Origin of the sequence: Corallococcus sp. AB018 (assembly GCF_003986945.1) — a bacterium.
GTDB lineage: Bacteria > Myxococcota > Myxococcia > Myxococcales > Myxococcaceae > Corallococcus > Corallococcus exiguus.
This window is the reverse complement of sequence record NZ_RAWR01000074.1, coordinates 1-41,957: the sequence shown is the minus strand read 5'-3', so window position 1 is coordinate 41,957 and position 41,957 is coordinate 1. Positions and strand designations below refer to the sequence as shown.

At 70.2% G+C, this 41,957-nt stretch carries 41 protein-coding genes; 21 read left to right on the top strand and 20 right to left on the bottom strand.

The features are described 5' to 3' along the window. Positions 1-138: 138 nt before the first annotated feature. From D7Y11_RS17370 to D7Y11_RS17355, 4 genes are all read left to right on the top strand, one after another. Positions 139-942, top strand: a complete 804-nt coding sequence (locus D7Y11_RS17370; RefSeq protein ID WP_172811747.1) for a prolipoprotein diacylglyceryl transferase — start codon at positions 139-141, stop codon at positions 940-942. Between the two features lie 43 nt (positions 943-985). Continuing rightward, on the top strand, positions 986-1,558 hold the full coding sequence (locus D7Y11_RS17365; RefSeq protein WP_120576347.1) for a class I SAM-dependent methyltransferase: 573 nt from the start codon (positions 986-988) through the stop codon (positions 1,556-1,558). 81 nt (positions 1,559-1,639) lie between these two features. After that, complete coding sequence (locus D7Y11_RS17360; RefSeq protein WP_120576346.1) at positions 1,640-1,858, top strand: hypothetical protein; 219 nt, start codon at positions 1,640-1,642, stop codon at positions 1,856-1,858. 240 nt (positions 1,859-2,098) lie between these two features. Next, complete coding sequence (locus tag D7Y11_RS17355; RefSeq protein ID WP_233604997.1) at positions 2,099-2,932, top strand: alpha/beta fold hydrolase; 834 nt, start codon at positions 2,099-2,101, stop codon at positions 2,930-2,932. A gap of 13 nt (positions 2,933-2,945) precedes the next feature. On the opposite strand, the gene D7Y11_RS17350 is transcribed toward D7Y11_RS17355, so the two are convergent. Together D7Y11_RS17350 and D7Y11_RS17345 are read right to left on the bottom strand one after the other, a co-directional pair. After that, entirely contained in the window at positions 2,946-3,836 is an 891-nt protein-coding gene (locus D7Y11_RS17350; protein ID WP_121753358.1) for a DMT family transporter, read from the bottom strand. 78 nt (positions 3,837-3,914) lie between these two features. Continuing rightward, positions 3,915-4,196 (bottom strand): rhodanese-like domain-containing protein, encoded by a 282-nt coding sequence (locus tag D7Y11_RS17345; protein WP_014400616.1) that lies wholly within the window; start codon positions 4,194-4,196, stop codon positions 3,915-3,917. A gap of 87 nt (positions 4,197-4,283) precedes the next feature. Between D7Y11_RS17345 and D7Y11_RS17340 the strand changes: the two genes are divergently transcribed. Beyond that, the gene (locus D7Y11_RS17340; RefSeq protein ID WP_120595009.1) at positions 4,284-4,799 is read left to right on the top strand and encodes a GreA/GreB family elongation factor; all 516 of its coding nucleotides are present in this window, start codon (positions 4,284-4,286) and stop codon (positions 4,797-4,799) included. A 29-nt stretch (positions 4,800-4,828) separates the two neighbouring features. Here the strand turns inward: D7Y11_RS17340 and D7Y11_RS17335 are convergent, their stop codons facing one another. Continuing rightward, positions 4,829-6,583 carry a HAMP domain-containing sensor histidine kinase gene (locus D7Y11_RS17335; protein WP_126934239.1) on the bottom strand — a complete coding sequence of 585 codons (1,755 nt, stop codon included), beginning with the start codon at positions 6,581-6,583 and terminating at the stop codon, positions 4,829-4,831. A gap of 206 nt (positions 6,584-6,789) precedes the next feature. Here D7Y11_RS17335 and D7Y11_RS17330 point away from each other — a divergent pair, with 206 nt between their 5' ends. From D7Y11_RS17330 to D7Y11_RS17320, 3 genes are all read left to right on the top strand, one after another. Then, complete coding sequence (locus D7Y11_RS17330) at positions 6,790-9,636, top strand: PAS domain S-box protein (protein ID WP_121753360.1); 2,847 nt, start codon at positions 6,790-6,792, stop codon at positions 9,634-9,636. A gap of 133 nt (positions 9,637-9,769) precedes the next feature. Next, positions 9,770-11,290: a VWA domain-containing protein gene (locus D7Y11_RS17325; RefSeq protein ID WP_120576340.1), complete on the top strand. Its 1,521-nt coding sequence runs from the start codon at positions 9,770-9,772 to the stop codon at positions 11,288-11,290. Positions 11,291-11,319: 29 nt separating this feature from the next. Next, positions 11,320-12,423, top strand: a complete 1,104-nt coding sequence (locus D7Y11_RS17320; protein WP_126934238.1) for a hypothetical protein — start codon at positions 11,320-11,322, stop codon at positions 12,421-12,423. Between the two features lie 33 nt (positions 12,424-12,456). Here the strand turns inward: D7Y11_RS17320 and D7Y11_RS17315 are convergent, their stop codons facing one another. After that, complete coding sequence (locus D7Y11_RS17315; protein ID WP_233607317.1) at positions 12,457-12,795, bottom strand: hypothetical protein; 339 nt, start codon at positions 12,793-12,795, stop codon at positions 12,457-12,459. Positions 12,796-13,153: 358 nt separating this feature from the next. Between D7Y11_RS17315 and D7Y11_RS17310 the strand changes: the two genes are divergently transcribed. Next, positions 13,154-13,903 (top strand): sterol desaturase family protein, encoded by a 750-nt coding sequence (locus tag D7Y11_RS17310; protein ID WP_120576350.1) that lies wholly within the window; start codon positions 13,154-13,156, stop codon positions 13,901-13,903. A gap of 73 nt (positions 13,904-13,976) precedes the next feature. On the opposite strand, the gene D7Y11_RS17305 is transcribed toward D7Y11_RS17310, so the two are convergent. Then, positions 13,977-14,915 (bottom strand): dimethylarginine dimethylaminohydrolase family protein, encoded by a 939-nt coding sequence (locus D7Y11_RS17305; protein WP_126934237.1) that lies wholly within the window; start codon positions 14,913-14,915, stop codon positions 13,977-13,979. Positions 14,916-14,976: 61 nt separating this feature from the next. On the opposite strand from D7Y11_RS17305, the gene D7Y11_RS17300 reads away from it, so the two are divergent. From D7Y11_RS17300 to D7Y11_RS17285, 4 genes are all read left to right on the top strand, one after another. Continuing rightward, entirely contained in the window at positions 14,977-15,894 is a 918-nt protein-coding gene (locus tag D7Y11_RS17300) for an iron-containing redox enzyme family protein (RefSeq protein ID WP_126934236.1), read from the top strand. Positions 15,895-16,054: 160 nt separating this feature from the next. Then, positions 16,055-16,516: a fibril protein gene (locus D7Y11_RS17295; protein ID WP_120576337.1), complete on the top strand. Its 462-nt coding sequence runs from the start codon at positions 16,055-16,057 to the stop codon at positions 16,514-16,516. A 231-nt stretch (positions 16,517-16,747) separates the two neighbouring features. Then, a complete protein-coding gene (locus D7Y11_RS17290) occupies positions 16,748-19,462 on the top strand; it encodes an AsmA family protein (RefSeq protein WP_120576336.1) in 2,715 nt (904 codons plus the stop codon). 94 nt (positions 19,463-19,556) lie between these two features. Then, positions 19,557-20,228 carry a hypothetical protein gene (locus D7Y11_RS17285; RefSeq protein ID WP_126934235.1) on the top strand — a complete coding sequence of 224 codons (672 nt, stop codon included), beginning with the start codon at positions 19,557-19,559 and terminating at the stop codon, positions 20,226-20,228. A gap of 4 nt (positions 20,229-20,232) precedes the next feature. Here the strand turns inward: D7Y11_RS17285 and D7Y11_RS17280 are convergent, their stop codons facing one another. Further along, positions 20,233-21,012 (bottom strand): hypothetical protein, encoded by a 780-nt coding sequence (locus D7Y11_RS17280; protein WP_126934234.1) that lies wholly within the window; start codon positions 21,010-21,012, stop codon positions 20,233-20,235. 177 nt (positions 21,013-21,189) lie between these two features. Here D7Y11_RS17280 and D7Y11_RS17275 point away from each other — a divergent pair, with 177 nt between their 5' ends. Then, positions 21,190-22,842 carry a formate--tetrahydrofolate ligase gene (locus tag D7Y11_RS17275; protein ID WP_126934233.1) on the top strand — a complete coding sequence of 551 codons (1,653 nt, stop codon included), beginning with the start codon at positions 21,190-21,192 and terminating at the stop codon, positions 22,840-22,842. Between the two features lie 123 nt (positions 22,843-22,965). Then, positions 22,966-23,343 (top strand): hypothetical protein, encoded by a 378-nt coding sequence (locus tag D7Y11_RS44325; RefSeq protein ID WP_233607316.1) that lies wholly within the window; start codon positions 22,966-22,968, stop codon positions 23,341-23,343. A 7-nt stretch (positions 23,344-23,350) separates the two neighbouring features. Here D7Y11_RS44325 and D7Y11_RS17265 read toward each other — a convergent pair whose 3' ends face one another. After that, entirely contained in the window at positions 23,351-23,701 is a 351-nt protein-coding gene (locus D7Y11_RS17265) for a DNA-binding protein (RefSeq protein WP_126934231.1), read from the bottom strand. 173 nt (positions 23,702-23,874) lie between these two features. On the opposite strand from D7Y11_RS17265, the gene D7Y11_RS17260 reads away from it, so the two are divergent. Then, entirely contained in the window at positions 23,875-24,339 is a 465-nt protein-coding gene (locus D7Y11_RS17260; protein WP_211486146.1) for a type II toxin-antitoxin system RelE/ParE family toxin, read from the top strand. Next, positions 24,336-24,641 (top strand): helix-turn-helix domain-containing protein, encoded by a 306-nt coding sequence (locus D7Y11_RS17255; protein WP_233591760.1) that lies wholly within the window; start codon positions 24,336-24,338, stop codon positions 24,639-24,641. The genes D7Y11_RS17260 and D7Y11_RS17255 overlap by 4 nt, the downstream gene beginning before the upstream one ends. Positions 24,642-24,708: 67 nt before the next feature. On the opposite strand, the gene D7Y11_RS17250 is transcribed toward D7Y11_RS17255, so the two are convergent. After that, entirely contained in the window at positions 24,709-26,301 is a 1,593-nt protein-coding gene (locus D7Y11_RS17250) for a methyl-accepting chemotaxis protein (protein WP_126934229.1), read from the bottom strand. Between the two features lie 408 nt (positions 26,302-26,709). Continuing rightward, positions 26,710-27,084: a hypothetical protein gene (locus D7Y11_RS17245; RefSeq protein WP_126934228.1), complete on the bottom strand. Its 375-nt coding sequence runs from the start codon at positions 27,082-27,084 to the stop codon at positions 26,710-26,712. Positions 27,085-27,312: 228 nt separating this feature from the next. On the opposite strand from D7Y11_RS17245, the gene D7Y11_RS17240 reads away from it, so the two are divergent. Both D7Y11_RS17240 and D7Y11_RS17235 read left to right on the top strand, forming a co-directional pair. Beyond that, positions 27,313-28,650 carry a sigma-54 dependent transcriptional regulator gene (locus tag D7Y11_RS17240; protein WP_120576329.1) on the top strand — a complete coding sequence of 446 codons (1,338 nt, stop codon included), beginning with the start codon at positions 27,313-27,315 and terminating at the stop codon, positions 28,648-28,650. 117 nt (positions 28,651-28,767) lie between these two features. Beyond that, entirely contained in the window at positions 28,768-29,229 is a 462-nt protein-coding gene (locus D7Y11_RS17235) for a hemerythrin domain-containing protein (RefSeq protein WP_126934227.1), read from the top strand. A 9-nt stretch (positions 29,230-29,238) separates the two neighbouring features. Here D7Y11_RS17235 and D7Y11_RS17230 read toward each other — a convergent pair whose 3' ends face one another. From D7Y11_RS17230 to D7Y11_RS17180, 11 genes are all read right to left on the bottom strand, one after another. Beyond that, positions 29,239-31,074: an ATP-binding protein gene (locus D7Y11_RS17230; RefSeq protein ID WP_120576327.1), complete on the bottom strand. Its 1,836-nt coding sequence runs from the start codon at positions 31,072-31,074 to the stop codon at positions 29,239-29,241. Beyond that, positions 31,071-32,234, bottom strand: a complete 1,164-nt coding sequence (locus D7Y11_RS17225; RefSeq protein ID WP_126934226.1) for a sensor protein KdpD — start codon at positions 32,232-32,234, stop codon at positions 31,071-31,073. Before D7Y11_RS17225 ends, D7Y11_RS17230 begins: the two co-directional genes overlap by 4 nt. Positions 32,235-32,247: 13 nt before the next feature. Next, positions 32,248-32,847, bottom strand: a complete 600-nt coding sequence (gene kdpC / locus D7Y11_RS17220) for a potassium-transporting ATPase subunit KdpC (protein ID WP_126934225.1) — start codon at positions 32,845-32,847, stop codon at positions 32,248-32,250. 21 nt (positions 32,848-32,868) lie between these two features. After that, on the bottom strand, positions 32,869-34,929 hold the full coding sequence (gene kdpB, locus D7Y11_RS17215) for a potassium-transporting ATPase subunit KdpB (RefSeq protein ID WP_126934224.1): 2,061 nt from the start codon (positions 34,927-34,929) through the stop codon (positions 32,869-32,871). 2 nt (positions 34,930-34,931) lie between these two features. Then, the gene (gene kdpA / locus D7Y11_RS17210) at positions 34,932-36,650 is read right to left on the bottom strand and encodes a potassium-transporting ATPase subunit KdpA (RefSeq protein WP_126934223.1); all 1,719 of its coding nucleotides are present in this window, start codon (positions 36,648-36,650) and stop codon (positions 34,932-34,934) included. A 9-nt stretch (positions 36,651-36,659) separates the two neighbouring features. After that, complete coding sequence (gene kdpF, locus D7Y11_RS17205) at positions 36,660-36,749, bottom strand: K(+)-transporting ATPase subunit F (protein WP_120576322.1); 90 nt, start codon at positions 36,747-36,749, stop codon at positions 36,660-36,662. 162 nt (positions 36,750-36,911) lie between these two features. Then, positions 36,912-37,265, bottom strand: coding sequence for a hypothetical protein (locus D7Y11_RS17200; RefSeq protein WP_126934222.1), 354 nt, complete (start codon positions 37,263-37,265; stop codon positions 36,912-36,914). Between the two features lie 139 nt (positions 37,266-37,404). Continuing rightward, positions 37,405-37,902 carry a hypothetical protein gene (locus tag D7Y11_RS17195; RefSeq protein ID WP_120576319.1) on the bottom strand — a complete coding sequence of 166 codons (498 nt, stop codon included), beginning with the start codon at positions 37,900-37,902 and terminating at the stop codon, positions 37,405-37,407. A gap of 10 nt (positions 37,903-37,912) precedes the next feature. Continuing rightward, a complete protein-coding gene (locus D7Y11_RS17190) occupies positions 37,913-38,806 on the bottom strand; it encodes a DUF2381 family protein (RefSeq protein ID WP_306770444.1) in 894 nt (297 codons plus the stop codon). Between the two features lie 75 nt (positions 38,807-38,881). Beyond that, positions 38,882-39,592, bottom strand: coding sequence for a methyltransferase (locus tag D7Y11_RS17185; protein ID WP_126934220.1), 711 nt, complete (start codon positions 39,590-39,592; stop codon positions 38,882-38,884). Between the two features lie 78 nt (positions 39,593-39,670). Next, positions 39,671-40,981, bottom strand: a complete 1,311-nt coding sequence (locus tag D7Y11_RS17180; protein ID WP_126934219.1) for a DUF2185 domain-containing protein — start codon at positions 40,979-40,981, stop codon at positions 39,671-39,673. A gap of 239 nt (positions 40,982-41,220) precedes the next feature. Here D7Y11_RS17180 and D7Y11_RS17175 point away from each other — a divergent pair, with 239 nt between their 5' ends. Next, on the top strand, positions 41,221-41,748 hold the full coding sequence (locus D7Y11_RS17175) for an RNA polymerase sigma factor (protein WP_211487125.1): 528 nt from the start codon (positions 41,221-41,223) through the stop codon (positions 41,746-41,748). Further along, on the top strand, positions 41,748-41,957 hold a 210-nt coding region (locus D7Y11_RS17170; RefSeq protein WP_199753743.1), incomplete at its 3' end, for an anti-sigma factor. The genes D7Y11_RS17175 and D7Y11_RS17170, both read left to right, overlap by 1 nt.

Below are 41,957 nucleotides of genomic sequence, written 5' to 3'. Positions count from 1 at the left end.
GGCGTCCGGGTGGGGCTTGCGCGCCCGGCGGGCGGGGAGTGGAAAAAGAGGTGGAGGGAAGCCCGGGATGCGCCGATTGTTCGGCTTCCATCCGCCCGGAGTATGTCCGCGCGGATCCCTGGCCTTTCTGGAGCCCCCTTGATTCCCTATTGGCACGCCCCCTCGTTCAAGCTGGGGCCCCTGGAACTGAACCCCTTCAACGTCTTCGTGGCGGCGGGCATCCTCCTGGCTGCCCGGCTGCTGACGAAGCAGGCGGAGCGCGAGGGGCTGGACCCGAACCCGCTGGCGGACTTCGCGATGTGGGGGGTGGCGGCCGGCATGCTCTTCGGCCACTGGGTGCACCTGTTCTTCTACCACCCGGAGGAGATGTCCAAGAGCCCGTTCCAGATCTTCCGGTTCTGGGATGGCCTGTCGTCCTTCGGCGGCCTGTTGGGCGGCATCCTGGCGGCGGTGGTGTTCTTCCGGGTGAAGAAGCTGCGCTTCAACGACTACGCGGACAGCTTCGCGCTGGGCGTGGCGCCGGGCTGGGCGGTGGCGCGGCTGGGGTGCTTCGCGGTGCACGACCACCCGGGCAAGCTGACGGACTTCTTCCTGGCGGTGCAGTTCCCCAACGGCAACCGGCACGACCTGGGCTTCTACGACGCCATCGTGCTCTTCGCGATCACCGGCCTGCTGTACGCGCTGCGCGACATGCCGAAGATGAAGGGGCGGCTGTTGCCGCTGCTGGCGCTCCTGTACGCGGCGTCCCGCTTCAGCCTGGACTTCCTGCGGGCCACGGACCTGTCGTACGTGGACGCACGCTACTTCGGCCTGACGCCGGCGCAGTACGGCAGCCTGCTGCTGGTGGTGTACGGACTGTGGGGCCTGTTGCGCAAGCAGGCGCCGAGCGCATCCTCGCAGAAGCCGTCCGCGCCGCAGGGCCGGGTGGAGACAGCGCGGTAGCGCGTCCACGTTTCGCATCGTCTCGCAGCAGGGGGGGTACCGCGTGAAGGCACTGGCGTACGACGCGTTGATGGCGCCGCTGGGCTGGGTGGGCTTGAACGCCGCCCGGCGGCAGCTGGTGGAAGGGCTGTCCGGCAAGGTGCTGGAGGTGGGCGCGGGCACGGGCCTGGCGCTGCCGGGCTACCCGGACTCCGTGACGTCGGTGACGGCGGTGGACGTGGACCTGGGAGCGCTGGTGCGCGCGCGGGCTCGACGCAGCGGCGTGGCGCTGCTCCAGGCGGATGCGCAGGCGCTGCCGTTCACGGACGGCTCGTTCGACGCGGTGGTGTCCAGCCTGGTGTTCTGCTGCGTGGACGCGCCGGGCACGGCGCTCTCGGAGGTGATGCGGGTGCTCAAGCCGGGCGGCGAGCTGCGCCTGCTGGAGCACGTGCGGGCGCCGAATCTGGCCGTGGCCACCGCGCAGGACCTGCTGACGCCCGCGTGGCGCAAGCTGACCGGCGGCTGCCGCCTCAACCGCGACACCTTCCGCCTGGTGGAGACCACGGGCTTCCACATCCTCCGGCGCGAGCAGCGCCTGGGCGGTGTGGGCGAGTTCATCTTCGCACGGCGGCCCTGAGCAGGGTTTGACGCGGCTGGAACCGCCAGCCCAGACTTTCATGGAAACCTATCCAGCGCCCCGTGGGCGAGGAGTGTCTCCATGAAGTGGATGGCATGGGTGTCGTGCGTGGTCGTGGCCCTGGGCGTGCTGGTTCCCGTGGTGGCCTGGGCCACGGGGTGGGAACCGGGCCCTTGCGATGTGGAGATCGTCTGCGGTGACGGCAGCACGCTCGCCTGTCATGGAGAGGTCGCCTGCATCTATCGCGGCGGAGTCAACGGCTTCGTGGACTGCGACGGCTTCCGGGGCGACTGTCCGTAGCTCGGGACAAGGGGCTCTTGCGACCCTCCCTGGCAGGTCACTTCCGACCTGCCAGGATGGATTCACACAAGGGATGTCAGAGGTCACTTTAGGATGGCGTGAATCCTCGCGGCGGACCTACCCGCCGCGTCCCATCCCGTGAGGCCCTGACGCATGTTGCGCGCCCTTCGCCCCCTCCTCGCAGTGCTGCTGTTCGCTGGCTGTGGACCCGATGTCGCGTCGGATTCCGCACCCGACCTCGTGAGTGCTCCGGCCGCCCTGGAGGACTCCAGCCGCCATTCGCGTGAGGGTTCCGTGCGGCTGTCCACCGGCGTCACGCTCCGCTACGTGGAGCAGGGCCGCCAGGACGGGCCCGTCGTCGTCCTGCTGCACGGCTATACGGACTCGCATCACACCTGGGACCTGGACCTGCCGCGCTTCTCGCGCGACCTCCACATCTACGCGCTGGACCAGCGCGGTCATGGCGACTCGTCCCGCCCGGCGTGTTGCTACACGCAGCAGGCCTTCGCGAAGGACGTGGTGGCGTTCCTGGACGCGAAGCGCGTGTCGCGCGCCGTGCTCGTGGGCCACTCCATGGGCAGCTTCATCGCGCAGCAGGTGGCGCTGGACTTCCCCAACCGCGTGAAGGGGCTGGTGCTCGTGGGCTCCGCGCCCACCGTGGCGGGCAATGAAGTGGCCCTGGGCCTCAAGGAGATCGTGGACACGCTGACCGACCCCGTGGATCCCGCCTTCATCCATGAGTTCCAGGCCAGCACCTTCTACGCGCCCATTCCGGCGTCGTACCTGAACACGCTCGTCTCGGAGAGCTCCAAGCTGCCCGCGCGCGTGTGGCAGGACGCGCTGGATGGGCTCATCGCGGAGGACCACTCCTCGCGCCTGGACCGCATCCGCGTGCCCACGCTGATCATCGGCGGGGACCACGACGGCTTCTTCTCCGTGGCGGAGCAGCGCGCCCTGGCCCGCGCCATCCGCGGCGCCAAGTACCTGCTCTACCCGGAGACCGGCCACGCGCCGCACGCCGAGCGCCCGCAGCGCTTCGTGAACGACGTGCAGCAGTTCCTCGAGTGCCTGTAGCCGCTCGCGCGACTCAGGCTCCGGCCGTCCCGGGTTCCGCCGGGCGGCTGGAGTCGCTCCGGGCCAGCACCACCACCGCCACCAGGATGAGCAGGCCTCCCAGGCCCTGCCGCACGGACAGGCGCTCGCCCAGGAAGATGGCGCCCAGCACCACCGCCATCACCGGCTCCAGCGTGGACAGGAGCGACGTGTTCACCGGGCCAATGCGCTTGAGGCCCGCGAAGAACGTCAGCATGGCCACCACCGTGGACAGCAGCGCCAGTCCCGCCACCGCGGCCCAGCCTCCCGGCGTCTGGGGAAAGGACGGGCCCTTCACCAGCATCAGCGCCCCGAAGGCAGCCCCCGCCGACAGCGGGACGACGGTGCTCGCCGCGAGCGGCCCCGCCGGCCCCGCGATCCGCGCGCTGGACAGGACGTAGAGCGCGTAGATGACCGCCGACAGCACGCCCAGCCCAATGCCCAACGGCTTCGCGTCCGGGCCGGGGTCCACCGTGAGCGCCGTCCCGCACAGGGCCAGCCCCACCGCCAACCAGCGGCGGCGGCTCAGGTGCTCGCGTCCCAGGGCCACCTGGATGAGGGCCACCAGCGCGGGGAAGAGGTAGAGCAGCAGCGCCACCAGCCCGGCGGACGCGTGCTGGAGCGCGATGAAGTAGACGCTGCCTTCCGTGAAGTAGCCCACCGCGCCCAGCGCCACCAGGCCCCACAGGAGGCGGCCCCGGGGCCACCTTCCGCCCTTCGCGACCATCACGCCCGCGAGCACCAGGCCCGCCAGCGTGAAGCGCAGGAAGAGCAGCGTGGGCATGTCCGTGCCCGCCGCGTAGGCCAGGCGCGCGAACAGGCCCAACGCGCCAAAGGAGGCGCCGGACAGGGCGACGAGGAGAAAGCCGACGGTGCGGGTCTGCATGGCGCTTTGAGCGCGCACGCTGACTGAAGACCCGGCCCGCTGTCACGCGGGCCGGGGACTTGGGCCTACCCGTTCGGCCTACCAGTTCTTCACGGAGCCCAGGTCGAACACGTCCGGGAAGCCACCCTTGCGCAGGAGCTCCGCGGCCACCGCGCTGCGGCCTCCCGCCGCGCAGTACACCACCACGGGCGTGCCCACCGGGCCGACCTCGGAGAGGCGCTGGGCCAGCACCTGCACGGGGATGTTGCGGGCGGCGTCCGGGTGTCCCTGCTGGAACTCCTCCGGGGTGCGCACATCCAGCAGCACCGCGCCCTGGGCGACGAGTTCGTGGGCCTTCTGAGAGCGTTCCTGAGGCGTCATGCGCCCCATTCAACCAAAGCCCGGGGCCCCGTCGGGCTGAAAACTGGAGGCCGCCGCACCGGGCGCTACAGTCCTGTATCGATACCCATGCGACTCGACAAGCTCACCCTGCTCCAGCAACTGTCCGAGCGACTCCAACAGAGCGACCGGCTGGCCCACCGCGCGGAGGCCGATGCCCGCGAGGCCGCCCGCAGCCTCGCCACGGAGTCCGAGAAGAAGGAGGACGGCCGCGCCGCCATCGAGTACGGCAGCCTCGCCACCGGCCAAGCCCAGCGCGCCCGCCGCCTCCAAGAAGAGCTCCAGGCCCTCACCGCCTTCGGCCAGAAGGAGCTGCCCCGCTTCTCGCGCCAGGGGCCCGTGGGCCTGGGCGCCCTGGTGGACTGCAGCACCGAGGACGAGGACGGCTTCGCCGAGCGCACCTTCTTCGTGCTCCCCGCTGGCGCGGGCACCGAGCTCACCGGCCCCGGCGGCGACGGCTTCCTCTCCGTCATCACCCCCAGCTCCCCCGTGGGCCGCGCCCTGCTGGGAAAGAAGGCCGGCGACACCGTGGAGGTGACGCTCGCGGGCGAGGTGCGCGAGTGGACGGTGCTGGAGGTCGCCTGAGCTGAAAGTGACGCGGGCCTACCCGGCGCCTACCCGCCTTGGGTGGGCCCCGGCGCCGCGTGCGCGACGAGCCACTCCTCCGGGATGTCGCCCCGGGGCAGCTCCAGGAGGAACGTGGCGCCCTCCCCCGGCGTGCTCACGGCGCTCACCTTGCCGCCGAACGCTTCGACAATCTGGCGCGTGATGTAGAGCCCCAGGCCCAGACCGCCGTAGTGCCGGTCGCTCACCGCGCGCTCGAAGCGCTCGAAGATGCGCGCCAGGTCGTCCGGCGCGATGCCGATGCCGTGGTCCTTCACGGCGAGCCGCGCCAGCGTGCCTTGCGCCTCCACGCTCACGATGACGGGCTGGCCCGCTCCGTACTTGAGCGCGTTGGACACCAGGTTCGTCACCACCTGCTCCAGGCGCAGCCGGTCCCACCGGCCCACCACCGGCACCGGCGCCTCCAGGCCCAGCTCCGTGCCGGCCTGCGCCGCCGCGGCGGAGAAGCGGTAGAGGATTTCGGCGGCCACGCTCGCCAGGTCCATTTCCTCCAGCTCCAGCCGCAGCCGGCCCGCGGTGATGCGCGACACGTCCAGCAGGTTGTCCACCAGGCCCGACAGCCGGCGCACCTGGCGCTGCACCACGTCCAGCGCGTCCGCGACGCGGTCGGTGGGCACGTCCTTGCCCTCGCGCGCCAGCACCACCACCTGCTTCTGCAGCAGCTGCACCTTGAGACTCAGCGGCGTGAGCGGCGTCTTCAGCTCGTGGCTCGCGATGCCCAGGAACTCGTCGCGCTGGCGCACCGCTTCGCGCGCCTCGCGGTACAGCCGCGCGTTCTCCAGATGGAGCGCGGTGCGGTGGGCCAGCTCCGTGAGGAAGTGCTCCTCCTCCGCGCCAAAGGACCGCAGCACGTTGGAGCGCAGCACCATCAACGCGCCCAGCACGTTGCCGCGCGCGCCCAGCGGCACGCTCAGGCAGCCGTGCGGCCCCACCTCGCGCAGGAGCCGCGCGTGCTCCGCGTCCCGCGCGATGGCCACCACGTGCTCCTCGGACAGGATGGGCAGACGCCCCACCGCCCCGGACGTGAACACCTGGGGCAGCCCGCCCGGCACGGAAGGGTCCGGCGGATAGCGCGTGAGCAGGTCTCGCAACAGCGCGTGCCTTCCTGAGTCCGCGTGCAGTGACGCCGCCACGCGCAGGACTTCATCGCCCACGGCGCCCGGCGTCCGGAGGACGAGCAGGGCCCCCTCTCCCAGCGCGGGCACCAGCAGCTTGAGCAGCGGCTCCAGCTGCGCCTCCGCGGCCACCGACGTACCCAGGAGCGCCCCGGCCTCCGCCAGCAGGCGCGACACATCCAACAGGGACTCGGGCACCGCCTCCACGGCATGCGTGCGCAGGAGCGCCGCGGCCACCTGCCCGTCCCCGCCCCGCACCGGCACCGCGTTGCAGCGCAGCACGGCGCGCGTCCCATCCGGACGGAGCACGTGCCACAAGGACGCGTCCACCGGCTCGCCCGCCAGCGCTCGCGCCAGCGGTGAGTCGCCCGGCGGCAGCGGTGTGCCGTCGTCCCGCACCCATTCACACCCAGGCAGGCGGGCGTGCTCGATGTGGAGGGGGACCGGAATGCCGAAGTGCGCCGCGGCTTGTGAGTTGAAAACAGTCACACGGCCCGTGCATTCAACGAGCACAACGCCTTCGGCGTCCATGACGCGCGTTGACAGGGGCAAGCCATCCCCATCCGTCACGCGGGCCTCCGAGGCTGGAGTGGTGATGCCGGACATGCCAAGGCTTTCCGCACGCATCATGGTGTCATCTCCGCCTCCCGGGAAGAAAGGAAGACAGGACCCGCAGCCCACTCCATCCTCAAGGACAGGGAATGCTTCCCATCCTCACGCTCTTCCCGCGGGCCCCCTTGCCTGCATGACGGCGATCCTCAATCGTTCGACTGTCTACGTGCGCGTCGCGGATGTTCCGCCCGCACGGCCAAGTTCTTCCACCGTGAGTCCTCCGCATGCAGATGCCGTTCACCCGGCCTGACGGCACCACCCCCACCGAGCGCCGCTTCCGTCAGGTCATCGACACGCTCCAGGAGGTCGTGTTCCAGACGGACACGGCGCGCACGTGGGTCTTCCTCAATCCCGCGTGGACCGAGGTGACAGGCTTTCCCGTGGAGGAGAGCCTGGGCCGCTCCGCGCTGGACTTCGTGCACCCGGACGACCGGGAGCGCACGCTGGAGGTGTGCAAGACCCTGCTCACGCGCGAGCGCGAGTTCGTCCAGCACGAGGTGCGCTACCTCACGCGCGACGGCGGCTTCCGCTGGGTGGACGTCTTCGCGCGGGTGACGGTCGACGAGGACGGCACGCTGCTGGGCATGGCGGGCACGCTCAACGACATCACCGAGCGCAAGCGCACGAGCGACGCGCTCGCCCGGCGCGAGCGCTACCTCACCGCCCTGGTGGACATGCAGCAGCGCCTGCTGTCGGTGCCGGAGGGCGGCGACCTGTACAGCCCGGCGCTCGCTCCGCTGGGACAGGCCTCCGGCGCCAGCCGCGTCTACGTCTTCGAGACGTACACCAACGCGCAGGGCACCCTCATGTGCAGTCAGCGCGCCGAGTGGTGCGCGCCCGGTGTCACGGCGGAGATCGACAACCCGATGCTCCAGGACCTGCCCATGCGGCCCATCCTGGGGCGCTGGGCGACCGTGCTGGAGCGCGGCGAGGTCGTCACCGGCCGCGTGGCCACCTTCCCCTCCGTCGAGCGGGACCTCCTGGAGCCGCAGGGCATCCTCACGCTGCTGGTGCTGCCCCTGCGCGTGCAGGGCCGGTTGGTGGGCTTCGTGGGCTTCGACAACTGCTTCGAGGCGCGCGAGTGGGACCGCCTGGAGGTGGACCTGCTGTCCGCGGCCAGCGGCGCCATCTCCGTGTCGCTGGAGCGCCGCGCGTCCGAACGGGCGCTGCGCGAGCACGAGCACCGCTTCCGCCAACTCGCGGAGAACGCGTCCGACGTGCTGTACCTGTACCGGAGGGAAGCGCCGCGCGGCTTCGCGTACGTCAGCCGCGTGGCGCACGCCAAGCTGGGCCTGGGGCCGGAGGCGCACTACACGGATCCGGAGCTGTGGTACCGGCAGGTGCACCCGGATGACCGGGCCGCGCTGGAGCGCGTGCTGGAGTCGCCCCAGTCCCTGGACGGCGGGACGGTGGAGCTGCGCTTCCTGCGCCCTGACGGCAGCCTCCTGTGGCTGGAGCACGTGGTGGCGCCGGTGACGGACACCGCGGGCCGCGTGGTGGCGGTGGAGGGCCTGGCGCGCGACATCACGGAGCGGCGGGAGGTGGAGGAGGCGCTGAAGCGCTCCGAGGCCAGCCTGCGCGCGCTGATGGAGGGCTTCCCCGACCCGGCGGCCATCGAGCGCGACGGCCACATCGTCTACGCCAACGCGGTGCTCGTCACCACGCTGGGCTTCGCGCGCGCGGAGGAGCTGGTGGGCCGCCGGCTGTCGGAGTTCCTGGCGGACGTGCCGGGCACCGGCGTGGCGTCCGTGGACAGCACGCCGCTCACCAGCGAGCGGCGCCTGGTGCTGCGCGACGGGCGCACGCGCGTGGTGGAGCTGGCCTCGCTACCCCTGCGCTTCGACGGTCAGCCCGCGGTGGTGTCCATCGCGCGCGACGTGACGGAGCAGCGCCAGTTGAAGGCGCGGCTGACGCTGGCGGACCGGCTGGCGTCGGTGGGCACGCTCGCGGCGGGCATCGCGCACGAAATCAACAACCCGCTGGCCTTCGTGGTCTCCAACCTGGGCTTCCTGTCGGACGAGTTCCGCCATCACCTGTCCCCCGGACCCGGCGTGCGCGGCGTGCGCCCGCCGGACGTGGCGGAGTGGCAGGAGGTGCTGGGCGAGGCGTGCGAGGGCGCCGAGCGCGTGCGCCAGATTGTCCGCCAGCTGAAGACGTTCTCGCGGCCGGATGAAGAGCGCATGACTCCGGTGGACGTGCACGCGGTGCTGGACTCGGTGGTGATGATGGCCGCCAATGAAATCCGGCACCGCGCGCGGCTGCGCCGGGAGTACGGCACCGTGCCGGAGGTGATGGGCAACGAGGGCCGCCTCTGCCAGGTGTTCCTCAACCTGGTGGTGAACGCGGCGCAGGCGATTCCGGAGGGCTCCGCGCATGAACACGAGGTGGTGCTCGCCACGCGCGTGTCCGGCGGGCAGGTGGTGGTGGAGGTGCGCGACACGGGCATCGGCATCCCGCCGGAGGTGATGGGGCGCATCTTCGACCCGTTCTTCACCACCAAGCCCGTGGGCGTGGGCACCGGCCTGGGGCTGTCCATCTGCCACGGCATCATCACGGGACTGGGCGGCGACATCCAGGTGGACTCCACCGTGGGCAAGGGCAGCACGTTCCGCGTGGTGCTGCCCGCGCCCCGGCCCGAACCGGTCGTCCGTCCGCCGGAAGCCCCGCTGCCCGCCGCGCCCGTGGTGCCGCGAGGCCGCGTGCTGGTGGTGGACGACGAGCCCGCGGTGGGCCGCGTGCTGCAGCGGCTGTTGCGCGGCCATGACGTGGAGGTGGCCACGAGCGGCCGCCAGGCGCTGGAGCGCATGTCGCAGGCGCCGGGCTTCGACGCGGTGCTGTGCGACGTGATGATGCCGGACCTCGCCGGCCGCGACGTGTACGAAGCCGTGCGGCGCGACCACCCGGGCCTGGAGCGCCGCTTCGTCTTCGTGTCCGGCGGCGCCTTCACCGCGGGCGCGCGCGATTTCCTGGAGCACATCCCCAACCCGCTCCTGGAGAAGCCCTTCGACGAGGCGCGCGTGCGAGGCGCCGTTGAGGAGCTGGTGCGCCACGGGCCGCCTGACGCGGCCTGACGCCGGGGAACGCCGACACGGGGCCCCATCGGTCATCGGGAGGAGGGTCCTCCCACTGACCGATGCGCCCGCGTGACGGGTCTGCGAGCGTGTGCTCGTCCGCTCGCACCCCTTGGGGGAAGGTCCGCCGCGCATGAACCGCACCAAACTGTTGCTGACTCTCGCTGGCCTGCTGTTCGTGGGCGCGCTCGCGCTCGACGCGCGCTCGTTCTTCGCGAAGACCTCCTCGCACCCGCCGGTCGTCGAAGAGCGGCTCCCCAACGGACACCTGCGCCGGACCCCGCTCCGCTCCCCGACCGTGGCCACCAGCCCCGTGGACCAGACCCACACCGTGATTCAGCCGGATGAGGCGCCCATCCAGGGCGTGCTGCCCGTCGTCCTGGGCCAGCCCGCGTCCGGCAAGGCCGGTCCGGTGGAGCTCACGGGCAAGCTGTCCGGCGCGTACGTGAAGACGGGCCCGGGTGAGGCCTTCGCCGTGTTCGAGCTGTCGGCGCGCATGCCGGAGAAGGTCCAGCGCGTGCCGGTGAACCTGTCGCTGGTGGTGGACCGCTCCGGCTCCATGGATGGCGCCAAGCTGACGGACGCGAAGCGCGCCGCGCAGGAGCTGGTGCGGCAGCTGCGCGACGGGGACCGGTTGGCGCTGGTGCACTACGGCTCCGACGTGAAGGTGGTGCCCAGCGTGGAGATCAACAACACCACGCGCCGCGAGCTGTTGAGCACCATCGACGCCATCCAGGTGAATGGCGGCACGCACATGAGCGGCGGACTGGTGGCGGGCGCGGAAGCGGTGCGTGCGTACGCCAGGCAGTACCGGGTGACGCGCACCATCCTGCTGAGCGACGGCGAGCCCACCGAGGGCGTGACGTCCAACGCGGGCCTCTTCTCCGAGGTGGGCAAGCTGCGCGATACGGGCATCACCGTGAGCGCGCTGGGCGTGGGCAGCGGCTTCAACGACACGCTGATGCGCGGCATGGCCGAGCGCGGCGGCGGCTTCTCCGGCTTCGTCAGCGACTCCTCGGAGCTGGCCGCCATCTTCACCCGTGAGCTGGAGCAGGCCGCCAGCACCGTCGCGCGCAACGTGAGCATGACGCTGACCCTGCCGCCCGGCGTGAGCGGCGTGGAGGTGATGGGCCTGCCGTCCACCCGCGACGGCAACGTCGTGCGCATCCCCCTCTACGATTTGACGGGCGGCCAGTCCGCGCGCGTGGTGGTGAAGCTGACGCTGGACGCGCCCACGAACGCGGCGGACATGAACGTGCTGGACGCCTCCGTGTCGTACGTGGACGTGGCGGCGGACCTGCCGTCGCAGGTGACGGTGGCCCTGGGCGCGAAGGTGACGAACGACGTCCAGGTGGTGCACGCGAACCTGGACCGCGATGTGCGCGTCCATGCCATCCGTGCGTTGGGTACCCAGCAGCTCCAGGCGGCCGCGGAGCAGATGCAGAGCGGCAACCGGGAGAGCGCGCTCAGCTTCCTGACCAACGCGCGTAAACTGTTCGGCGCTTCGGCGTCCGCGCTCGCAGGAGAGCTTGCGGACGTGGACAAGACCCAGGCAGCCTATGGCAGTGCCCAGAGTGACTCCGACGTCCGCCGCGAGGCGCTCGACCTCAAGAAGAAGACGATGAAGAACTTCGGGCAGAGCAACAGCTACTAGTCCCCCCGTCGTACGGAGCCCGGTGCGCCATGTCCCTCTCCATCCAACTCATCCGGCGGGAGGACTTCGAGTCGCGCTGCCTCTACGCGCTCGTGGGCGCCGGGGCCATGGCGCTGGTGGCCGGCGTGGCGCGGCAGGTGCTGCGCGTGCCGGTGGAGCCGGGCTACTTCGCGCTGATGGCGGCGGCCATCACCGCGGTGAAGCCGAAGGCGGCGGAGAACCTCCTGGTGCGCGCGGGGATGGTGCTGCTGCCCGCCCTGCCTTTTGTGCTGGGGCTCGGGTCTCCCTGGACACACGCGGTGGCGGGAGCCATCGCCGCGGGGCTGCTGGCGTGGCGGGGCAACGGGCGCGACAGCCTGGGCACGCCGCTCCAGGTCGCGCTGTGCGCGGGGGCCGCGGCCGTCACCACCGCGCTGGGCCTGTACGTGCACCAGGTGCTCGACGCGCGCTTCCTCCCGGCGTGGGGCTACTTCCCACTGATGGTGGACTACGCCGTGGTGGCGCTGTTCTGGAGCATCGGCACGCTGCCGGCGAACCTGGCCATGGACCTGGACGCGGTGGCCACCCGGGGCATGCGCCTGGAGGCCACGCTCTCCGGTGAGGTGCGCGGCCTGGTGGCCCGGGCGCTCACGCTCTACCGTCAGTGCCAGGACGAGGCGCACAAGCTGGCCCGGGGCCCGGGGCTGGAGAAGCTCCAGGCCGTGCTCGGAAAGCTGGCCCGGGACGTCTTCACCCTGGCCGAGTCCCACACCGAATTGGAGACGCAGCTGTCCTCCGCGTCCCAGGGGAGCGTGGACTCGCAGGTGCAGGAGTTGAAGAAGCGCGCCCAGGACGCGCAGGACGGCGTGGCCCGGCGCCAGTTGGAGCGCGCCGCCGCGTCGCTGGGTGAGGAGCTCAACCACCTGGACGCGCTGTCGCGCAGACAGGAGCGCCTCTTCGCGCAGCTGCACGCACAGGTGGCCCTGCTGGAGCGGGCCCGCGTGTGCTTCATCGGTGCGCGCGCCGCGTCCCCCCTGGACGGCGGCGGCGACCGGGTCCAGGCGCTGGCGGAGAAGCTCTCCGCGCTGGACCTGGAGTCCTCCGGCCCGGAGGGAGCGGCGCAGCCCGCGCGGGCTCCGGCGCTCCGCTCCTGAAGACCGGGCCTTGGGGGCCTGTGGGGCCGCGCCCTACTTCGCCGACGCGCGCGTGGAGGCGCGGGTGCGCTTGCGAGCCGGTGCGGCGGCCTTCTTCGCGGCGACGCGGGGCGCGTGCAGCTCGCTGGCGATGCGCTCCTCAATCTCCTCGCGCGTGCGGCGGCTGACCTCCAGCGCGGCGTTGATGCGCTCGCGCACGATTTCGGCCTGAGCCTCCGCGGCGGCCCGGTACTCCGCGACGTCCCGGCGCAGCTCCAGGCGGCCCGCGCTGGGAGCGACGCCCGCCGTCTTCCGGGTGGCCGTCTTCCGCCGCGCGGGGCGTTCCCCCGCCTGGGTCCCACTGCCCTGTTGTCCCTGTGCCTTGCGCGCCATCTGTCTGCCCCCTCGCGCGATCGCTCGCGCCTGTGGGCGGAAAGGTGGGGTGTGGACTTCCCGCACGGAAGTCCGCCTCCGGGTCGGATGAGGGGCGGGCAGCCAGACATTGTGCGGGCGCGGCAACAGTGGAACTTCTCAACGCCTCCAGGAAGGCGCTAAGAGAGCCCTCACCGTTCCTGGGCCAAGGGGTCTCTTGACTGATAGCTCAGGAACCACCGCATCACTCCCAAGGGCCGGGATGCGAGCAAGCCTTCGCGCCACGCGCACCCGGCAACCCGGGACTCGCGGCGGAGCGGATAGTGAGGGAATCCCCGTGGCGGTCTCTTTCCTGAACCGGAAGCACAACCTGGACCGGATGTCGCTGCGCGACCTGGTCTACTCGTTCTTCACCTACTACGCCGTCGTCGCCTACATCCTCATCGGCATCACCTGCATCGTGCTGTCGGTGAAGTGGTTCGACGCGCCGGTGCGCATGGGCGCGGCGGTGTTGCTGGCCACGGTGGCGTACCCGTTCGGCTGGTACCTCATCCACCGGTACATCCTGCACGGCCGCTTTCTCTACAAGTCCGCGGCGACGGCGGTGACCTGGAAGCGCATCCACTTCGACCACCACCAGGACCCGCACGACCTGCGCGTGCTCTTCGGCGCGCTGCACACCACGCTGCCCACCATCGCGCTGGTGCTCACGCCCATCGGCTACCTCATCGGCGGCCGGTCCGGCGCGGCGGCGGCGCTGGGCTGGGGCATGGTGACCACGTGCTTCTACGAGTTCTGCCACTGCATCCAGCACCTCAACTACGCCCCGCAGCAGAAGTGGCTGAAGGACATCAAGCGCCTGCACATGTCCCACCACTTCCACAATGAGCAGGGCAACTACGGCATCACGAACTACTTCTGGGACCGCGTGTTCGGCACGCTGTACGAGAAGGCCTCCGACAAGCCCAAGAGCGCCACCGTCTTCAACCTGGGCTACACGGCCGAAGAGGCTGTGAAGTACCCCTGGGTGGACAAGCTCTCCGGCGGCACCCGTGGCGACGGTCACCCGCGCCGCTTCCAGCAGGCCGAAGGGCTGAGCGCGCCGGAAGTCACCAGCGAACAGTCCTGAGGCTTCCTCCCCGCTTCACCCCGGACCTCCCCGCGCGCTTCGTCGCCCGGGGAGGTCTTCGTTTTGGCGCAGGTCACGCGGAGAGCTGCTGGGCCAGGTCCTGCTCCTGCTCCTCGCGAAAGCGCCGGGCGGACAGGGGCGACAGGGTGTGCACGCGCGCCACGAGGCACGCCGCGCTGCCGCCGGCCAGGTGGAACTGATCCAACCGCACGCTGACGGGCCGGCGCCCCAGGCCGCGCAGCACCGCCTCCACGCGAGGCACGCGCGCGCCGACGATGACGGTGTTGCCCACCTCCACCAGATTGAGCCCGAACGCGAGCGCGTCCTCCCGCGCGATGGGAATCACCTGCTGGATGCCCTCCGCGCGCTCCAGCATGCGCAGCGACTCCGGCGTGAAGGCCTCCGGACACACCAGCGCGGTGCCGTCGGACAGGACGGTGAGCGCGGTGTCCAGGTGGTAGAGGTACGGGTCGCACAGCTCCAGCGGCGTGACGGGCGCGGAGAGGAACGCCTCCAGCACGCCCGCGGCGCGCTGCGTGGAGCGCATGCCCCAGCCCAGGAGGGCACCCCGGCCCACGGGCAGCATGGCCACATCACCCCCTTCGATGTGCACGCGCGGCGGCTCGATGACGTCGAAGCCGCGCGCGGACAGCCACCGGGCCCGCGCGAGTTGTTCACCGCGGCGCTGACCGTGGCGCATGGTGGCCAGGAGGGCCCGCAGCTCGCCTTCCTGGGAGACGAGCACCGCGTTGTCCTTGGCGAACACGGAGTCGAACGCGCCGTGGACGAAGGGCAGTTCGAAGAAGCCCGCGCCTGCTTCACGCAGGGCACGCAGGAACTCGCGGTGCTGCGTGCACGCGCGCCGCAATGCGACGGCGCCGGGCTTCATATGCGGATTGATGTTCCATGCGACCTGATACGCGCAGTCGCGGGAGCGGACGTGGTCCTTCTCGCAACGCACCTGACTGACGGCGAAGGTGGCGGGAGCGATGTGGCCGGTGTGCAAGGTCATCCCCATACATGTGACCGGAAGGCACTCCCGCCTTCCGGTATGTGTAGAGAGGGTGCGCACCATGAGCGGGCTTGGCGAGGTGGCTGGGGAAGCGGGGACGGAGGACGCACGCCTGTCCGAACGGCTTCACCGGACCCTCTTGCGCTTCAACCACGCGCGACTGGCACCGGGGTTTCCCACCGAGGGCTGGCGGGCAGCCGTGCAGGAGGAGACGCAGTTGCGGTTGCTCGAAGGTGAGTACGTAGAGGCGGAGCGACAGCGCGTGGCGGCATGGGCCGCCGAGGCACCGGAGGACGCGGACGGGTTCATCGCGTGGTTCGAGGACCTGAAGGATTCCGGTCCCGGACAGCATGATCCGCTGTTCCCGTGGCTCGCCACGCAGGCGACGCGTGAACAGATGGACTGGTTCCTCACGCAGGAGGTCGCGGGCGAGGCGGGCTTCGACGACCTGGTGGCGCTGACGCAGCTGCAGCTGCCCACTCGGGCGAAGCTGGAGCTGGCGCGCAACTACTGGGACGAGATGGGCCGCGGGCGCGAGGACGCGATGCACGGACCGATGCTCGCGGAGATGGCGCGGAAGCTGGGGTTGAAGCCCACGGACGAGGACACGGTGTGGGAAGCGCACGCGCTGGCGAACCTGCTCTGCGCGTTCGCGTTCAACCGCCGCTACACGTACCACGCGGTGGGCGCGCTGGGCATCGTGGAGGAGACGGCGCCGGGCCGCACCGCGTGCGTCAACGAGGGCCTCAAGCGGCTGGGGTTCGACATGCGCGTGCGGCGCTATTACGCGCTGCACTCCACGCTGGATGTGAAGCACTCCGAGACCTGGAACAAGGAAGTGCTGCGTCCGCTGGTGGAGGCGAACCCCGCGTGCGCGAGACCCCTGGCGGAAGGGGCGCTCTTGCGGCTGACGGCGGGCGCGCGATGCTTCGAGCGCTACCGCCACGAGCTGGGCCTGGACCTGAAGTCGCTGAGCTGAAGAAGCGCAGCCTGGCCGTCCTTCCCCCCCGGACCTTGCGCGTGTGCGCTGGGCTCGGGGGTGCGTTTCCCGGAGGACGGTCCGTGCGGGGGATGGGGATGCGCGGCAACCGGGGCGGACGCCAGCTTGGGGCGTTTCCCAGGCCGAGCTGGAGGTCCCGATGTCCCTGTTCCGATGCATCCCCGCCGCGGTGTTGCTCCTGACGGCGTGCGCTTCCCCGGGCACGTCCATGCAGGAGGTGATGCACCGCACCGCGCCCCTGCTGCCGAAGCGGCCGGATCCGCTGACCTACGGCACCCGGCCGGAGAACCCGGTGCGGGTGGGCTGGGGCGACAAGGGCGTGATGGCGTACTTCAAGCTCTTGCGCGGGCCGGAAGGCCAGCCGGTGGCGTGGCGCCGCATGGGCGACTGCTGCGAGTTCACCCAGGTGGATGGACAGGGCCAGGGGAAGGGCCAGCTGTCCATCTTCGAGGTCACGTACGACGGGCTGGACACGCCGGTGGTGCTCTACGTGGACGCGTTCACCGGCGGGAACGTGTACGCGCCCTGGGGCTTCCTGCTGGAGGGCCAGGGCGACACGCCGCCCGCGTCCGGGATGGAGCCGGAGGTCATCGACCTTTAGGCGCCGCCCGACCTACCCCATGATTCCTTGAAAGCTCCGAACTCTTGCGTCCTCAAAGCATGAGGCCCCCTTCCTGGGGGGGCCGTCGTGCCTAGATGCAAGGGTCGACAGGAGTATGACTTTCCCCCGGCTGTTGATCGTCACGCTGGCAACCTCCTTTCGTGCATGGGAGGTGCGGCGCTCTTGGCGCTGCGCTAAGCGTTCGACCGCTCTCCCGACGGAGGAGGAACCGTGGCGGCTGTGAAGAAGAAGCGTTGGCCGTATGTGCTGGGAGGCATCCTCGTCCTCCTGATCGCCATCGTGGCGGTGGTGCTGTGGCGCCTGGACGCCATCCTGCTGAAGACGGCGCGCGACCAGGCCGCGACGTACTCGCAGAAGCTGGGGCGCCCCATCGAGATTGGCGACGTCTCCACGAAACTCTTTCCCTACGTGGGCGCTCACATCCAGAACGTCAGCGTGGGCGCCGCCGAGGGCGAGGACCTGCCGCTCGCGGAGGTGAAGGACGTGACGGTGAGCGTGGCGGCGATGCCGCTGCTCACCTCGAAGGGCAAGGACATCCGCGTGCAGGACGCGGAGGTGTCCGGGCTCACCGTGAACGTCCTCCGCCTGGCGGACGGCACCACCAACGTGCAGCGCCTCCAGGAGAAGCTGGCCGCGCAGCAGCCGAAGGAGGAGACGCCCGAGGAGGAGACGCAGCCCACGGACCTGTCGGGCGTGCACGTGGAGCGCGCGGCGCTCACCGACGGCACCATCCGCTTCGTGGACCGCGCGGGCGGCGCGCAGGCGCGCGAGCTGGCGGTGAAGGACCTGGACATCGAGGTGAAGGACCTGCGCGTGGGCCAGCCGCTGAAGGTGGACCTGGCGGCCGCGGTGCTCGCGGACAAGCAGAACTTGAAGATGACGCTCGCCGCGGCCCCGCTGCCGGCGACGCTCATCCCCACGCCAGAGCAGGTGACGCTGAAGGCGGAGCACATCGACCTGTCGCCGCTGGGGCCGTTCCTGCCCCCGGACGTGGGGCTGCAGGCGGGCACGCTGGACGCGGACTGGAAGGCGGACCTGGGCGGCGCGGTGCCCGGCGGCAAGGGCCCCACGAAGCTGGTGGGCGTCATCAAGGCGCTGGGCTTGAAGTTCGCGGGCTCGGAGGGCGGCAAGGCGCTGGACGTGGTGCTCGACACGGACGTGACGGGCGACATGGCCACCGGTGACCTGGCGCTGGACAAGCTGAACCTGAACCTGGGCCCCGCGGCCATCACGGGCAAGGGCAAGGTGAAGGGGCTGCTCACGGACAAGCCCGCGGTGGAGGGCCTTGAGCTGGTGGGCCGCAACCTGGACCCGGCCGTGCTCGCCGAGTACTACCCGCCGCTGCGCAAGCAGCTCAACGGCATGATCGCCGGCCCCATTGGCCTGGACGTGCGCGGCAGCGGCACGCAGGAGGCGCAGGCCATCAACATCGCGGTGGACCTGACGCCGGTGCGGCTGCGGGTGCCGGATCAGCTGACGAAGGACGCCGGCGGCGCGATGAAGCTGAACGCGAAGGTGACGGGCGCGGCGGCGAGCGGCGGCGCGCTGCGCTTCGACGCGAAGGCGGACCTCAACGGCGTGGACATGCGGCCGGGCCTGCTGGTGAACAAGGCGCCGGGGCAGCGGCTGGAGGTCGCGGCGGCGGGCACGTACGCGCCGGCGAAGACGGGCAGCGGGATGACGGTGAACGTCACCAGCATGAGCCTGGGCGCGCTGGAGGACACGGTGACGGGCACCGCCACGGTGGCGCTCGCGGGCACGGGCAAGAAGGCGACGACGACGTTCAAGGCGGACGTGAAGGCCGCGCGGCTGGATGCGGAGAAGTTGTTGATGAGCGAGGAGCAGGTGCTGGCGCGCACGGGCGGAAAGCCTCCGCCGGAGCCGCCGCCGGGAGAGGCCAGTCGCTTCAACGGCTACCGGGGTGACATCCAGTTCGCCATCGCGTCGCTGCGCTACACGGCGATGGACCTGTCCAACGTGACGGGCGTGGTGAAGATGGTGGACGACCTCATCACCGTGGAGAAGTTCTCGACGGGCATCTACGGCGGCAAGGTGGTGGCGGACGGGACGACCATCCGCCTGGGGCCCGCGCCGGAGGCCCGGCCCTTCACCGCGAAGGTGCAGGTGCAGGGCCTGGAGGTCGCGCAGGCGCTGGCGGCGCGCACGCCGAAGCAGGTGCTGACGGGCAAGTTCAACGGCAACGTGGACGTGCAGGGCGTGGGCTACACGCCGGACAAGCTGCAGCAGACGCTGCTGGGCGGCATCAACGGCAACCTGCTGGAGGGCACGTTCCTGGGCAAGGACCTGGTGTCGTCCGTCACGGGGCCGCTGGCCAAGGCGCTGCCCTTCGCGAAGGCGCTCAAGAGCGGCGACGTGACGTCGCTGGGCGGGGACCTGCCCTTCAGCGTGACCATCAAGAACGGCGTGGCGCAGCTGAGCAAGCCCATCACCTGGACGCGGCCGGAGGCGGCGATGAGCTTCGACGGCGGCATCGGGCTGGACGGCACGCTGGACCTGACGGGCGGCGTGTCGCTGACGCCCGCGACCATCAAGACGCTGACGGTGGGCAAGGTGACGCCGACGGAAGCCATCCCGGTGGGGCTGAAGATTTCAGGCAAGGCGTGGAGCCCGGAGGTGACGGGCATCGACGTGAAGCCGGCGGCGACGACCATCCTGAAGCTGGCCGGAGGGGCCGCGCTGGGCGGCCTGCTGGGTGAGAAGGGCAAGGCCGTGGAGGACATCCTCACGGGAGGCCAGGACAAGGCGAAGGCCGAAGCGGAGGCGAAGCGTCAGGAGCTGGAGGCGCGCGCCAACGAGGAGAAGAAGAAGCTGGAGGAGCAGGCCCGCATCGAGCAGGAGAAGGCCAGGCAGCGCGCCGAGGAAGAGGCGAAGAAGCGCCTCAAGGGCATCTTCGGCGGGAAGTAGGCGCCGCTCGGTTCCAGGCATCACTCGCGCCGCGAGGTTCCTTCGGGAGCTTCGCGGCGTTCGTGTTTCCGGTGTCTGGCGTAGGCTCGCGGTCATGTCCAACCGGCTCACGCGCATCCAGGCCGAGGGACTGCGCTCGCTTCGCGACGTCGTGCCGCGCCCCCGGCGGCTGACCGTGATTGTGGATCCGGAGGGCTCGGCCACGCGCGGCCTGGTGGCCTTCTTCACGCTACTGCGCGAACTGGCTCACGGCCGGCTTCAACAGACGCAGGTGCTGGACGCGGTGGACGGCCCCGTGACGCTGGTGCTGGGCATGGATGACGACGACTACACCGTGACGCTGCGGCGCTTCCCGGATGGCCGGTGGCACGTCGTCCAGGAGGAACTGTCCCTGCTCGCGGGGATATCGATCCCCTTCGTGGAGCCTGGCTCGCCTCGCGACGAGGCCGTGCTCTCCACGTTTCCTCCCGGGCCCACAACTTCCCTGGGTGAAGGGGAAGCGGCGTGGCTGGGAGAGATTGCCGACCGGGCGTCGCGGACGATGAACGGCTTCCTGCGCGGCTTCCGTGTCCAGCCCGCGGAGTCCTTTGACGCGGACGTCCCGTTCCTCTTCCTGGAGGAACGGGACGTGGACCTGCCCGCGAATGCCGTCTGGGACCGGGTCCAGGCCGCTCGCGCGGCGTCCGCTCGGGTCCCCGTGCTGCTGTGCACCCCGTCGGTGGCCCTGGCGGACGCCTTCGACCTGGAAGACGTCCTGCGGGCCTGAGCGACTACCGCCCGCCGGCGCCGTTCCCCTCCCAGCCACCGCCGATGGGACCGCCCCGGGGGCCGCCAGCGCCGCGCGGATTCATGTCGTCGCGGCGCATCTGCTGGTACTGCGTCATCTGCTCCGCGCTGAGCACCTTCTGCATCTCCGCGTCGGTCTGCGTGCGCAGGTCGCGCATCTGCTGACGCATGTCACGGCCCGGCCGGCCTCCCGACATCGCCGACGCCAGCTCCTGGCGCTTCGTGTCCTCGGCCTGCATTGCCTTCGTCAGCGCCTGCTCCTGGCTGTAGTTGAGCCGCGCGTTGCTGATGAAGGTCTTGATGCGGTCGGAGCGCTCGGTCTCCGCCTGCACGCGCATCTGGTCCACCTGCTGCTGCCACTGCTGGCGCTGCTCGGTGCGCTGCTCGTCCTGCACCGTGCGCATCAGCTCCTTCAGCGACTGCTTCGCGCTGTCGTTGGTCAGCGCCTCGCCCACCATCACGCCGCGCATCTGCTCGCGCAGCTTCGCGACCTCCGCCTCCAGGCCCGCGGGCGGAGGACCGCCCGTGCCGGCCGAGGCCGTGCCGCCGCCCTGCTCGAAGGCCAGCATCCGCCGGGACAGCAACTGCACCGTCTCCTCCAGCGCCTTCACGCGGTTCTGGAGCGCCCGGACGTCCGCCGTCGAGTCCTGCACGCGGGGCGCCTCCTGGACGACAGGGGCCTCCGACTTCCCGGGCCCCCACAGGGCCACTCCGAGTGCCAGCGAAGCCATCCCCACCGATGCGATGCCGAGAATGCGGTTCATGATGCTCTCCCTGACGGAACTCCCGGCCGCGTATTCCATCGCGCCCCCGGGCTCCGCCCTGCTCCTGCATCCTCCCACCCCGCCTGCCTCCCGGGGAACCGTCCTGCGAGGCGCGCCTGCCTGCCCCCGTGTCGCGAGCGTTGACCTCCTCCGGCGGGACGCGGAGAGTCCCCCGCCATGACGCTCCGTCCCATCACTGAAGTCGGCGCCGAGCTGGGTCTCGCGCCGGAAGACGTCCTCCCCTGGGGCCGAGACCGCGCCAAGGTGTCGCTGGACGCCCTGGGCCGCGGCTCGCGCCAGGGCCGAATGGTGCTGGTGTCGGCCATCAATCCCACGCCCCCGGGCGAGGGCAAGACGACCATGTCGGTGGCGCTGGCCATGGGCCTGCGCAAGCGGGGCCGCAAGGCGGTGGCGGCGCTGCGCGAGCCGTCCCTGGGGCCTGTCTTCGGCGTGAAGGGCGGCGGCACCGGCGGTGGGCAGGCGAGCCTGGAGCCGGCGGCGGACATCAACCTGCACTTCACCGGCGACCTGCACGCCATCACCAGCGCGCACAACCTGCTGTCCGCGCTGGTGGACAACGCCGTGTACTACGGCCACCCGGTGGTGATGGAGGGCACGCGGGTGCGCTGGCGCCGCGCGATGGACATGAACGACCGGTTCCTGCGCAACGTCATCGTGGGGCTGGGCGGCAAGGCGCACGGCGTGCCGCGCGAGACGTCCTTCGACATCACGGCCGCCAGCGAGGTGATGGCCATCCTGGCGCTGGCGGAGAACCTGAAGGACCTGGAGGCGAGGCTGGGGCGCATCGTGGTGGGGCAGGCGCCGGACGGCTCACCGGTGCGCGCGAACGACGTGAACGCGGCGGCGTCCATGGTGGCGCTGCTGAAGGACGGGCTGATGCCGAACCTGGCCCAGACGCGCGAGGGCGGGCCGGCCATCGTGCACGCGGGGCCGTTCGGCAACATCGCGCACGGGTGTTCGTCGGTGGTGGGCACGCGGCTGGCGCTCGCGTACGCGGACGAGGTGGTGACGGAGGCGGGCTTCGGCTTCGACCTGGGCGCGGAGAAGTTCCTGGACATCAAGTGCCGGAGCGCGGGCGTGTGGCCCCGGGGCGTGATGCTGGTGGTGACGCTGCGGGCGCTGAAGCACCACGGCGGCGCGGCGGCCGCGCAGGTGGCGGAGCCGGACCGCGAGGCGCTCTTGAAGGGCTTCGGGCACCTGGAGAAGCACCTGGAGTCGGTGGCGGCGTTCGGCCTGCCGGCGGTGTTGTGCGTGAACCGGTTCCCGCAGGACACGGAAGCCGAGCTGGACGAAGTGCGCGCGTTCGCGAAGGCGAGGGGCGTGGGCATTGCCGTATGCGACGGGTTCGGCAAGGGCGGCGAGGGTTCGCTGGAGCTGGCGGACACGGTGCTGGCGATGCTGGACGCGACGGACGCGGCGCCGCCGAAGCCGCGCTTCCTCTACGAGTTGGAGCAGACGCCGGAGGAGAAGATTCGCGCCATCGCGCGCACGGTGTACGGCGCGGACGACGTGGCCTTCACGCCAGGGGCGCGCAAGGACCTGGAGACGGCGCGGGCACTGGGAGGCGCGGGGCTGCCGGTGTGCATGGCGAAGACGCACCTGTCCCTGTCGGACGACCCGGCGAAGACAGGCCGGCCCCGGGGCTTCACGTTGACGGTGCGCGAGGTGCGCCTGTCCGCGGGAGCAGGCTTCCTGGTGGCGCTGACTGGAGAGTTGCTCACCATGCCGGGCCTGCCGCGTGAGCCCGCCGCCCGACGTGTCACGGTCCATCCGGACGGCAGCATCACGGGCCTGATGCAGGGCGAGTGACGTCAGAGGTAGGGCCTAGCGTCTCCCGTCTTCTCTCGACGGGAGCACGCGACCCTGCCCCATCCGAAGCACGTCCAGCCCTGGCGCATCCACTTCTTCCAGCGCCATACGGAGGACGACCCGGTGCGCACCGTTCCGGCCCGCGACTTCCTCGACGCGTGTCCGGATGCGGTCAGCGCGAAGCTGCTCGCCGTCGTGAAGGCCGTGGCGGACGCGCCACCTCCTGCCTTCAGTGGCGGGGGCAAGTGGGAGGCCATGCATGGCGCCATGGCGGGGCTCCATGAAGTCCGCGCGGATGGCAGGGGGCGCCGTCACTACCGGCTCTTCTGCGTCCTGGAGCGGGACGGAGCAGCGCTGGGACTGGGCGGCCCGAGCCTCGTCCTCCTGACCGGGAGGACGAAGGCGTTCCGCACCGTGCTCTCGGAGAATGACTACGCGAAGGTCCGGGCGCTCCGGGACGAGTACCAGCGCCGCCGCCCCCGGAGCGTGTGGGCTGGCTGAGGGCGCCCTACTTGCGGCGGACGCGGGGGGCGGGAGCCCGTGGCCGCACTGCCTTGCGGCGGGCGGGGGCCGGCACCAGCTGAAGGCGGCACCCCAGCGCGGCGGCCAACTTCGTGACCGTCGACAGCGTGGGGTTCGCCGAAGGGGCCGTAAACAGGCGGCGCACGACCTCCGGCGGGGTCTCTGCCTTCCGAGCCAGGTCCGCCTTGCTCAGTCCGGCCTCCTCGCGCCGCGCATCCAGGGCGCGAATCAGCCTGTCCGCCGAATCCACTTCGGCGCGCGCCTTCGCATACGCCTCCGCGAAGGCCGGGCGCTTGAGCTTCTTCTCGAAGTAACGGTCGAATCCCGTGGGGGGCATGGCAGGACTCCAGGCTTCAATCCGGGGCGTAGCATACAAGTTACGCCTGACGTGACGTCCTGGCAGCCCCCCTCATCTACTCGAGCGACCGCAGCAAGGGCCTGATGCAGGGCGAGTGACGTCAGAGGTAGGGCCTAGGGTCTCCCGTCTTCTCTCGACGGGAGCACGCGACCCTGCCCCATTCCAAGCGCACAAAGCCGTCCCCCCATCATCTTGACGGAATATCATCCAGGAATGATATTCCGTCTCATGGGATTGAAGTCTTCGGAACCGATGAGTTCCGGGACTGGTTCCTTGCTCTCGACGAAGAGACGGCGCGGTCCGTGGACCACGGGGTGGAGCTTCTGGCCGCGAAGGGGGTCACACTTGGGTTCCCATACAGCAGCCAGATCAAGGGCACTTCCCAACCGCTCCGGGAGCTCCGCATCCAGTCCGGAGGGCATCCCCTCCGGGTCTTCTACGCCTTCGATCCTGCGCGCAACGGGGTCCTGCTCCTGGGGGGCGACAAGACCGGAGACAAGCGCTTCTACGAGAGAATGATCCCCCAGGCGGAGAAGATCTGGCTGCGCTACCTCTGGGAGAGGGCCGCCGGACTTCATGACGATTCGAAGAACGAGCGCGAGGAGACGGAGTCATGAAGCTCCACAGCTGGAAGGGGATGCGCCGGGAGAAGTTCACGCCAGCGCAACTCAAGGAACAGGATGAGCGCGTCCGGAAGGAACTCCTGGAGATGAGTCTGCGGGAGGTGCGCGAGTTCGCGGGGATGACGCAGACGCAGCTCGCTGAACGGATGGGCATCTCCCAGGGTCAGCTCTCCCAGACCGAAGCCCGGGACGATCACCGGCTCTCCACACTCCGGCGCGCCGTGGAGGCCATGGGCGGAGAAATCGAAGTCTCCGCCGTCTTCGGCGACAAGCGGATCATCCTCAAGGGCGTCTGACGCACAACAGGCCGCCCCGGTGTTTCCGGAGCGGCCCGTGGGCCCTGCTTGACGCTGTCTTGGACGGCTAGACGCGGAAGGTGGTGGACAGCTCCTGGAGCTTGCCCAGGGAGGTGTTGATCTGCCCCACCGCCTGCTCGGCGTTGCTCGTGGCCATCACCACGTCGCTCATCATCTCCGACAGCTGCGTCACCACTTCGGTCATCTGCGTGATGCCCGCGTTCTGCTGCGTCACCGAGGCGACGATCTGCCGCGCCGCCTGGCTGCTCTCCTGCACCACCTGGGTGATGTCCTTCAGCGTCGTGGCGGACGAGAGCACCTGCTCGATGCCCTCCTCCATCTTCTGGCTGTCCTCCTCCGCGATGCCCACCGTCTCGCGGATGGCCTGGTTGATCTCCAGGAGGATCTTCCCGATGCGCTGCGTGCTCTGCAGCGACTGGCTGCTCAGCGCCCGCATCTCCTTGGCCACCACCGCGAAGCCACGGCCTTCCTCGCCGGCCCGCGCCGCCTCGATGGCCGCGTTCAACGCGAGCACGTTCGACTGGTCCGCCAGGTCCTTCACGCTGCCGATGATTTCACCCGCGTGCACCGCCTGCTCGGACAGCACGCCAATGCTCCCCACCAGCGCGCCCACCCGCGCGCGGATCTGCTGCAACCCTTCCGCGCTGCGCTCGATGGACACCTGCCCGGAGGCGCTGTACGCGTCCGCCTGCGCCGCCACCTTCAACACCATCTCCGCGCGGCTGGCCGCCATGCCGGACGTCTGGGCGATCTCCGCGATGGTGGAGCTGGCCTCCGTCAGGCTGCGCGACTGACTGGTCAGGAAGTTGAGCTGCTCGTGGCTCGCCGCGTTCAGCCGCGACGCCGCCGCCGTCAGCTCCGTCACCACCGCGCGCAGCGTGTTGGGCACCGAAACCAGCCGCGTCATCAGCGTCTGGATGCTGCGCGCCAGCTCACCCACTTCATCCTGCGCGCTCGTGTCGATGGCCAGCGACAGGTCGCCTTCCCGCACGATGCGTGTCGCCGTCGCCGTCAGCCGCGCCAGGGGCGTCGTCACCTCGCGCAGCAGCCACACCGTGGCCACCGCGAGCGCCACGATGCACGTCACAGCCAACACCAGCACCCACGTCAGCGTCATGCCGTGCAGCGACGACACCTCCATGAAGGTCTCTCGCTGCGACGCCTCCTGCTGCGCCGTCACGGACTCCAGGCCGGCGTGCATCGTCCGGTACGCGGGCTCCAGCTTCGCGAGCGCGGCTTCCGCGGCCGCGTCATTGCGCGCCGCCAGCGCCACCACCTGCGACGCCTCCTGCCAGTAGCGCGTGAAGGCCCCCTGCAGCGCCTCCACCTTCGGGCCATCCACGTCCGGAAACGCTCGCAGCGCAGTGAGCCCCTTCTGGAGCTCCGTCACCTGCGCGTCCAGCGTCTCCTGCTTCACCGCGTGCAGCGCCACCGCGTCGCCCACGTCCTGGTGCAACGCGGCGAACCCGGCGCGGGACGTCTGCGCCTGGCTCACCGACGGCGCCAGGCTGGAACCAATGCGCTCCGAGGCACTCCGCGTGCGCGCGCCCAGCACCACCGTCACCGCCACGATGGCCACCAGGAACACCGCCGCCACCGTCGGCAGCACCATCATCTTCTGCTTGAGCCTCATCGCCATCACGCACCCCCTCGCGGGCCCATGTCACCCATCCCGATGAAGCGCGGCCGTACTCCCGCGCCGGGCCTGCTGCGCCAGCTCATTGTCGCTCATCCTTCCGCGGCCCCAATGGGCTCCCCCGAGGACCGGGGCTCCGTCAGGACTCGTAGGATAGACAACACCTCTCCCCCCGACTCAAGCCCGCGTCCCTTGAAATATCCTGCAAACGGGTCTGCATTGCCCCGCAGGGTCATACGGGACACTTCATCCTGTCAGGTGGGACCTTCGGTGGAGGACGCCTCACGTCTACAAAGGGGGCCCGGAAGGCACCCTGGCGCGATCATTCCAGCCGTCCGGCATGGGCTTCACTGCCGGTGTCGGTGGCCTGGGTGCGTCCACACAGGCCCTGGCCCGGCTGCTCGGCGGCGCTCAGCGGGTGGGATGTGGGAGGAAGGGCTCCACCTCGCGGCGGCAGGTGTCGTCGCACTCGGAGAAGCGGACGAGGAACGCCGCGTGATTCGCGCACTTCTTGGGCCAGCGCGAGGCGCCGCCATCCACCAGGCAGAGCAGGCGGAACTCGTCGCGGGTGTCCGAGAAGAGGGCCTCGCGCTGCGAGGGGGACATGGCGTCCAGCGCGCGGTCCTCCCCGCCCTGGAGCCAGATGAAGACGCCCACCATCGATATGAAGACGAGGGCCAGCCAGGTGCCCTTGCGCAGCCAGATGCTGGGCGGTGGGACCAGCTCCTTCGCGAAGATGTTCTTCTCCTCGCCCCCCTCGTCCGGAGGCGTCCCTTCGTTGCTCATGGGCTCCCTTCCATCCATGGCGCGTGCCAGCCGCACGGCCACGCCGCAGCAGACACCAGCCCGTTCCGCGTTGCACCTTGCAACCGCCACCCGGGGCACATCGTGCCGGATGCAGTGCGCCCCCAGGGCTTGCGCCGCCCGGCATCCGACAGACGGGCCCGGCACACGGCGTGCTCTTAGACTGTGCCCATGGAAGTGCGTGCCAGTACCGAGGCGACGGAGCGCCCCATGCGGGTGCTCGTGGTGGACGACGAGCGAAACATCCGCCACACCCTGCGGGTGTGCCTGGAAGGCCTGGGCTGCGAGGTGCGCGAGGCAGCCACGCCAGAGGCCGCGCTCGCGGCGCTCGCTCAAGGCCCGGCGGACCTGGCGTTCGTGGACCTGCGGCTGGGCAACGCGTCCGGACTGGAGCTGCTGCCCCGCCTGCTCGCCGAATCCCCCGCGCTGGACGTCATCCTCATCACCGCTTACGCGACGTTCGACACGGCCGTGGAGGCGGTGAAGCGCGGCGCGCGCGACTACCTGCCCAAGCCGTTCACCCCCGCGCAGATCCGCCACGTCCTGGAGCGCGCGAAGGCGCAGCGTGAGCTGACTTCTCAGCTGGGGGACCTGGAGGGACAGCTGGCGCAGGCGGTGCCGGAGGCCACGCTGGAGACGGCGTCGCCGGCCATGCACGCGGCCATTGGCTTCATCCAGCGCGCGGCCACGTCCGACGCATCCGTGCTGCTGCGCGGGGAGAGCGGCACGGGCAAGGGGGTGCTCGCGCGGGCGCTGCATTCGATGAGCGCCCGGCGCAAGCGGCCCTTCGTCACCATCAACTGCCCCACCCTGTCCGAACAACTGCTGGCGAGCGAGCTGTTCGGCCACGCGCGCGGCGCCTTCACGGGCGCGGTGAAGGACCAGCCGGGGCGCGTGGAGCAGGCGGAAGGGGGCACGCTCTTCCTGGATGAAGTGGCGGAGATGAGCCCCTCGCTCCAGGCGCAGCTGTTGCGCTTCCTGCAGGAGAAGCAGTTCGAACGGCTGGGCGAGGGACGCACGCGCAAGGCGGACGTGCGCGTGGTGGCGGCCACGCACCGCGACCTGGAGAAGGACGTGGCGGAGGGACGCTTCCGCGAGGACCTGATGTACCGGTTGAACGTCCTGGAGGTGAAGCTCCCGTCCCTGCGTGAGCGGCCGGAGGACCTGCTCCCGCTGGCCCGCCGCTTCATCGCCTTCTTCGCGAAGGCCGCGCAGCGTCCGGCCCCGGAGCTGTCGCCCGCCACGGAGGCGATGCTGCGGGCCTACCCCTGGCCGGGCAACGTGCGTGAGCTGCGCAACGCGCTGGAGCGGGCGCTCATCGTGGGCGCGTCAGGCGTCGTGGAGCCGCAGGCGTTCCCGGAGCGCATCGCGTCCGCGGTGGGGCCTGGGGTGACGCTGGGCGGGCCGCACACGCTGGAGGCGGTGGAGCGCGAACACATCCTGCGGGTGATGGCGTCCGTGCCGACGCTGGATGAAGCAGCCCGGCTGCTCGGCATCGACGCGTCCACGCTGTGGCGCAAGCGCAAGAAGTACGAATCGGAGACGTGACGCAGGCGGCCTGTGCGCCAGTGCATGCAGTCCGGCACTGGCGGCCGGGGCGTACAGGGGCGCTCATCCTGGAGAGTGGATTGCGCCCTTGCGCGCTCATGCGAACCCTGGCCCGTCATGAACCTCATCGACGTGCTCATCCAGCAGCACCGCGACGCCGAGGCCCTCTTCGAGGCCTGGCACCATGCGCCGGACGAAGAGAAGCCGGAGCTGAGCCTGCGCCTGGCCGAAACGCTCACCCTGCACAGCACCCTCGAGGAGCGCTGGGTGTATCCCGTCGCGCGGACCGTCGTCGAAGGGCCGCGCATCGACTTCGCGGTGGAGGAGCACGGGGAGATGACCCAGCTGATCTCCGAACTGTTGCGCGTCCGCCACGACCCGCGCCGCCGCGAGGCCACGGTGCGGCAACTGGAGGCAGTGGCCGCGCAACACATGGCGGAGGAGGAGCGCGAGGTGGTGCCCCGACTGCGCAAGATGGACGCGGACGCGTTCGGCCAGTCGAGCGCTGAAATCGTCCGCTCCGCGTCCGACGCGCGGAAGGAAGCGATGCGCCAACTGGAGATGTCCGCGCCGATGTGACCGCGGGCTTCAGCCCTGTTCAGGCTGCGGCAGCGTGAACCAGAAGGTGCTGCCCTGGCCCGGGGTGCTCACCACGCCCAGCTCGCCGCCGTGGGCCTGGACGATGTCGCGTGCGATGGACAGCCCCAGGCCCGCGCCTCCCGCCGGGGCGCCCGGGGCGCGGTAGAACTTCTCGAAGATGCGCGCCTGCTCCTGGGCGGGGATGCCCTCGCCGGTGTCCTCAACCTCGAAGCGCACGAGGGTGCCTTCGCGCGACACGTGCACGGACACCTCGCCGTCGTGCGGCGTGTGCTTCACGCCGTTGCCCACCAGGTTTCCCAGCACCAGGTGCAGCCGGTCTGGATCCACCCGCACCGTCTCCACGTCCGGTGACAGGGATTGCGACAGGCGCACGCCCCGGTCCTCCGCCAGCGTGCGCTGTGCGGCCAGCGCCTGCTCCACCAACTCCTCCGTGCGCACCTCCCGCACGTCCAGTTGGAGCTGCCCGGACTGGATGCGCGACAGGTCCAGCAGGTCGTCCACGATGCCCTGCAACCGCTCGCAGTCCTCGCGCGCCGCGAAGAGCAGGTCCGCCTGCTTCTCGGTCACCTGCCCCACGACACCTTCGGCCACCAGGTGGATGGCCATGCGCAGCGACGTGAGCGGCGTGCGGAACTCGTGCGCCACCGTGGCCACCAGGTCGTTCTTCAGTTCGTCGAAGCGCCGCAGCCGCGTCACGTCCTGGAGGATGAGCGTGGCGCCCACCACTTCCCCGGTCTCTCCGTGCACCGGGCTGCCTCTCGGCAGGAGCCACCGGACGCCCTCTGGAGACGACTCCACTCGCACCGCCTCCTCGTAGCCCCGGGGCTGGTACGCGCCCCTTCCTCCCACGACGTGCGCTCGCACCCGCTCCAGCACGGCGCGCACCTCGGGTTCCACCCGGCCCAGCGCGTCCCCGCCCTCGTCCAGCCGCAGGCGCAGCACGTCCTCCGCCGCGGCGTTCACGTTGAGCAGCCCGCCTTCCGCGCCCAGCACCAGCACGGGGTCGGGCAGACTGTCGATGGCCGCCTGCGACACCGCCTGCGCCTGGAGCAGTTCGCCCAGGCTGCTCTTGCGGTACTGCGCCAGCCGCTCCGCCATGGTGTTGAAGTCCCGCGCGAGCCCGGCGATTTCGTCGCGCCCCTCCACCACCGCTCGCGCCTCCACGTCGCCCTGCCCCAGGCGGCGCACCGCTTGCGACAGCACGGACACCGGACGGAGCGCTCGCTGCACCAGCGACGTGGTGAAGAACAGGCCGAAGCCCAGCGCCGCCACCACCGCCAGCGCCATCAACGTGTTCACCTGCTCGCTCTGCTGGCGCAGCCGGTCGTTCTTGCGCACCATCGCGTCCTGGTTCAGCGCGAGGACGGACGCCGCCGCGGCCTTCGCCTCCTGGAAGGCCGGTGAGAGCGATTCGAAGTAGCTCGTGCGCGCGGCCTCCGGGCCACGTGCCTGGAGGAAGACGTCGAACTCCTCGCGGTACTTCGTCCACGCGGTGCGCAGCCGCTGCGTGGCCTCCGCTTCGCCGGGTTCGGTGATGTTGCCCTGCTGGATGCCCAGCTCCAGCTCCAGCGGTGGGCGCTGCGAGGCCTGCTGGGTCATGCCCCGCTCGCGCTCGCCCGCGATGATGAACAGCGCCGCGCTGTCCATGCGCTCCAGCTGCTCCGTGATGCGCTGGGTGGCGAGCACGCTGCGGTAGTTGTCCTCCAGCACCTCCTGACCGGAGCGGCCCACTCGCGCCAGGGTGATGACGGCCGTGGCTCCCAGGAAGAGCAACGCCAGCACCAGTGGCACCTGGGCCAGCAGCAGCCGCGAGCGCAGCGTCATGGGCGCTTCTCCTCGTGGGATTCGAAGGACACGACGTGGATGTCGAAGCCCTCCCCTTCCCGCAAGAGGCGCGCGTCCGCGGTCATCCCCAACCGCTGACGCCACTTCGCCTGGTTCGAACGGCCGATGATGATGTGCCCCACGCCGTGCGAGCGGGCGAAGTCCAGCAACGCCGCCACGGGGTCGCTGGAGCGCAGGCGCACCACCTCCGCGCCGAGTTCCTTCGCCTTCTCGATGTTCGTCAGCAGGTGCCGCTGCGCCTCCGCGTCGATGAGGTTCGGCGCCTCGCGCGGCGTCTCCACGTACACCACGAACCAGTCCGTGTTGAGCCGGCCCGCCATGCGTGAACCCCGTCGCAACAGCGTCGCCGCGCGCGGCGGATGGCTGGAGAGGGCCACCAGCACCCGGCCCCACGCGCCGCCCTTCTGGGACGGGTCCTCGCCTGCCAGGGCCTGCCTGCCCGTGGTGGCCCGGTCCAGGCTCTCCGCCACTTCGCGCAGGGCCAGCTCGCGCAGGGTGGAGAGGTTGTCTCCGGTGAAGAAGCGCTCCAGCGCGTGCGGCACCTTGTCCGGCGCGTAGATCTTCCCAGCCTTGAGCCGTTCGTGCAGGTCCTCCACCGCGAGGTCCAGGTTCACCACCTGGTCCGCCGTCTTGAGGAAGCTGTCCGGCAGCGTCTCCCGCACGGTGACTCCGGTGTTGCGCTCCACCAGGTCGTTGAGGCTCTCCAGGTGCTGCACGTTGAAGGCACCAATTACGTTGATGCCCGCGGCCAGCAGCTCCTGCACGTCCTGGTAGCGCTTGCGGTGACGGCACACGGGCGCGTTGGTGTGGGCCAGCTCGTCCACGATGGCCACCTGCGGCTTGCGCGCGAGGATGGCTTCCAGGTCCAGCTCCTCCACGGTGACGTCCCGGTACGTGATGCGCTGGCGCGGCACGACCTCCAGGCCGGCGACCAGCGCCTCTGTTTCAGGACGACCGTGGGTCTCGACGAAGCCCAGCACCACGTCCACGCCGCGTGCTTTCAGCGCGTGTGCTTCCTCCAGCATGCGGAACGTCTTGCCCACGCCTGCCGCGAAGCCGATGTAGAGCTTCAGCCGGCCGCGCCGGCCGCGCTCCACCAGCTCCAGGAAGTCCTCCGCGCGCGGGCGCCGCGTCGTCATGCCTGCCTTCTCCTCACCGGGAGGCCCTGGGCGCGGGCCCGCCGAACTGACGGTCCATCGCGAGGTTCAACGTGAGCACGTTCACCCGGGGTTCTCCCAGCACGCCGAACGTTCGGCCTTCCACCCGGGACATCACCAACGCCCGCACGCGCGCCGGGTCCACGCCTCGCGCTCGCGCCACGCGGGGAACCTGCCACAGCGCCGCCTCCGGCGACACCTGGGGATCCAGCCCGGACGCGGACGCTGTCACCAGCTCGCCGGGCACGGGGCCTTCCGCCTCGGGGTTCTCGCGGCGCAGCCGGTCCGCTTCCGCCACCGCTCGGTCGCGGAGCTTCTGGGACGTGGGGCCCAGGTTGCTTCCGCTGGAGGCCGTCGCGTCCCAGCCCGTACCGGCGGCGGAGGGACGCGGCTGGAAGTAGCCCGGTTGCGTGAAGCCCTGGGCGATGAGCGCGCTGCCCACCACCCGTCCACGGTCGTCCTTCACCAACGACCCGTTGGCTTCATTCGGGAACAACACCTGCGCCACGCCAGTGACGGTCAGGGGGTACAGCACGCCCGTGAGGGCCAGCGTGACGGCGCTGACGCGCAGGGCGGTGAGGAGCGCGGAGACCATGGATGTTCCTTTCTTGTGTGCTCAGGCCAGGCCCACGGTGGTGAGCACCACGTCGATGACCTTGATGCCCACGAACGGGACGATGACGCCGCCCACGCCGTAGAGGAGCAGGCTGCGGCGCAGGAGGGCCGCCGCGCCCAGCGGGCGGTAGCGCACGCCCTTCAGCGCCAGCGGGATGAGCGCCACGATGATGAGCGCGTTGAAGATGACGGCGGACAGGATGGCGCTGAACGGCGACGTCAGCCCCATCACGTTGAGCGGAGCAATCTGCGGGAAGACGCCCATGAACAGCGCCGGGAGGATGGCGAAGTACTTCGCGACGTCGTTGGCGATGGAGAACGTGGTCAGCGTGCCTCGCGTCATCAGCAACTGCTTGCCCACCTCCACCACCTCCAGGAGCTTGGTGGGGTTGGAGTCCAGGTCCACCATGTTGCCGGCCTCCTTGGCGGCCTGGGTGCCGGTGTTCATCGCCACGCCCACGTCCGCCTGGGCCAGCGCGGGCGCGTCGTTGGTGCCGTCACCCGTCATCGCCACGAGCTTGCCCTTGCCCTGCTCCGCTCGAATGAGCGCGAGCTTCGCCTCCGGGGTGGCCTCCGCCAGGAAGTCGTCCACGCCGGCCTCTCTCGCGATGGCCGCCGCGGTGCGCGGGTTGTCGCCGGTGATCATCACCGTGCGGATGCCCATGGCGCGGAAGCGGTCGAAGCGCTCCTTGATGCCGCCCTTCACCACGTCCTTCAGATGGATGATGCCCAGCACCCGAGCGCCGTCCGCCACCGCGAGCGGCGTGCCTCCCGCGTCACCGATGCGGCCCGAGACCTGGGTCAGCTCCTCCGGCACGGTGCCACCCTGCGCCTGCGTGTAGCGGACGATGGCGTCCACCGCGCCCTTGCGGATGCTGCGCGGGTGCGGGTCCACCAGGTCGCAGCCGCTCATGCGCGTCTGCGCGGTGAAGGGGACGAAGGTGGCCTGATGCGCTCGCAGCTCGCGCGGACGCATCTTGTACGTGTCCTTGACCAGCGTGACGACGGAGCGCCCTTCCGGGGTCTCGTCCGCGAGGCTCGCGAGCTGCGCGGCCTCCGCCAGTTCCTCCGCGCGCACGCCCGGCATGGGCAGCAGCTCCGTGGCCATGCGGTTGCCCAGGGTGATGGTGCCCGTCTTGTCGAGCAGCAGCGTGTCCACGTCCCCCGCCGCCTCCACCGCTCGCCCGCTGAGCGCGAGCACGTTCTTGCGCAGGAGCCGGTCCATGCCGGCGATGCCGATGGCACTCAGGAGGCCGCCGATGGTCGTGGGGATGAGGCACACCAGCAGCGCCACCACCGCCGTGCCGGACAGCGGCACGCCCGAGTAGAGCGCCAGCGGCACCAGCGTCACGCACGCCATCAGGAACACCAGCGTGAGGCCCACCAGCAGGATGTGCAGCGCGATTTCATTGGGCGTCTTCTTGCGGGCCGCGCCCTCCACCAGGCCGATCATCCGGTCGAGGAACGACTCTCCCGGATCCACGCTGATGCGGATGACGATGCGGTCGGACAGCACCTTCGTGCCTCCGGTGACGGCGGAGCGGTCGCCTCCGGACTCGCGGATGACGGGGGCGGACTCGCCGGTGACCGCGGACTCGTCCACGCTGGCGATGCCCTCCATCACCTCGCCATCGCCGGGGATGACGTCTCCGGCTTCGCACACCACGCGGTCGCCCTTGCGCAGGGCGGGGGCTCGGACGCGTTCCTCCCGGCCGTCGTGGGTGAGGCGGCGGGCCTGGGTGTCCTGACGCATGCGGCGCAGGGCGCTCGCCTGGGCCTTGCCCCGGCCCTCCGCCACGGCTTCGGCGAAGTTGGCGAAGAGGACCGTGAACCACAGCCACAGCATCACGGACACGGTGAACCACATGGGCGCGGTGGGTTCCCCAGAGACCGTCAGGTCCTTGAGGACGAACACCGTGGTGAGCAGGCTTCCGGCCCACACCACGAACATCACCGGGTTCCGGGCCACGTCGCGCGGGTGGAGCTTCTTGAGGCTCTCCCACACCGCGGGCTTGAGCAGCGCGGGGTCCAACAGCGAGGCCTGCTTGCTTGCGGGGGCCATGGTCAGAACACCTTTCCGGCCGCGCCGAGGAAGTGCTCGACGATGGGGCCCAGGGACAGCGCGGGGAAGAACGTCAGCGCGCCCACGACGACGACGACGCTCACGAGCAGGCCGGTGAAGAGGACGCCGTCCGTGGGGAAGGTGCCGGGCCCGGGGACCACGGCCTTCTTGCCCACGAGCGCGCCCGCCAGCGCCAGCACCGGCACCATCATCAGGAAGCGGCCCGCGAGCATCGACACGCCCAGGCTGATGTTCCAGAACGGCGTGTTGGCGTTGAGGCCGGCGAAGGCGCTGCCGTTGTTGGCCACGCCGCTGGTGAACGCGTAGAGGATTTCGGACAGGCCGTGCGGCCCGGCGTTGTTGAGGGACGACGTGCCCTGCGGGAGCACCGCGCCCACGGCGGACAGGCCCAGGATGACCAGCGGGAAGACGAGCACGTACAGCATCGCGAGCGTCATCTCGCGCGCTTCGATCTTCTTGCCGAGGAACTCCGGCGTGCGGCCCACCATCAGGCCCGCGATGAAGACCGCGAGCACCGCCATCACGAGGATGCCGTAGAGGCCCGCGCCGACGCCGCCGAAGATGACCTCGCCCAGCTGCATGTTGACCAGCGGCACCAGCCCGCCCAACGGCGTGAAGCTGTCATGCATGGAATTGACCGCGCCGCATGACGCGTCGGTGGTGACGGTGGCGAACAGCGTGGAGGCCGCGACGCCGAAGCGCGTCTCCTTGCCCTCCAGGTTCCCGGCCTGGACGACGTTCGCGGAGGCGAGCGCGGGGTTGGTTTGGGACTCGGCGGCGTAGCTGGCGGTGGCTCCCACGAGGAAGAGGACGGACATGGCCGCGAAGAGGACCCAGCCCTGCTTCGTGTCGCCGGTCATCTTGCCGTAGGTGTACGTGAGGCCCGCAGGCAGCACGAAGATGAGCAGCAATTGGACCAGGTTGGTGAGCGGCGTGGGGTTTTCGAAGGGGTGGGCGCTGTTGGCGTTGAAGAAGCCGCCGCCGTTGGTGCCCAGCATCTTGATGGCCTCCTGCGAGGCCACGGGCCCGAAGGCGAGCGTCTGCTTCACGCCCTCCACGGTGGTGTGCTCGGGGTATGGCGCGAGGTTCTGGAGCACGCCCTGTGACACGAAGAACAGGGCCGCGAGGAAGCTCAGGGGCAGGAGCACGTAGAGCGTGCCGCGCACCAGGTCCACCCAGAAGTTGCCCAGGGTCTTGCGGCCTTCGGGGCCGGGGCGGCGGGTGAGGCCTCGCGCGAGGGCGAGCGCGACGCCCAGGCCCGTGGCGGCGGAGACGAAGTTCTGCCACGTCAGCCCCAGCATCTGGGTGGCGTAGCTCATCGTGGATTCACCGGCGTACGACTGCCAGTTGGTGTTGGCCACGAAGCTGGCGGCGGTGTTGAAGGCGAGCGCCGGACCCACGGCGGGCAGGCCCTGGGGGTTGAGCGGGAGCACGTGCTGGAGCCGCTGGAGCGCGTAGAGGACGACGAGGCCCACGGCGCTGAAGGCGAGCAGGGCGGCGGTGTACTGGACCCACGTCTGCTCCTGGTCGAGCTTCACGCCGCACAGGCGCAGCAGGGCGCGCTCGATGGGACCGAGCACGCGAGGCAGGGGTTGGGTGTCGGCCTCGAAGACGCGGAAGAGGTAGAGGCCCACGGGCTTCGTGAGCGCGAGGACGAGCGCGAAGAACAGCAGGGTCTGGAGCCAGCCTATGAGGGTCATGGCGGGCTCCTAGAAGCGCTCGGGCCGGAGCAGGGCGTAGACGAGGTAGACGGAGAGGAGGACCGCGAGCGCGGTCCCTGCGGCGTATTCGAAGCTCATGGCCCCAGGAGCATGAGCATCCGCCGTACCGGAGCGGGCCCCCGTCAGGCCCAGGCGTTCCGAGGGGTTGTGGGAGCTGTCCTCCTGGCCGGGTTGCAATGTGCACGAACCGGCTCCGTGCACCCCTGCGAGGTGAAATGGGGCGACGGAGCCGCCGTGCGCCTACGGTGAATTGGACACAGACGAGTCGCAGTCCGAGGTGCACTTGCCCGAGCAGGCGACCTGGCCGGGATATGAGTCCAGGATGGCGCACTGGGTGCCTCCCGTGCAGGACACGAGCTCGGTGCAGACCTTTGAATCATCCACGCAGCGCGCCTTGGACACGCCGTCCAGCTTGAGCACGAGGCAGGACAGGCCCTGGGGACACTGGGGCAGGTCCACGCCGCACTCCTGCGCCAGGTCCAGCGACTGCCCCTCCCGCAGCTTCAGCCTCCCCTGCCCTCCCTCGCCGTCCGCCCCACAGGCCGCGAGGGCCATCACCGTCAGACAACCGCCCAGCATCCGCATCCAGCGCATCGTGGCTCCTTGGAGTCGTTCAGCCTCCTGCCCGCAGCAAGGCATGGACCAGGAGGGCCGCTCAGGGATTCCGCGCGGTTGGCGGCGGGCGGAGGCCTCGGAATTCTGATGCGACCTCGAATCCCTGTCGGCCTACGCCTCAGCGGAACTCGTCCACGATGTATACGCCCGCGCGCGGGGAGTTGAGGATCGCGGTTCCTGGCTTGGACTCGGGTCGCTTGCGCAGTTGCCCGAAGCCGAGCCTCGCCACCGCGCAGATGGGCACGCGGTCCTTTCCCTTCAGGAACTGGGCTTCGTAGTACCGGATGACCGGCTGTTCTCCGCCCGTCCAGACACGTCCGTAGAGGCGCATGGGCGCCTCCAGCGTTCCGATGTCCTCGTCCAACACGCTCTCGATGGGCCCGTCGTGCAGCGTGATGTGCTCTGCCCGGCTCTGGTTCGCATCCAGTTGGACCCATGCGGCTTCACCCACGTAGAGCTGCAGGTACCGCATCACCTCCAGCGACTTCTCAGGGCACTTCTCCGACATGGGCGTTCCATCCGCACGAAGGCGGACGTCGCCCAGAGTCGTCGCACAACCCGGATGCAGGGCCAACAGGCCCATCCAGGCCACGAGCACGTATCGACGCGAGGTCATGCGGCTGTTCCTACTTCCCGAGCAAGCTCGGGCTCAACTCAACAACCGCCTGCCGCAGCCCATCGTGCCGGTACAATTCCAGGAACAGGGACGTCAGCGTCCCACTGTCCACGAACGCGCTCCCGTCCACCACGAGCCCGATGACACCCGAGGTCCCAGGTTCAATCACCGCTGAGGATGACCGGACCGCCAGCGGCCGCTCGCGAGTGTCCGACCTGCCCACGAGCCGTACGGAGCTCATGCTCCACGGGCGGCGAGCAGACAGGTTCTTCACCTTGAACACGACCGCGGCCTTGCCCGTGCCCCGGTAGACCGTGCCATCCAGTGTCGTGTCGCCATCCGTGCCGGAGAAATGATCCGCGACGCCGAAAGGCGTCTGTGCCACCGCGCCCGTGGTCAGCAGGGCCGCCAACGCGTGGTCCTCGGAAACCTCCTCCTTGTGGAGCCGCTCGTTCTCCGCGCGAAGGGTCTTGTTCTCCTTCTCCGAGTCCACCAGCGCCGAAGCCATGGCCTCGTAGCCATCCCGGTCCTTGTAGACGTTGAGCTGCTGGTCCGCGCTCCCATGCTCTCGCCGCCCCGGAGGCCGGAGGAGGAAGGGGACCTCCCGCGCATCCGACAACGTGACGAGCAGGGAGAACCCCTCCTCCGGTGCCAGGTCGCGCTGGGGCTCCAGCACCACCTTCCGGCCCACGACGCCCACCGGTTCGAACCGCCCCTCTCCGCCCACCAGCCGTGCCCGGAGCGGCGCAAGGTCCTGCTCGAAGCGGAGGACCGTCACGACCTGCCCCTTCACGTAGATGCGCTGGGGCGCGGCCTCGGGCTGCTCGGGGAGGACGAGCGTCCGGATGACGGCGTGCTCGTGCTCCTCCGCCACGGCCGCGCCGGCGAGCAGCGTCCCAAGCAACGCCCACGTCCTAGGTAGAGCGATTCGCATACAACCCGGGACATAGCATCCACCTCCCGGGGGGCCAAGCCGTGCTCAGGGCTCGAAGCGCGCCAGGAAGACCTTGTACTGGAGCGAGACGAAGAGCGGCTTCGGCGCCACCAGTCCCGCCTGCGCGAACATCGCGAACAGCGCGGCGTCGGACTCGATGGGCTGCATCTTCGCCATGGCCTGACGCCGGGCCTCCAGCTTCTCCAGCGGCACTCCGTACGTCCGCAGCCGCCGGAACTCGACGTTCGTCAGCTCGGGGTCCTGGCCGATGCGGCAGCCCAACACCAGCGGCGCTCCCGGCTTGAGCCTCCGTGTCACCTCCCGCAGCAACTCGACGCGGGCATCCTCTCCCTCCACGTGGTGCAGCACGCCCATCAACTGCGCGCCGTCGAACGGGGGACCTTGCGGCAACGTCCGCAGCTCGCCTTCGTGCAGGTGCGTGCGCGAAAGCAGCCCCTCCGCCTCCAGGCGCCTGCGTGCGACTTCCAGCATCGGGCCGGAGGGCTCCACGCCCGTGAAGTGCCAGCCCGGCACGTTGAAGCGGAGATAGGGCACCAGTTCCGCGCCCGTGCCCAGGCCCACGTGGAGCAGTGACGCCGTTTCCTGGCCGTCCAACCGGGCAGCCAGGGCGCTGACGCCCAGCTCATATGCCGCCTGGTAGCCAGCGAGGCTCACCGCCGCCTGGGCGTCGTAATGGGCCGCGCGGTCGGCTCCAAAGCCATGGACCGGCGCATGTGCGGAATGTTCGTGGGTCATGACCGCAAGATGCGCCCGCCCCGCTCGGAATGGCAGAGCGGGGATTCAGACGGAATCAGCGGATCTTTCGATGGCGGCTCACTCCTCCGGAACGAACCCGTTCCCCTCGCGCCGGAACACCGCGCCGACCGGCGCGTCCAGGATGGCGTCCAATTCCTTGTCCCGGCCCAGCAACGGGCGCAGCGGGACGATGACCGCGTTGCCGCTCTCCTCCATGTACTCCTCGGTCTCCAGGCCCGAGGTGAAGAGCCAGCCGCTGTCCTCCTCCGCCGCGGGCTTCGAGCGCTCCGCGAAGCGGATGGGTTCCCCGTTCTCCGTGATGAAGCGCGTGACCAGCGCCTTGCGCTGACGCAGCCGGATGCCTCGCAGCAGCTTCTGCCGCTCCTCCGTGCCCAGCTCCACCCGGACGCGCACCGTCCGCCCCTTCGCGTCCAGGTGCCGGCTCACCGTGAAGATGCCGTCTCCCCAGCGGTTCCCACATCCCACCACGCGCGCGCCGTCCAACACCAGCGAGGCCGTGTCCTCCTCGCACTCACGCAGCCCGGCGTTCAACTTCTCCAGGTTGCAGTGCGGCCGGTAGTCCACCCCCACCGCGAGCCCGTCCTTCTCGAGGCGCTCCTGCAGCGGCGTGGCCTTCTCCCCCACCCGGTCCATGGGCAGGTCCTTCCACCCATACAGCCCGTCGCCCAGGTCGCTCGCGCCCAGCTCCTTCGCGAGCTTCGGCGCGTCCCTGCCGTGAAACACATAGTCCGCCAGCCCGTCCTCCGGCTCCCACATGCGGAACCGTCCCATCGGGCCCAACCCGGCGAACAGCAATTGACCGTGGTCCACCATCACCCCGGACACCTGCTCCGACCGGGCCGCCTCCGCCTCCCCGTCCACGACGATGTCGATGGACCGCCAACGCCCGCCGAACTCTCCCGGCGGCATGGGCATTCCAATCACTTTCAACCCACGACTTGAGGGCAGGCCTCCCACGACCACAGCCCACAGGCCGTTGTACTTCACAACCCCCAATCCCTTTCCATGCTCCAACGCCAGCCGGGCCCGCTCCGTGTGGGGAATCCGCGCTGACAACACCTCCGCGCGCGCATCAAAGCCTTGCTCCCGGGCGAACCCCTCGAAGTGCGCCGCGGCGTCCGCCGGGTCCTTCCTGTCGAAGAGGAAGCGCGGGTCGAATTCACGGTCGTAGGCCTGGCCCGCTGCTTCCGCGTCCGGTCCGGAGATGCGCAGGTCGTGCTCCGCCGGGGCCTTCTTCCGAGGCGACGCCGGCTCCGAGTCATGCCGCCAGAAGCGCCCCAGGCCTGGATCCAGGATGAGCAGCACCCCCTCTGGCAGGTCGATGTCTCCCAGCTCCACGGGCTTCGGTGTCTTCGCGGGTCGCGCCATGGCTCCGGACCCTACGCCACGCAGTCAAATGCACCCCAGACAAACGGAATGGCTTTCATCCCCCACGCCCATACGCGCGGTGCGATCCAGAAAAACCCCTCCGGGACACAAGCGTTGTCAGCCAACGCCCCCCATCCGTAAGGCTTTAACAAGGTTTTAAAGGAATCAAACCTATCACGTTTTCTTTTAAGTACCGGCACTGGGGGCTTCACGTGAGAGAAGAACTCGACACTTCAGACATGGAGTACGCCGATTTCGCGGTCCGTCATCAGCCCATCCTGATGGCGGTCGCCCGGAACATCTGCGGGGGGAATGCCACTGTTTGCGACGACCTGCTCCAGGACGTCCTGCTGCGGGCCCTGCTGAAGTGGGACACCTTGCGCGGCTGGGCGGAGCCGGCGCGCCGCGCGTGGCTGGTACGGGTGCTGCACAACCGCTTCCTCGACCAGTGCCGCCGCTCGCGCACGGAAGCCACCACCGCCATCAACCTGGGCAACGTGCACAAGCTCTTCGAGGAGCCGGAGTCACGGGACCAGGAGCTGTGGGAGTTCATCACCGAGCCGGAGCTGCTCAAGGCCGTCTCGGCGCTGCCCTTCAACCTGCGCCGCACCTTCGAGCTGCACTCGGAGGGGCTGCGCCACGCGGAGATCGGCCGCCGGCTCGGGGCGCCCGTGGGCACGGTGGGCACGTGGCTCTACCACGCGCGGCTGAAGCTGCGTGACCAGCTTCGCGACATGGCCGAGGCCCGTCGGAAGCTGGGGAGCTGATGAACGTCCACTGCCCCCACCTCCCCGCCTTCGTGGACGGGGAGCTGCCCCTCGAACACCACGAGGACTTCCGCGCGCACCTGGCCTCCTGCGAGGCGTGCGGCGTGCGGCTCCATGACCTGCTGCAGGCGGACATCCTCGGACGGCTGGCGCACACGAAGGCGCCGCCGACTCCCGAGGCCACGGGGATTCCCCCAGCCCCGTGGCCC

What these genes read in the sequence shown, in the direction of transcription:
- D7Y11_RS17305 (WP_126934237.1), bottom strand. Translation starts at nt 14,915, where the DNA reads ATGACCTTGCACACCGGCCACATCGCTCCCGCCACCTTCGCCGTCAGT.
- D7Y11_RS17340 (WP_120595009.1), top strand. Translation starts at nt 4,284, where the DNA reads ATGCGACTCGACAAGCTCACCCTGCTCCAGCAACTGTCCGAGCGACTC.
- D7Y11_RS17230 (WP_120576327.1), bottom strand. Translation starts at nt 31,074, where the DNA reads ATGACGCTGCGCTCGCGGCTGCTGCTGGCCCAGGTGCCACTGGTGCTG.
- D7Y11_RS17350 (WP_121753358.1), bottom strand. Translation starts at nt 3,836, where the DNA reads ATGCAGACCCGCACCGTCGGCTTTCTCCTCGTCGCCCTGTCCGGCGCC.
- D7Y11_RS17325 (WP_120576340.1), top strand. Translation starts at nt 9,770, where the DNA reads ATGAACCGCACCAAACTGTTGCTGACTCTCGCTGGCCTGCTGTTCGTG.
- D7Y11_RS17345 (WP_014400616.1), bottom strand. Translation starts at nt 4,196, where the DNA reads ATGACGCCTCAGGAACGCTCTCAGAAGGCCCACGAACTCGTCGCCCAG.
- D7Y11_RS17295 (WP_120576337.1), top strand. Translation starts at nt 16,055, where the DNA reads ATGTCCCTGTTCCGATGCATCCCCGCCGCGGTGTTGCTCCTGACGGCG.
- kdpC (WP_126934225.1), bottom strand. Translation starts at nt 32,847, where the DNA reads ATGGTCTCCGCGCTCCTCACCGCCCTGCGCGTCAGCGCCGTCACGCTG.
- D7Y11_RS17320 (WP_126934238.1), top strand. Translation starts at nt 11,320, where the DNA reads ATGTCCCTCTCCATCCAACTCATCCGGCGGGAGGACTTCGAGTCGCGC.
- D7Y11_RS17175 (WP_211487125.1), top strand. Translation starts at nt 41,221, where the DNA reads ATGGAGTACGCCGATTTCGCGGTCCGTCATCAGCCCATCCTGATGGCG.
- D7Y11_RS17335 (WP_126934239.1), bottom strand. Translation starts at nt 6,583, where the DNA reads ATGATGCGTGCGGAAAGCCTTGGCATGTCCGGCATCACCACTCCAGCC.
- D7Y11_RS17195 (WP_120576319.1), bottom strand. Translation starts at nt 37,902, where the DNA reads ATGACCTCGCGTCGATACGTGCTCGTGGCCTGGATGGGCCTGTTGGCC.
- D7Y11_RS17185 (WP_126934220.1), bottom strand. Translation starts at nt 39,592, where the DNA reads ATGACCCACGAACATTCCGCACATGCGCCGGTCCATGGCTTTGGAGCC.
- D7Y11_RS17300 (WP_126934236.1), top strand. Translation starts at nt 14,977, where the DNA reads ATGAGCGGGCTTGGCGAGGTGGCTGGGGAAGCGGGGACGGAGGACGCA.
- D7Y11_RS17200 (WP_126934222.1), bottom strand. Translation starts at nt 37,265, where the DNA reads ATGCGCTGGATGCGGATGCTGGGCGGTTGTCTGACGGTGATGGCCCTC.
- D7Y11_RS17280 (WP_126934234.1), bottom strand. Translation starts at nt 21,012, where the DNA reads ATGAACCGCATTCTCGGCATCGCATCGGTGGGGATGGCTTCGCTGGCA.
- D7Y11_RS17275 (WP_126934233.1), top strand. Translation starts at nt 21,190, where the DNA reads ATGACGCTCCGTCCCATCACTGAAGTCGGCGCCGAGCTGGGTCTCGCG.
- D7Y11_RS17310 (WP_120576350.1), top strand. Translation starts at nt 13,154, where the DNA reads ATGTCGCTGCGCGACCTGGTCTACTCGTTCTTCACCTACTACGCCGTC.
- D7Y11_RS17225 (WP_126934226.1), bottom strand. Translation starts at nt 32,234, where the DNA reads ATGACGACGCGGCGCCCGCGCGCGGAGGACTTCCTGGAGCTGGTGGAG.
- D7Y11_RS17265 (WP_126934231.1), bottom strand. Translation starts at nt 23,701, where the DNA reads ATGCCCCCCACGGGATTCGACCGTTACTTCGAGAAGAAGCTCAAGCGC.
- D7Y11_RS17245 (WP_126934228.1), bottom strand. Translation starts at nt 27,084, where the DNA reads ATGAGCAACGAAGGGACGCCTCCGGACGAGGGGGGCGAGGAGAAGAAC.
- D7Y11_RS17180 (WP_126934219.1), bottom strand. Translation starts at nt 40,981, where the DNA reads ATGGCGCGACCCGCGAAGACACCGAAGCCCGTGGAGCTGGGAGACATC.
- D7Y11_RS17315 (WP_233607317.1), bottom strand. Translation starts at nt 12,795, where the DNA reads ATGGCGCGCAAGGCACAGGGACAACAGGGCAGTGGGACCCAGGCGGGG.
- D7Y11_RS17360 (WP_120576346.1), top strand. Translation starts at nt 1,640, where the DNA reads ATGAAGTGGATGGCATGGGTGTCGTGCGTGGTCGTGGCCCTGGGCGTG.
- kdpF (WP_120576322.1), bottom strand. Translation starts at nt 36,749, where the DNA reads ATGAGCTTCGAATACGCCGCAGGGACCGCGCTCGCGGTCCTCCTCTCC.
- kdpA (WP_126934223.1), bottom strand. Translation starts at nt 36,650, where the DNA reads ATGACCCTCATAGGCTGGCTCCAGACCCTGCTGTTCTTCGCGCTCGTC.
- D7Y11_RS17235 (WP_126934227.1), top strand. Translation starts at nt 28,768, where the DNA reads ATGAACCTCATCGACGTGCTCATCCAGCAGCACCGCGACGCCGAGGCC.
- D7Y11_RS17255 (WP_233591760.1), top strand. Translation starts at nt 24,336, where the DNA reads ATGAAGCTCCACAGCTGGAAGGGGATGCGCCGGGAGAAGTTCACGCCA.
- D7Y11_RS17240 (WP_120576329.1), top strand. Translation starts at nt 27,313, where the DNA reads ATGCGGGTGCTCGTGGTGGACGACGAGCGAAACATCCGCCACACCCTG.
- kdpB (WP_126934224.1), bottom strand. Translation starts at nt 34,929, where the DNA reads ATGGCCCCCGCAAGCAAGCAGGCCTCGCTGTTGGACCCCGCGCTGCTC.
- D7Y11_RS17330 (WP_121753360.1), top strand. Translation starts at nt 6,790, where the DNA reads ATGCAGATGCCGTTCACCCGGCCTGACGGCACCACCCCCACCGAGCGC.
- D7Y11_RS17285 (WP_126934235.1), top strand. Translation starts at nt 19,557, where the DNA reads ATGTCCAACCGGCTCACGCGCATCCAGGCCGAGGGACTGCGCTCGCTT.
- D7Y11_RS17250 (WP_126934229.1), bottom strand. Translation starts at nt 26,301, where the DNA reads ATGGCGATGAGGCTCAAGCAGAAGATGATGGTGCTGCCGACGGTGGCG.